This is a genomic window from Streptomyces sp. CWNU-52B (assembly GCF_047444975.1).
Lineage (GTDB): Bacteria > Actinomycetota > Actinomycetes > Streptomycetales > Streptomycetaceae > Streptomyces.
Genome location: NZ_JBLFJV010000056.1, coordinates 115343 through 172790 on the forward strand (window position 1 = coordinate 115343; position 57448 = coordinate 172790).

The window sequence follows — 57448 nt, forward strand, 5'->3', positions numbered from 1 at the left end:
CCGCGCAGCCGCTGGAGTTGACCGCGGGCACCGCCTACGACATCAAGATCGAGTACTTCGAGCACGTCGGAGGCTCCAACCTCCATGTGCGCTGGACCCCGCCCGGCGGCACCAAGACCGCCGTCCCGCAGTCGGCCTTCCTGCTGCCCGCGGACTACGACTACAACGGGGCCGTCGCCGCCACCGTCCTCGAGGACGGCCGCACCCTGCGGCTCGACTTCGTCCAGGAACTCAAGGCGCCCCCGGCCGGTCTGACCGACCATCTGGACGCGGTGATCGGCGGAGCCACCTGGCCGCTCGGCAAGGCGCGGCTGAACCAGGCCGACCCCAGGTCGCTGCTGATTCCGCTCAAGGAACCCGTGGTCGGCAACAAGACCGGCACCGCGCGCGGCACCGCCGATGTGCGCTACGACGGCTCAGGGGGCCTCTCCGGCCAGGACGGCAACGTTGTCAGGTCCTTCTGGAGCAGCGGCAGCAACCAGTCGACGTACCAGCTGAGCACCCGCTGGGGCGACGACGTCACCCCGGCCAACGCCCACCGCGAGTACCCGAGGCCGCAGCTCACCCGCGACACGTGGCGGAACCTCAACGGCACCTGGCAGTTCGCCGGCGCCGAAGCGGGCGAACAGCCCCCGGTGGGCCGCGAACTGGCCGAGAAGATCCTCGTCCCGTACCCCGTCGAGTCCCAGCTGTCGGGCATCGAACGGCACGAGGACCGCATGTGGTACAAGCGGACCTTCACGGTGCCGGCCGGCTGGAAGATCGGCTCGGGCAAGCGGCTGCAGCTCAACTTCGGCGGCGTCGACTGGCGTTCGGAGGTCTACGTCAACGGCACCAAGGTCGCCGAACACCAGGGCGGCTACGACAAGTTCAGCGCCGACGTGACCGACGCCCTCAAGCCGGGCCGCACCCAGGAGCTGATCGTCGGCGTCTACGACCCGACGGACGCGGCGGACGGCGAGAACCCGCCGCTCGGCAAGCAGCGCCTGGACCCGAGCGGCATCTGGTACACCCCGTCCTCCGGTATCTGGCAGACCGTGTGGATGGAGCCCGTCGCCGCCGACCACGTCGACTCGCTCGCCCTCACCCCGGACGTGGCCGCGGGCACGCTGACGGTCGCACCGAAGGGCGTACGCGACGGGGTGGCGGTCACCGCGACCGCGTACGAGGGCAAGCGCAAGGTGGCCACCGTCTCCGGCCGCACCGGCAGCCCGCTCACCCTGAAGATCCGTGACGCGCGCCTGTGGTCGCCGGACGACCCGTTCCTGTACGACCTCGAGGTCAGCGTCGGCACCGACCGGGTCGGCAGCTACTTCGGCATGCGGTCCATCTCCGTCGAGAACATCGGGGGAACCCCCCGTACCGTCCTCAACGGCGAGCCGATCTTCATGATGGCCACCCTCGACCAGGGCTTCTGGCCGGACGGACTGCACACCGCCCCGAGCGACGAGGCCCTGGCCTACGACCTCAAGCTGCACAAGAAGCTGGGCTTCAACTCGGTCCGCAAGCACATCAAGGTCGAACCCGACCGGTGGTTCTACTGGGCCGACAAGCTCGGTCTGATGGTGTGGCAGGACATGCCGGCCATGACGGCGGGCGTGAACCCGTCGGCCACCGCCCGCGCCACCTACGAGCGCGAGATGAAGCAGATGATCGACGAGCACATCAGCAGCCCGTCGATCGTCATGTGGGTCACCTTCAACGAAGGGTGGGGCCAGTACGACGTGGGCCGCATCGCCGAACAGGCCAAGGCCTGGGACCCGACACGGCTGGTCAACAACCAGTCGGGCCTCAACCTCGGCGCCGACGGCGGTACCGGCGACATCATGGACGAGCACGGCTATCCGAGCCCCGCGCTGCCACCGAGCCCGGACGGCAGACGGGCCACGGTCATGGGCGAGTACGGCGGCCTGGGCCTGGCCGTGCCCGGACACGCCTGGTCGGTGCAGCAGTCCTACGTCGACGTCGACCCGGCCACGTACACCGACGACTACCTCACCAAGCTCGACGAGGTGCACGCCCTGGCCTGCCGGGGCGGCAACGGCGCGGTGTACACCCAGATCGCGGACGTCGAGGGCGAGCTCAACGGGCTGACCACGTACGACCGTGCGGTCGTCAAGCCCGATGTGCGGCGCGTCAAGGCGGCCCACGAGGCCCTGATCGACGACGTGTCCCGGGCGACCCCCGCGGGCTGCGTCTGACACCCGGGCGACCGGGCCGCCCGGCGTAACGCCTCCCCGCAGCTCGCCGGGCGGCCCCGGCCCTCGATCGCCCCCTCCGGAGAGACGCTCGACGCTCTCTCCGGAGGGGGGCTCCAACCGGGCCTCCTTCGGGAGGCCCCGACGCGTGTGTCGACGGGCGCGCTATCGGACGCGCCAGGTACGGATCAGGTCGGCCGCCCGGTGGACGCCGGCCTTGCCCGCCTGGATGTCGCGCACCAGCTCGACCAGGGCTCCGTACGGCGGATCGATGCCCTCGCCGGAGGTGTACATGTAGGCGACGGCGACCTGGCAGGCGTACAGGGAGTTCCGGTACGGCACGGGCTCCAGCCTGACGATCGTGTGCAGCAGGGCCGCCGCGCGCCAGGCGGCGTCCGGCGCGGCCACGCCGGGCCGGACGATGCGGGTCCTGTGCCGGGCCACGGCGGCTTCCAGGGCGGAGTAGTCCCCGACGGTCACGTCCTCGGGGACGGTTCGCGCCTGGATGTCGAGCAGCCAGGAGATGTCGATGTGAAGCATCAGGCGGCTTCGGCCATGGACGGCATAGCGCATGGTACCTAGTAGGTACCAGCGTGAGCAAGGTGCCCCGAGGCGGCTCAAGATGTGCCGAGCCGGTTCAGGACGGCCCCAGGTGCCGAACCGGGCCGGAGGGGTCAGGCTGGAGGCGTGGGGGTCGAACACCCTCTCGGTGCCCCGGTCCCGTCTCTGCCCACCTCCTGCTCACTGCCGGACGGGCCCGGCCCCCACCGTCCGGGCCGTTCCCACGGCGGCCCGGACGTCCCCGTCCCTCGTACGCGGAGGGATCACGCGCCACGGGCGAGGAGGGGCCATGGACCACACCACCTCCGCCGACGGATTCGTGCACGTCAGAGGGGCCGGCGAGCGCAACCTCAAGAACGTCGACGTGGACGTGCCCCGGGACGCGATGGTCGCCTTCACCGGGATCTCCGGCTCGGGCAAGTCCTCACTGGCCTTCGGGACGCTCTACGCCGAGGCCCAGCGGCGGTACTTCGAGTCCGTGGCCCCGTACGCCCGCCGGCTGCTCCAGCAGGCCGGCGCGCCGCACGTCCAGGAGATCTCCGGGCTGCCACCGGCCGTGGCGCTGCAACAGCGGCACGGTGCGCCCAGTTCACGGTCGACGGTCGGCACCCTCACCACGCTCTCCAACCTGCTGCGGATCCTGTACTCGCGCTGCGGCACCCATCCGCCCGGCGTACCGCGGCTCGCCGCCGAGGCGTTCTCGCCCAACACCGCGGCCGGCGCCTGTACGCGGTGCCACGGGCTGGGCGCAGCCGTCGACGTGGCCGACGACCTGCTCGTACCGGACCCCTCCCTGAGCATCCGCGACGGCGCCATCGCGGCCTGGCCGGGCGCCTGGCAGGGAGCCAACCTGCGCAGTGTCGTCAGCGGCCTGGGCATCGACATCGACAAGCCGTGGCGCCGGCTCAGGAAGAAGGACCGCGACTGGCTGCTGCACACCGACGAGCAGCCGGCCGTACTCGTCGAGCCGGAGCCGGGACGCGTCGACCACGGCTACCACGGCACGTTCTGGAGCGCCCGCGCCCACGTCATGCACGTCCTGGCCGACTCGAAGAGCGAGCGGATGCGGGCACGGGCGATGCGCTTCGTCCGGAGCGTGCCCTGTCCGCGCTGCCAGGGCAGCGGGCTGCGGCCGGAGGCGCTCGCGGTGACCTTCGCGGGCCGCTCCATCGCCGAGGTCAACGCGCTGTCCCTCACCGAGGTGGGCGCCCTGCTGCGGCCGGTCGCGCGCCTGCCCGAGGCGGGGGCGGCCACCGCCACGGACCCGGCCGGGGAGACGAACGAGGTCGCGGTACGGATCTGCGCGGACCTGGTCGCCCGTATCGAGGTGCTCCTGGACCTGGGCCTGGGATACCTCGGGCCGGGCCGCCGTTCGACGACCCTGTCGCCCGGCGAGGCGCAGCGGCTGCGTATCGCCACCCAGTTGCGCTCGGGGCTCTTCGGCGTCGTCTACGTCCTCGACGAGCCCTCCGCGGGACTGCACCCGGCCGACGCGGAACCGCTCCTCGACGTACTGGACCGCCTCAAGGCGTCGGGCAACTCGCTCTTCGTCGTGGAGCACGACATGGACGTCGTGCGACGGGCGGACTGGGTGGTGGACATCGGTCCCGGAGCGGGGGAGGGCGGCGGCCGTGTCCTGTACAGCGGTCCGGTGCCCGGCCTCGAACAGGTCGATGAGTCGGTCACCGGCCGCTACCTGTTCGGGCGCGCCCGGCCGGCCGGGCCGCGGCCTCGGCCCCGGACACCGCAGGGCTGGCTGCGGCTGAGCGGAGTCTCACGGCACAACCTGCGGGACCTCTCGGTCGGCGTCCCGCTCCAGGTGCTGACGGCGGTGACCGGGGTGTCCGGGTCCGGCAAGTCGACGCTCGTGACACAGGTGCTCGCGGAGGTCGTACGCGGCCGTCTGGGGCAGAGCCGGGAGGAGGAGCGGGAAGGGGAGGCGGCCGCGGAGCTGGAGGTCGATCTGCGGGACGCGTCGGGGCTCGACTCCTTCGACCGGCTGGTCCGGGTCGACCAGCGGCCCATCGGCCGGACACCCCGCTCCAACCTGGCCACCTACACCGGCATGTTCGACGCGGTCCGCAAGCTGTACGCGGCGACGGACGAGGCACGGGCGCGCGGTTACTCGGCGGGGCGGTTCTCCTTCAACGTGGTGGAGGGCCGCTGCGAGACCTGCCGGGGCGAGGGGTTCGTCGAGGTCGAGCTGCTGTTCCTGCCGGGGACGTACGCCCCGTGCCCTGCCTGCCACGGCGCGCGGTACGACGCCGACACGCTGGAGGTCACGTACCGCGGCAAGAACATCGCGGAGGTGCTGGCCCTGCCCGTGGACGAGGCCGCCGGGTTCCTCGCCGACGTACCGGCCGCCGCCAGGAGCCTGGAGACCCTGCGGGAAGTGGGGCTCGGATACCTGAGGCTGGGGCAGCCGGCGACGGAGCTGAGCGGTGGTGAGGCCCAACGCATCAAACTGGCCACGGAGTTGCAGCGGGCCCGCCACGGCCACGCGCTGTACCTCCTCGACGAGCCGACGGCCGGTCTCCACCCCGCCGATATCGCCCTGCTGCTGCGGCAGTTGCACGGGCTCGTCGACGCGGGCAACACCGTCGTCCTGGTCGAGCACGACCTGGACACGATCGCCACCGCGGACTGGGTCATCGACCTGGGACCGGGCGGCGGGGACGCCGGTGGCCGGGTGGTCGCCGAAGGCCCTCCCGCCGAGGTGGCGAGAGCGCGGCGCGGTGTGACGGCGCCGTACCTGGCGCGACGCCTGGCCGATTCCTGAACGGACACCCGGACCCCTCGCCCGCGGCCGGTCCGACGGGGCCCGCGCCCCTGGGCGGGTAGTGGTCCGCCGGACCCGGGGCGGCCACGGTGGAACCACGTGGCCGTCCCGGGAGGGGTGTCAGCTCGCTGCCCAGCCGGCGTAGAACAGCCCGATGCCGAGGATGACGCAGATGCCCTGGATCGTCCAGAAGCGGACCACGACCAGGACCTCGGACCAGCCCTTGAGCTCGAAGTGGTGTTGCAGCGGGGCCATCTTGAAGACCCGCTTGCCGGTCAGCTTGAACGAGCCGACCTGGATGACCACGGACAGGGTGATCAGGACGAAGAGCCCGCCCAGCAGCGCGAGCAGCAACTGGGTGCGCGAGCAGATGGCCAGCCCCGCCAGCGCGCCGCCCAGGGCGAGCGAGCCGGTGTCACCCATGAAGATCTTGGCGGGCGAGGTGTTCCACCAGAGGAACCCGATACAGGCACCCATCAGGGCGGAGGCGACGACGGCGAGGTCCAGCGGATCGCGTACCTCGATGCAGGAGCCGGGGTTGGTGAGGTTCATCGCGTTGGCGCACGAGTTCTGGAACTGCCACAGACCTATGAAGGTGTAGCCGGCGAGCACCATGGCCGAGGCGCCGGTCGCCAGTCCGTCCAGGCCGTCGGTCAGGTTCACTCCGTTGGACATGGCAAGGATCATGAACAGGGCCCAGACGACGAACAGCACCGGCCCGATGGTCCAGCCGAAGTCGGTGAGGAACGACAGCTTCAGCGAGGCCGCGGTCTGGCCCCGGGAGTCCTCGAACCGGATGGCCAGCACGGCGAACAGGGTACCGACGACCAGCTGGCCCGACATCTTCGCGCCGGCGCGCAGCCCCAGCGAACGCCGTTTGACGATCTTGATGTAGTCGTCGAGGAACCCGACGACACCCATGCCGGCCATCAGGAACAGCACCAGGACACCCGGATACGTCGGGCTCTCACCCGTGATGACCTTGGTCAGGACGTACGCGACGAGGGTGGACAGGATGAAGGCGATGCCACCCATGGTGGGTGTGCCGCGCTTGCCGTGGTGGCCGCGGGGACCGTCGTCCCGGATGAACTGGCCGTACCCCTTGCGAGCCAGCAGCTTGATCAGCAGTGGTGTGACGATGAGGGTGAGGAACAGGCCGATGGCCCCGGCAAACAGGATCTGGTTCATCGGACGGCGGTTTTCCCCTCGGCTGCGTACAAGTGCGGGACACGCTCACTGACCTGAGTGGCTGTCACAGGTCACACCCTATGCATAGGTTCGATCTCCTTACGCCAGTGGGTAGTTGACACGGATGCCGGTGCCGCCGCGCTTTGCTTCAGCACTCCGGTCGTCCGGCGGTTCTAGACTCGCCGTATGGCCTTGGAATGGGAGCAGGTTGTGGTCGACGCGGCGGACCCGGTGGCGTTGGGACGGTGGTGGGCCGAGGCGCTCGGCTGGGTGGTGGTCATGGACACCGCCGAGGAGTACGAGATCAGGCCCGCGCCGGACCGCCTCCCGGGTCTGCTCTTCGGTGCGAACGGCGACGAGAAGACCGTGAAGAACCGGCTGCATCTGGATTTCCGCCCGGTCGACCAGGAGGCGGAGGTCGCCCGGCTGCTCGCCCTCGGGGCCCGGCACGTCGACATCGGCCAGAGCGACAAGGAGCCGTGGGTGGTGCTGGCGGACCCGGAGGGCAACGAGTTCTGTGTACTCGGCCCGCGGCAGCACTGACCCCTGTCATGGCCGGCCGGCTGCCCCGGACGGCCATGACGGCGTCGTACCGGTGATGTCGATGTGCGGAGCGAGCGCCTGCAGGAAGTCGGGCGCGTCGAAGGCTTCGCCGGCAAAGACGACACCCGCCCTGCTGACCCGCCCGTCGAGAACACGCTGGACGGCCTCCACCGCGAGGGGTGCGGTGACGGCGTAGATGTCCTGCCCGGCCGCCGTGGCACGGCGTTCGGCGCCACCGGCGCGTACGACGGCCTCGACGAGGAAGGTCTGCGCGGACCGGCCGCGCTCGTCGACCGCGGCGGGCGGTGAGGAGTCCGGGGCCGCCAGGTCACCGGCCGCCTCGACGGTCATGTAGGTGCGGACCTCGGGGACGGACAGATGGCTGGGCACGGTGACGACATCGGCCATCGTGAACTCCCCGACGACGGCCCGGGTGCCCAGCGGGTCGGGAAAGGGCCAGTCGAGGGTGGTCGGTTCGTCCCGGTGATACTCCAACCGCCCCTTCCGGTACCGGACCCGGTGACCGTCGCGTCGTGACTGGGAGGCCCTGCCCGCGGCGAGCGTCCCAGGGGTGGGGTGCCAACTGTCCAGCCCGTAGGCGACGTGCGCCTCGTCGGCCGCGGTCCAGTCGCCCATGGCCGCGGTGACGAGCAGGTCACCGAGGCCGCCGTAGAAGGCCATCGCGGGGACGACCGCGATTCCCGCGGCACGGGCGCGGTCCGTGAAGTGTGCCGCCGTGTCGAGGTTGGCCTCGATCTCGGCCGCCACATCGACGTACGGGACACCTGCGCGCAGGGCCGCCTCGATCACCGGGGCGGCGGTCGTGGCGAAGGGGCCGGCGCAGTTGATCACCGCCGCCGCACCGGCCAGGGCGCGGTCGAGCGCGGCCGGATCGTCGACCGACGCCGGCCGGACGTCGAGGCCGGTCCCGGCCGCCGCCGACGCCCGCAGTTTGCCGGCGTCGCGACCGGAAAGCACCGGGACGAACCCGCGCGCCAGCAGCTCCGCCACCACGAACCGCCCGGTGTGCCCGTACGCGCCGTACACCGTCACGCTGTGACCCGGTCTCATGAATACTCCCCGTGCTCGATCGGTCCGTCGGTTCCATCGGCTACATCGGTTCCGTCGACTTTGACGGTTCCCTCGGAACTGTGCCGCTGTGTGATCCACCGCGGCCATCCTGTCGAGCGCGGGCGTCCGATCGTGAGTGTCCGGAACGCCATGCTGCGTACAATTACGGACATGGGCTCTGTCGCGGTGGTCGCCACCGAGGGAATGCTGCACTTCGAACTGGCCCTGGCCTGCGAGGTGTTCGGCACCGCCCCGGTGGGCGTGGACGTCCCCTGGTACGACGTCGAGGTCTGCGGGTCCGGCGCCGTGCGGGTCGGCCGGTTCCGGCTCGAACCCGACGGCGGACTCGACCGGTTGCCGTACGCCGACACGGTACTCGTCCCGGCCTGGGCCGACATCGACCAGGCCCCGCCCGGCGATCTGGTCGACGCGGTGCGCGCGGCCCACGAGGCGGGCGCGCGGGTGGCCTCCCTGTGCACCGGCGCCTTCGTGCTGGCCGCCGCCGGACTGCTGGACGGCCGGCGCGCCACCACGCACTGGGCGCACACCGAGGCGCTCGCCGCCCGGCACCCCCGCGTGGAGGTCGACCCGGACGTGCTCTACGTGGACAACGGCAGCGTGCTCACCTCGGCGGGCAAGGCCGCCGCGATGGACCTGTGCCTCCACCTCGTCCGTCTCGACCACGGCTCGGCGGTCGCCAACGCCGTCGCCCGCAGGCTGGTCGTGCCACCCCACCGGGCGGGTGGCCAGGCCCAGTTCGTCGCCGCTCCGGTGCCGGCCAGGGACGACCACCCGCTCGCCGCACTGCTGCCCTGGGCCGTCGAACGCCTCGACCGGCCGCTGACCGTGGAGGACCTGGCCCGCCAGGCCCGGATGAGCCCGCGCAACCTCGGCCGCCACTTCAGGGCCGCGACCGGCACTACTCCTCTGCAATGGCTGCTCACCCAACGGATCCGCCGCGCCCAGGAGTTGCTGGAGACCACCGACACCGGTGTCGACGCCATCGCGGAGGCCACCGGTATGGGCACCGCCACGACACTGCGCCGCCACTTCAAGCACACGCTCGGCGTGCCACCGGACACCTACCGCCGCACCTTCCGCACACAGCCGCCACCCTGACCGCGTACGCCCCGCAGGATGTCCTCGAGCGTGGTCTTCGCCAGCTCCTTGCGGAGGGTGTCCTCGATCCCGTCGTAGACGGCGGCCATCGTCGGTCCGATGCCGTGGCCCACGACGCACTCGGTGTCGGGCGTCGAGCGGTGCAGGGCGAAGACGGGGCCCGACCCGATGGCTTCGTGGACGTCCAGCAAGGTGATCGCCGCCAGGTCCTTCGAGAGCGTCCAGCCCGCGCCGGCGCCTCTTCGGGAGTCGACGAGACCGGCCCTGCGCAGCTCGGCCAGCAGGCGACGGATCACCACGGGATGGGTGTTGACGCTCGCGGCGATCTGCTCGGAGGTCGCGACCTCGTTCCCCCGGCGCCGGTACTCCGCGATCCAGGTCAGGGCGTGCGCCGCGACGGTGAGCCTGCTGTTGGCGCTCATGTCGACCCCCGAACCTCGACTACCGGCCACCGAAGAATGACTGCCGAAAAGTGACTGCCGAAAAGTGACTGCCGAACCGTGAGGCAACCGTAGTGATTACCTCCTCAGGGTCGCAACTTCGCGCGGGACCGTGTCCGGGGTGAGCGGTTCCCGGCACGGCCGAGCTGCGACGCCGGCGCGGTTCCGGTTCCGGTTCCGGCTCCGGCTCCGCCTACAGCGGGCCGTGGGTCCAGGCGCCGGCGAGCAACGTGCCGTACACCGGCATCTCACGCAGAGTCCGGGCGTCCGCGGTGAACGGGTCGGCGTCGGTCACCACCAGGTCCGCGCGGTCGCCGACCCGGATCAGCCGTTGCCCCCGGGACGACGCGGCGAGGGCGTCCGCCACCGGTATCCGCTGCTCCGGGTGCCACGGCGGGCGCTCGTCGCCGGTCCGGGTCACGGCGGAGGCCAGGGTCAGCCAGGGGTCGAGCGTCGCGACGGGTGCGTCGGAGCCCAGCTCCAGGACGGCCCCGGCGGCGAGCAGGTCGGCGAAGGCGTACGCCCGGCCGGTCCGGCCCGCCCAGTGCCGGTCGGCGACATCCCGGTCGTCCACCGCATGGGTGGGCTGGACGCTCACGGTGACGCCCAGTTCGGCGAAGCGCGGGACGTCCTTGGCGGCGAGGAGCTGGCCGTGCTCGATCCGGCCGTGGCAGCGGACCGCCTCGAAGGCGTCGAGGACCATCTCGTTGGCGCGGTCCCCGATCGCGTGGACGGCGGGCCGGATCCCGTGGGCGGAGGCCCGGCGCAGCAGGGACACCAGTTCCTGCGGGGGCAGCAACTCCAGCCCGTGGGCGCCGGGTTCACCGGGAATCGCGCCCGGGTACGCCTCGTGGCACAGCGCGGTACGGGTGTTGAGCGAGCCGTCGCTGAGCACCTTGAGCGGTCCGACCTCCAGCCGCCCGCCGGGGGTGTCCAGGATCTGGCCGGTGCGCAGGCCGCGGCCGATCGCCGCCTCCAGGTGCTGGGGCCAGACGGAGGCCGCCACGCGCAACGGCACCGAGGAGCCGTTCATCCGGCGGGTCCAGGCCGCGATGTTGTCGGCGTACTCGAAGTCGACGATGCCGGTGATCCCGCGTGCGGCGGCGGCGACGCAGGCCTCCTGCACCCACTGGTCCGTCAACTCCTCGGAGACCGTGGGCAGTTGCGTCATGGCCTGGATGCACTCGTCCTCGCGGAGCAGCCCGGTGGGGTGGTCGCCTCGGTCCACCAGGGCGAGTGCGGCGGAGTTGAGCCAGGCGGAGTGCAGATCCATGCTGATCAGCAGGGTGGGGCGGTCCGGGACGAGGGTGTCGAGAAGGTCCTTGTGGGGCGCGTCCGGCCACAGGCCGTCACGGAAGCCGTGGCCGATCATCGGCTCCCCGGGCGGCAGGGCGCCGGCCTGCAGACCGGCCGCGTCGGCGGCCTCCCGCGCCGAACCCGCGCCGGACACGTCGAGCCGTCGGCGCAGGCCCGCCCACTGGACCATGTGGACGTGCGCGTCCCACAGCCCCGGCAGCAGGGTGCGGCCGTCGAGATCGAGGCCTGCCCCTTCGGAACGCGGAGATTCGCCCGCCGCAAACACCGCCCTGACCACACCGGACTCGATCCGGACGTCGCTCAGCGGTCCACCCGCGCCCAGGTGGACACGGCGCAGGGTGAGCGGCTCGACGGAGCCCGCCGGAGTGCCGAACGCTGTGGTGGACGTGGACGTGGACGTGGACGTGGGGGTGGGCTTGGGCGTGGGGACGGGTACGGCGGGGGTCACGGCTTCCTCGTTCCTCTTCGCTGCGGGGCGGCGTCGGCGTACCTGTCGTCACCGAAGTGCCGCCATCCTCTCGACCTCGTCCACCTCGGACAAGTCATGACGAGCCGCCGACGGCAGCATGACCGCGAGGGGTTCCGATTCGATGGCGCAGGGGACGGCATGGCGGCGCTTATGACGTGCATGACCCGAGGGTGATGGGGATCTGGTGATTCGTGTGGGTCCCGGACTATGTGGTGCGGCACGGGGGAGGCACACTGCATACACGCATTCTCACGATCAAGAGGAACAGGCATGATCACGCTTACGAAGGAAGACGGCCCGGCGGATCTCGACGGAGTGACCCATCTGTCGATCGGGGTGTCCTGGGACCCGACCGTCGGCAGCAGTGGAGGCCTGATGGGCAAGCTGCGCCAGAAGACCGGCACGGACCTCGACCTGATCGCCATCGCGATGCAGGGCTCGGACCCGGTGCGCCTGGCGGGCCTGGACTCACTGGACCCGCTGGGCAACGGTTCGCTGGTGCACACCGGCGACAACCAGACCGGCAAGGGTGACGGTGACGACGAGACGGTGACCGTCGAGTTCGCCCGCGTCCCGACGAACATCACCGCCATCGTCTTCGTCGCCGCCGCGTACAAGAAGAGCAGCTCCTTCCAGAAGGCGCGGAACATCAGCTTCAAGGTGTACGACGCGACCGGCGGCACCACCCAGCAGGTCGCGGACATCTGGCCGAGCCTCCTCAGCAACGACAACGGCTGCGCCGTGGCCAAGGCCGTCCGGGTCGGCGGTGTCTGGAAGCTGCAGGTGATCAACGAGACCGGCAAGATCAAGCAGGGGGACGAGCAGGCGCTGATGCGCTTCGCCGCGAGCAAGTAGACCGTGTCGGTCGTGCGGGCGGTGTAGGGCGAGGCGGGGCGGGTCCGGCGGACATGCCGGACCCGCCCCGCCCTATGTTCCGGGCCGACCTCAGTCGGGCAACCGGCCCCGGGTCTCCGTCTCCGATGTCTCCGATATCTTTGATGTCTTTGATGTCTTCGATCAGGAGTGTACGTTCGTACGCTCTCGCTATAAGCTCACGGACATGACTGTTGACGTGCTGCGCCGACCCGCGCCCGCCGAGCGGCAGGCCCGTACCGCCGTGGCCGTGCTCTTCTTCACCAACGGAGCCCTCTTCGCCAACCTGCTGCCGAGGTATCCGCAGATCAAGGCGGATCTCGGCATCGGCAACGCCGCCTACGGGCTGGCCGTGGCGGCGTTCCCGGCCGGTGCCATCGCGGCCGGCCTCGCGGCGGGCGTGGCCATCCGGCGGCTGGGCTCGGCGCGGGCGGCGGTGGCGGGCACGCTGCTGACCGGTGCGGGCATCCTGGTCGCGGGACTTGCCGACTCGGTGCTGCTGTTCGCCGCCGCGTTGTTCCTGGCCGGAGCGATGGACGCGATCACCGACGTGGCCCAGAACGCCCATGGACTGCGGGTGCAGCGGCGCTACGGACGCTCCATCATCAACTCCTTCCACGCGATCTGGTCCATCGGCGCCGTCGCCGGTGGATCCATGGCCGCCGCGGCGATAGCCCTCGGCCTCTCACGCGGGCAGCACCTGGCGATCTCGGGCGTGGTGTTCGCGCTCGCGGCCTGCGTCGCCCTGCGGTTCTGCCTGACCGGCCCCGACGTCGAGTCGGCGCCCGAGCCCGAATCCGAGCCCGAATCCGAACCCGAAACCGGGGCCGCGGCGGAAGCCGGGGCGCGGTCGGCGCCCGGCCCCGGCGTTCCCGGCGCCCGACAGGCCAAGCGGCCCCCGGCGGCCCGGCGTACCGCGTACGTGCTGGCCGCCCTCGTGCTCATCGCCACGGCCGGCACCCTCGTCGAGGACGCGGGCAGTTCCTGGGCCGCCCTCTACCTCTCCGGTTCGCTGTCCGCGTCGGTGACGCTGGCTGCCTCCGGCTACATCGCCCTGGTCGGGGCCCAGTTCGTCGGCCGCATCATCGGTGACCGGCTCGTCGACCGGTTCGGCCAGCGCACGGTGGCCCGTACCGGCGGTCTCATCGTCGTGGCCGGCATGGGCCTGGCCCTGGCGGTGCCGACCGTGCCGGGCACGATCCTCGGCTTCGCCGCTGCCGGGTTCGGCGTAGCGACCCTGGTCCCCGCCGCGATGCACGAAGCCGACGAACTGCCCGGCCTCAAGCCCGGTTCGGGGCTGGCCATCGTCTCCTGGCTCATGCGGCTGGGCTTCCTGCTCTCCCCGCCGGTCGTCGGCCTGGTCGCGGACGCGGCGAGCCTGCGGGTGGGCCTGCTCGTGGTGCCGCTCGCCGGACTGCTCGTGCTCCTGTCCGCCGGAGTGCTGCGGTCCAGGCGCCGTTAGCGGGACCCTTGGGCGTCCTCGCTTCACGGGTCGACGGCCGGTCAGAAGTGTACGATCGTACGCATGGCGACGGACTACTTCGCGCACGATCCCCGCACGAACCTCGAACGCATGACGGCGGGTGACCACTACATCGCCGACGACCCGGAGATCGTCCGCCGGTACCAGCGAGCCGTGCGCCTGGCCGCCCGCTACCAGGCCGCCTACGTCGAGGACCCCGAGGCCGCGCGGCCGATCCTCGCCGAACTGCTCGGCTCCCTGGGCGAGGAGGCCCACCTGCGGCCACCGCTGTACGTCGACTACGGAAGCAACATCACGATCGGCGCCCGCACCTTCGTCAACTACAACCTGACCGCGCTCGACGTCGCGGCGATCACCATCGGCGAGGACTGCCAGATCGGACCGAACGTCCAACTGCTCACCCCCACCCACCCCTTGGAACCGGAGCCCCGGCGCGACAAGCTGGAGGCCGCCCGCCCGATCACCATCGGGAACAACGTGTGGCTCGGGGGAGGCGCCATCGTCCTGCCCGGTGTGAGCATCGGCGACAACTCCGTCATCGGCGCGGGCGCCGTGGTGACGAAGGACGTGCCCGCCGGTGTCGTAGCCGTCGGCAACCCCGCCCGCCCGGTCCGCACCCTCTGAAGGCACCGCCATGGCCACCGGACACACCGACCCGCAGCGCCGCGAACGCATCCTCGCCGCGACCCTCGATCTCATCGCGGAGGAGGGGATCGCCCGGGTGTCCCACCGGAAGATCGCCGCGCGGGCCGGTGTCCCGCTGGGGTCGATGACGTACCACTTCAGTGGCATGGACCAGCTGCTCCGGGAGGCGTTCACGCGCTTCGCCGACCACATCGTCGCCGTCTTCGACGCCCACCTCGCCGCTCCGGCCGACCGCGACCAGGCCCGCGAGGCGGTGACGGATCTCGTCCACGCCCTCTCGGAGGGGAGTCAGCGGGACCTCGTACTCACCCAGGAGCTGTACATCCTCGCCGCGCGTCGGCCGGTCTACCGGGAACTCACCCATGAGTGGATGGCCCGCAGCCGCACCCACCTGGAAAAGCACTTCGATCCCGACACCGCCCGTCAACTCGACGCTCTCATCGAGGGCTTGACCCTGCACCGCGCCTTGGACAACGAGCCCCACGACCGCGCCCTGACCCGTGAGGCGATCACCCGCATCACCACGACACGCGAGTAGCCGTCGCGCGGGGTGAACAGCGGGGGACAGCGGCGGCCAGCGGTGAACAGGGCCGGACCAGGCGCCGGGACCGATGACGAGCGATCCGGAATCGATCCGGAATCGATCCGGCAGAGATCGACAGCGATCCGGAATCGATCAGGAAGAGATTCCGGAACCGATCAGGAATCGATCAGGAATCGATCAGGAATCGAGAAGCAGATCCGGCCGGGCTGCCCGAAACTGGTGGGATCGAGCCGGCGACGCCGACGAGGAACGGCGGGGCGCCCCGCGCAACAGATGGAGACACGATGAGCATGGCCCCGAGGGCGGACACGCGGTCACCCGGGCCGCACGCCGCCGACAGCCACGACCTGATCCGTGTGCACGGCGCGCGCGAGAACAACCTCAAAGACGTCAGCATCGAGATCCCCAAGCGCCGCCTGACGGTGTTCACCGGGGTGTCCGGATCCGGCAAGAGCTCGCTGGTGTTCAACACCATCGCCGCCGAGTCGCAGCGGATGATCAACGAGACCTACAGCGCCTTCGTACAGGGCTTCATGCCGACGCAGGCGCGCCCCGAGGTCGACGTCCTGGACGGACTGACCACCGTGATCACCGTCGACCAGCAGCGGATGGGGTCCGACCCCCGCTCCACCGTCGGCACGGCCACCGACGCCAACGCGATGCTGCGCATCCTCTTCAGCCGGCTCGGCACACCGCACATCGGCCCGCCCGCCGCGTACTCCTTCAACACCGCCTCGGTCCGGGCCAGCGGCGGGATCACCGTCGAGCGCGGTGCCGCCAGGACCAAGACGGTGAAGGCGACCTTCAACCGTACCGGCGGCATGTGCACACGCTGCGAGGGCCGGGGGTCGGTCTCCGACATCGACCTCGGCCAGCTCTACGACGACTCCAAGTCCCTCTCCGAGGGCGCGTTCACCATCCCCGGCTGGAAGTCCGACAGCCAGTGGACCGTGCAGGTCTACGCCCAGTCCGGCCTCGTCGACCCGGACAAGCCGATCCGTGAGTACACCAAGAAGGAGCTGCGGGACTTCCTCTACGGGGAGCCGATGAAGGTCAAGGTCAACGGCGTCAACCTCACCTACGAAGGCCTGATCCCCAAGATCCAGAAGTCGTTCCTGTCCAAGGACAAGGAGGCGATGCAGCCGCACATCCGGGCGTTCGTGGAGCGGGCGGTCACCTTCGCCACCTGCCCCGAGTGCGACGGCACCCGGCTCAGCGAAGGCGCCCGGTCGTCGAAGATCGGCAAGGTCGGCATCGCCGACGCCTGCGCGATGGAGATCCGCGACCTGACCGAATGGGTCCGCGGCCTCGACGAGCCGTCGGTGGCGCCGCTGCTCGCCGCACTGCAACAGGCCCTCGACTCGTTCGTGGAGATCGGGCTCGGCTATCTCTCGCTGAACCGGCCCGCGGGCACGCTGTCGGGCGGCGAGGCGCAGCGCGTCAAGATGATCCGCCACCTCGGTTCCTCGCTCACCGACATCACCTACGTCTTCGACGAGCCCACCATCGGCCTGCACCCCCATGACATCCAGCGGATGAACGACCTGCTGCTGCGACTGCGGGACAAGGGCAACACGGTGCTCGTCGTCGAGCACAAGCCCCAGACGATCGCGATCGCCGACCATGTCGTCGACCTCGGCCCCGGCGCGGGGACGACGGGCGGCACCGTCTGCTTCGAGGGAACCGTCGAGGGGCTGCGGGCCAGTGACACCGTCACCGGCCGCCACCTCGACGACCGGGCCGCCCTCAAGGAGACGGTGCGCAAGCCCACCGGCGCGCTGGAGATCCGCGGAGCGACCGCGCACAACCTGCGAGGCGTCGACGTCGACATCCCCCTCGGGGTGCTCACCGTCGTCACGGGCGTCGCCGGCTCCGGCAAGAGTTCGCTCGTGCACGGGTCGATCCACGACGACGGTGTCGTGTCCATCGACCAGGGCGCGATCCGCGGCTCCCGGCGGAGCAACCCGGCCACGTACACCGGCCTGCTCGACCCGATCCGCAAGGCCTTCGCCAAGGCCAACGGCGTGAAGCCGGCCCTGTTCAGCGCCAACTCCGAGGGCGCCTGCCCGACCTGCAACGGCGTGGGTGTCATCTACACCGACCTGGCGATGATGGCCGGCGTCGCCACTCCCTGCGAGGAGTGCGAGGGGAAGCGGTTCCAGGCGGCGGTCCTGGAGTACCACCTCGGGGGCCGGGACATCAGCCAGGTGCTCGCGATGCCGGTGACCGAGGCCGCGGAGTTCTTCGGCGCGGGCGAGGCGAGTACGCCGGCCGCGCACCGCGTCCTGGAGCGGCTCGTCGACGTCGGGCTCGGCTACCTCAGCCTCGGCCAGCCGCTCACCACCCTGTCCGGCGGTGAGCGCCAGCGGCTCAGGCTGGCCACCCACCTGGCCGACAAGGGCGGCGACAGGTCCGTCTTCGTGCTCGACGAGCCGACCACCGGACTCCATCTCGCCGACGTGGAGCAACTGCTCGGGCTCCTCGACCGGCTCGTCGACTCCGGCAAGTCGGTCGTCGTCGTCGAGCACCACCAGGCGGTCATGGCGCACGCCGACTGGATCATCGACCTGGGTCCCGGCGCCGGGCACGACGGTGGCCGGATCGTCTTCGAAGGCACCCCCGCCGAACTCGTCGCGGCCCGCTCCACCCTCACCGGCGAGCACCTCGCGGCCTACGTCAGGGTCTGACCCCGGTCCCCGTACGGGGTCCCTGGGGCAGGGCATCGGCCAGCGCCCGGTCCGCCCCGGCGGCCAGTACGGAGTCGTCCCTGCCGGCGCCGGCCCAGGCGACATGGCCGTCGGGGCGGATCAGGGCGGCGCGCACCGGTGCCCAGGCGGCCGGGGGCCGGTCGAGGAGCCCGGTGCGCACGGTGAGCCCCGGACACGACCGGTCCACGCCGGTGCCGTCCGCGAGCGGACCGTCCGTGATCGGACCCTCTGTGATCGGGCCGTCCGTGATCGGGCCTCGCGTGAGTACGCGTTCGGCGAGGACGCCCTGCGTCAGGTCGAGCAGCAGATGACGGTCCGCGCGCAGCAGCCCGAACAGACCGCCCTCGGAGTCGGTGAACGCCAGGTCGGGCGCGCGGGTGCCGGTGAGGGGGTGGGCCGTCGGGTCCGGGCCCGGGTAGCTGACGGCGAGTGCGGTGAGGCGTTCGGACAGGGCCTGCCCGAAGGCCGGCTGGGTGGCGATCATCTCGCTGAGGAACGACCGCAGAGCCAGGCCCTCCGGAGTGAAGCCGGTCATCAGGGCGGTCTGGGCGCGGCTGTGCTCCATCAGCTGGACGCCGACCGGGTGGCGTTCGGTGTGGTAGCTGTCGAGCAGGCTGTCCGGGGCCCGGCCGCCGAGGGTCGCGGCGATCTTCCAGCCGAGGTTGTGGGCGTCCTGGATGCCGACGTTCATGCCCACGCCGCCCGTCGGGAAATGCTGGTGAGCGGCGTCGCCGGCGAGCAGGACCCGACCGCGCCGGTACTCCGCCGCCAGCCGGGTGGCGTTGCCGAACCGCGAGAGCCACACCGGGTCGCGCATGCCGAAGTCCTCACCCGTGATGGCGACGACCTTGGCCCGCAGCTCCTCCAGGGTGAGGTCGTCAGGTGACTCGGTGGTGAGGCTGTCGGGACTGGCACCGACCAGCCGGTGACGCCCGCCGGGCAGCGGCGCCACCAGCACCCCGCCGTGCAGCCCGAAGACACCGGACCCCGGTGGCGGCGGGCTGTCGAGCGTGACGTCGCCGAGCCAGCCCAGCACGGTGGAGGGCGTGCCGGGAAAGCCGATGCCCGCGGCGGTGCGCACGGTACTGCGGGAGCCGTCGCACCCGACGAGGTGGGCCGCGCGCAGCTCGTACGGCCCGCCCGGCCCCGCCACTCGCACGGCCACCGACTCGGCGTGCTCGGTGAACCCGGTGACGCGATGCCCGCGCACGATCGTGGCGCCGAGCGCGAGCGCGTGCCGCTCCAGCAGTTCCTCGGTCCGGGCCTGCGGCAGCGCGAGGGTGTACGGGAACGGGGTGTCCAGCGCCCGGAAGTCGAGCCGTTCGTCGAGCATGGCGAAGTGGCCGCCCGGGATCCGCAGGGCCTCCGCGAGGAAGGGCTCGTGCGCATCGCGCGAGGCGAGGACCTCGATGGTGCGCGGGTGGATGGTGAGCGCCTTGGAGCGCCGGTCGATGGCGGCCCGCTCCTCGACGACGGTGACGGCGACCCCGCCCAGCCGCAGTTCGGCGGCGAGCCAGAGCCCGACCGGTCCTCCGCCGGCGATGACAACCTGCTGTTCCACACACCCTCCTAGGTCAGTGACCAATAACGCGTTCGCAGTAAACTAGGTCAATGACCAATAAGCAAGCGAGTGAGGGCCGCGGCCCCCGGCTGGACCCCGCGACGGTGACCCGCGCCGCACTGGAGCTGCTGGACGAGAAGGGCCTGGACGCCCTGTCCACCCGGGCAGTCGCCGAGCGGCTCGGCGTACGCATGAACACCGTGCTGTGGCATGTGAAGACCAAGGCCCGGATGCTGGAGCTGATGGCGGACGCCGTCGTCGGCGGGGCTCCGCTGGACGACCTGCCGGCCCGCTGGGACGAACGCGCCGGGGAACTGGCCCGCCGGTACCGCCGGGCCCTGCTCGCCCACCGCGACGGCGCCGCGCTCGTGGTCGGCACCTACGCCGCCGAACCGCACACCCTGCGCTTCGCCGACGCGCTGGTCGCCGCACTGCTGGACGGCGGCCGGGACAGCCGGGACGCCGCCTGGACCACCTGGACGATCATCTACCTCGCCCTCGGCCTCACCCAGGAGGAACAGGCGGCGGCCCACCGCTCCCTGAACGGCGGCCTGGCCGACGCGGTGTCAGAGGCGAGCCACCCGGCCCTCCACCTGGTCCTCGACCACCTGGACGCGGAATCGTTCGACGACCGTTTCGAATTCGGGCTGTCGGCGATCCTCACACGGAGGTGACCAGGTCCGAGCGCGGTTCGGGAAAGTCGGTGGACAACGACCGGCCCAGGCACAGACTTGGCCCCATGAGTGCCGCATCGGGTCCCAAGGCCGACCTCCACCACTACCTGCAGTCCGCCCGCGATGCCCTGCTGTGGAAGCTCGAAGGGCTCTCGGAGTACGACGTCCGCCGCCCGCTGACGCCGACCGGCACCAACCTCCTGGGCCTGGTCAAACACGCGGCCGGGGTGGAACTGGGGTACTTCGGCGCCACCTTCGGACGCCCGTCCACCGAAGTTCTGCCCTGGCTCGACGAAGACGCCGAGCCCAACGCGGACATGTGGGCCACCGCCGACGAGTCACGCGGGGACATCGTGGAGCTGTACCGCCGTGCTTGGGCCCACGCGGACTCGACGATCGACGAGCTCCCGCTGGACACGGTCGGCCGGGTCCCGTGGTGGCCGAGCGACAAGAACGAGGTGACGCTGCATCACGCAGCCGTGCGCGTGATCGCCGACACGCAACGGCACGCGGGCCATGCCGACATCCTGCGGGAACTCATGGACGGTTCGGTCGGGATGAGGAAGGGCAACGACGGCACCGCGTCCGGCGATCCCCAGTGGTGGGAGACCTACCGGAGCCGCCTGGAGGGCGCCGCCAAGGAAGCCGACCGAAACGCTCGGTGAACAGCGGGGACTCGGTACGCGGAAGGTCACTCGCAGATCTATCGGCCGCCACCCGGGACCGGCACAATCACGCCCATGACGATCACCACGAGCGCGCCGCCCACGCACGGCGGTCCCGGCGCCCTCGCCCGAGGGTTTCTGACGGGTGGTGTGATCGGAGCGTCGCCGGCCGCCTTTGTCGTCGGCATCGTCATCGAGAGGGTGCCGCTGATCGTCGCGGGCTTGGCCGTGCCGGTGCTCTACGGCCTGCTGCTGTTCCTGGCCGGCGCGCCGCGGCGCGCCCGGGAGGCGGCCGTCGTGCCCCGCACGGCCCTCGCGATGATCGAGAGCCTGCGGGCGATCGGGGGAGAGACGAGCGACGTACCGGTGCGGTTCGATCTCACCGTCGCACCGGACGACGCTCCCGCCCACCGCGTCGAGATCACCCACGACATCAACCTCGTCGACCTCCCCGACCACCGGCCGCGCGGCATCCTGGTGGTCGAATACCCGCCGGACCGGCCGTGGCGGGCACGTATCGTGCGGCACCCGACTCCGGAGTGGCAGGATCGGGTGGCGACGGCCGCCATCGACTCGGCACCCGAGTCGTCCAGGGTGGTCAAGCCCCCAGAGGGCTGTGCCTTCGGAGCTGTCATGGTCGTCGGCCTGCTGCTGGGCGCGGCGGCCGTGATCCTGTCGTTCCGCGCCGACCTGTTCGACCCGGAGACGGGGACCGCCACGCGGCAGGGGTCGCCCTCCGCGGAGCGGTCCGTCTCCTCCAGTACGTCCACCACGGTCGTGTCGTCGGCGTCCGGCACGGTCGCCCTCGGCCCGGACCGGTCGATGCTGGACAAGGGCGAGCTGCGCCGGGCCGTCGATTCGCTCACCAAGGGCAAGGACGGGCGTCCGGCACTCACCGTCGTCGTGCAGGAAAGCCAGTTGTCGGTGGTCTTCTCTCCCACCGGCACGCAGGCCCCGGACTTCGATCCGCGTTCCCTGCCCTACGAACGCTTCCCGGCCCTGGTCGAGGAGGCCGGCACCACCCTCGGCGTGGACTCCCCGACGTCCTGGCAGATCAGCGTCGACCGCCTGACCGGTTCTCTCGCCGTCAGGGTCAGCGTGACCGGTCCCGAAGGCGCGGCCTCACTGGAGGCGGACGGACAGGGCGAGGTGGTGCGGCGCTCCCCGGCGGGCTGACCTCGGGGCCTCTAGACCACAGGCGCCCCGCGTGGTGCCGGCCGGGGTTTGGTGCTCGGCGGCGGGGCCTTGCGCGCGTGCAGTTCGATGGCCAGCGGCGCGGCGGTGAACATCGAGGAGTACGTGCCGACGACGATGCCGATGAGCAGGGCGAGGGCGAAGTCGGTCAGGGAGTCGCCGCCCAGCAGGGTGAGGGCGGCGAGGATGAACACGGCTCCCATGCCGGTGTTGACGGTGCGGGGCAGGGTCTGCAGGATCGCGCTGTTGGCGAGGGCCGGGAAGGGAGCCTTCCGTTGGCCGGCCGACAGCTCCCTGATCCGGTCGAAGACGACCACGGAGTCGTTGACGGAGTAGCCGATCACGGTCAGCAGCGCCGCGAGGAACACCCCGTCGATCGGCTTGCCGAGCCAGGCGAAGATCCCGATGAGGATCAGCGTGTCGTGAGCCATCGCGGCGACCGCGGACACCCCGAGCGTCCAGCGGAAGCGCACCGCGAGATACAGCAACTGCGCGGCCAGCGCCGTGGCGAGGGCGATGAGCGCCCCGCGCCGCAGTTCGTCGCCGAGGCTGGGGCCGATGAGCTCGTCGCGGATCTTCTCGGCACTCCCGCTCAGAGCGCCGATCGCCTTGTCCACCTTCGCCGCCTCGGCGTTGGAGAGCTGATCGGTCCGTACGGTGAGGTCGTCCTCGCCCGAGGTCTGGACGACCGCGCGCGGCAGACCCGCGTCGGCCAGCGCGTCCCGGGCGCGGTCCGCGTCGACCGGGGCGGAGGTCGAGTACTCCATGAGCCGGCCGCCGGTGAACTCGACGCCGAAGTTCAGCCCCCGGACCGCGATGCCCGAGGTGGCCAGGAGGAGCGCGACGGCCGATGCGGCCAGCCAGACGCGCCCGCGCCGCATCAGGTCGGGGTTGCGGCGGGTGAGCCAGTCACGGACCTTCCCGGTGTCCGCGATGCCGGTGAGCTGGGGACGCCGTCGTACGGACGGGCGGGCGACCGCGAAGTCGGCGAGGACACGGGTGATCACCAGGGCACTGAGCATGGAGGCGAGCACGCCGATGCCCAGGGTGACGCCGAAACCGCGGACGGGCCCGGAGGCGAGGAAGAAGAGCAGACCGGCGGCGATGAGGGTGGTGATGTTGGAGTCGGCGATGGCACTGAAGGCGTTGCGGAACCCCGCGGTGAGGGCGGAGCGCAGACCCTTGCGCTGCGCCGCGTACTCCTCGCGGGCCCGTTCGAAGACGAGCACGTTGGCGTCGACGGCCATGCCGATGGCCAGGACGAACCCCGCGAGCCCGGGAAGGGTGAGGGTGGCGCCGAGCGCGGCCAGCGCGGCGTAGGAGATGACTCCGTAGCAGGCCAGGGCCACGGTGGCCAGGGCGCCGAGGAGCCGGTAGACGCCGATGATGAACAGCGAGGTCAGCGCGGTGCCGATGAGGGCGGCCCAGGCACTGGCCTCGATGGCCGTGGCGCCCAGGGTGGGGCCGACGGTGCGCTGTTCCACGGTCTCGACCGGCACCGGCAGGGCTCCGCCGTTGATGAGCAGGCCCAGCTCGCGGGCCTCGTCCCGGCTGAAGGAGCCGGAGATCTGGGTGGACCCTCCGGCGATGCCCGTACCGCAGGCGACGGTCGAGGTGACCTGGGGGGAGGAGATGACCTTGTCGTCCAGCACGATGGCGACGCGCCGGGCGGGATCACCCGCCGCATGGCATGCCGCCTCGCCGGTCAGCTCGGCCCAGGCGTCGCCGCCCGCTCCCTTGAAGTCGACGCCGACGTACCAGCCGGCCCCGCCCTGCTGGTCGATGCGGGCCTCGGCACTGTCGACGTCGGCGCCGGTGAGCGCGGACGGGCCCAGGCGTACCCGGCCGCCGGACTCGTCGGGGAGGACGAGGTCGTCCGGCTGCTCGGTCGGCGCTGCGGGCGGGTTCTCACCGGAGCCGGAGCCGGTACCGGACTCGGCAGCCGGGTCGCCGACGCCGAGAACGGGATGGAAGGCGAGCTGGGCGGTACGGCCGAGGACGTCGGCGGCCTCGCTCGGGTCCTGGACACCGGGCAGTTCGACGATGATCCGGTTGTCCCCGGAACGGGCGACGGTCGGCTCGGAGACGCCGAGCGCGTCGATGCGGTGGCGCAGTACCTCCAGCGTGCGGTCGGTGGCCTCGGAGTCGGCCTTGGCGGTGGGGGAGTCGCGGGTCTCCAGGACGATCTGGGTCCCGCCGCGCAGATCGAGTCCGAGACGGACCGGCACGGTGAAGGTGATGTAGAGCGACAGGGCGAGAACGGCTAGGGCGAAGAACGCCCGCACGCGGATGGCGCGCGTCAAGGGTGCCTCCAACAGGCATACCGCAGCCCGGAGAAGGGCACGGCAGGAATCGACTGGGTGACGTCAGATACCGGTTGAAGACGGCGGGCCCCGCCCGCTGTGCCGCGTGGAGTGCTGCGGAGGCGTGACAGCGCCCGGCGAGACCACCAGCGGCGGTCCGGGCTCCGGCAGGGGGACCACGGGACCGGGCGGAACGGACACCGCGCCGGGGGACGGGGCGTGCCACTCGCCCGCAGTGGCCCGGACCGCGCGGGGCGGCTGACCGCAGGCGCTGACGCAGGTGTCGCCGACGCTGTTACGGGTGACGGCGGGGGCGTCGGCGGCACGCGCGGCCGGTGCCTGCGGGGAACTGTGCGGTGCGACGGCCGTGATCGCCGTCGGCGTGCCGGGGGACGCCGTGGCGGGGATGCCCTGAAGGCCCAGTACACCGAGGAGGGCGAACAGCGTCGCCAGCACCATGCCGGACACGGAACCGGACACAGAGCCGGAGGCAGAGGCTCGGATCCGGGCGCCCCGCGGCAGAGGGGAGGCCGCAGGGGCTCGACGCCGAGTCATGCGATGCCTCCCCTCACCTGGAGTCGCCTGGCCCGCTCACGGGTGAGGCCGCCATGGAGGGCGGCCCGTGGGGACAACGTACAAGGGACGCCGAAGGTTCGCGCGGGCGGCCGACCTTTTCGGCCGCGGATTCCGTTTCCGCGTCGGACGCCGGCTCCGTGCCGTCGTCCGGAGCGGGAAACGACCGGCCTGCCCCGTGACGACTGCTGGTACCGGCGACGGCGGTTGCATAGGTTGACCTGAGCCGGACGCCTGTACCCACGCCGCTGTACCCACTCCGCCTTCGCCCTCGCGCCCACCCCGGCACCGACAGGAGCTTTCGTGACGTACGACATCACCGCCCTCCGCTCTCAGTTCCCGGCGCTGAGTGCCAGGACCGCCCACTTCGACGGCCCCGGCGGCACCCAGACCCCGGAACCCGTCATCCGGGCCATCGCCGACGCGATGGCCCGGCCGCTGTCCGTCCGGGGCCGGACGACCCCGGGGGAGCGGAACGCCGAAGCCATCGTCACCCGGGCCCGACAGGCCCTGGCCGACCTGCTGGGAGCGCGGCCGGCCGGGATCGTCTTCGGCCGCAGCGCCACCCAGCTCACCTACGACTTCGCCCGTACCCTCTCCCGGACCTGGTCGCGCGGTGACGAGGTGGTCGTCACCCGCCTCGACCACGACGCCAACATCCGCCCCTGGGTCCAGGTCGCCGCCCAGGCGGGTGCCATCGTGCGCTGGGCCGACTTCGACCCGGACACCGGAGAGCTGACCGCCGCCGACATCGGCGCCGTGCTGTCCCCGCGCACCCGGCTGGTGGCCGTCACCGCCGCCTCCAACCTGATCGGCACACGTCCCCCGATCGCGGAGATCTCCCGGCTGGCGCACGACGCCGGGGCGCTCACCTATGTCGACGGCGTCCACCACGCCGCGCACGCGCTGGTCGACGTGGAGGAACTGGGCGCGGACTTCTTCGTCTGCTCCCCGTACAAGTTCTTCGGACCTCACCACGGAGTACTCGCCGCCCGGCCCGAGCTGCTGGAGACACTGCACCCGGACAAACTCCTGCCCTCCACCGACGCCGTCCCGGAACGCTTCGAACTGGGCACACTGCCCTACGAGTTCCTCGCGGGCACCGGAGCGGCGGTCGACTTCCTCGCCGGGCTCGACCCGGACGCCACGGGCACCCGACGGCAGCGGCTCGCCTCGGCGTTCACGGCACTCGAAGCGCACGAACAGACCCTGCGCACACAGATCGACAAGGGTCTGTCCGCACTCCAGGGCGTCCGGATCCACTCCAGGGCCGCCGACCGCACCCCCACCCTGCTGCTCACCTTCGAGGGGCGCTCGACGCCGGAGGCGTACGGCTTCCTCGCGGAGCGCGGTGTCCACGCGCCGGCGGGGTCCTTCTACGCGATCGAGGCGTCCCGCCGGCTCGGCCTCGGCGACACCGGCGGCCTGCGGATCGGCCTCGCCCCCTACAACGACACGGAGGACGTCGGGCGGTTCCTGGGCGGACTGGACGAGTTCCTGACGCTCTGAGCGCCCCAGGCCGCCGCGCACAGTGCCCGGTCGACCTCCTCGGTGTAGTGGGCCGCCGCGAGCCAGACGCGGGCGAACCGGTCGACGTCGGCGGGGACGAGACGGCCGAAGACGTCGCGGGACCGGTCCGCGGCGGCGGAATGGAGTGCGTCGAGGAGATCTCCGGCGCAGCCGAGGCCGGACCGGCGCAGGCGCCGGCCGTCGGCGGCGCTGTCCCCGGGGAAGGCGAGGACACGACGCCCCGCGGAGGCCGCCTGGTGGACGCGGCGGCGCAGGAGATGCAGCGGCGCCTCGTCCTGGGTGGGCGGGGACCCGGCGGGCGACGTCGCGGGGGCGGGCAGATCCGCGTGCTGGAGACGGTCGAGGCCCAGATCGAGACGGGCCCCGGGATCAAGGGGGTGAGCCGTGGCGAGCAGCAGGGCCCGGGGCACGGCGGACGGTTCGAGCCGCGCGACGACCCGTAGCCGGGTGCCCGGCGCGGCCGCGAGGAGGCGGAGGTTGTCGCGGTGGGGCAGCGCGGGGTGGTCGTGGGCGGCGGCGAGCCGCAGCGTCAGTCCCTCGCACTCGGCCAGCAGGCAGTCGCCCGCGGCCTCGCGGACCGTACCGGCGAGGGTCACGTCGAGGAACAGCAGACCGTCCTCGCCGGCCAGGGCACGGGACACCTGGTCGGTGACCGGCGCCGCCCACAGGCGGTCGAGAGGAGCCTCGTGCCAGGCGGCGCCCGACGCCCGGACCGCCCGCACACCCGCGCCCGCACCGAGCCGGCCCGCCGGGGAGACGGTCGCGCCGGACACCGCCAGCCCGGCCCGCGACAGCTCCCGGTGGGTCAGGGCGGTGTCCCCGATCCGTACGGCCCGGTCGGCCGCGCCCACGGCCCGGCCGGCACCTCCCGGGGCGACGTCCGAGACCGTGTAGAGGCGGCCTTCGGCGTCGGCGGTCCAGGTCACCGCTCCCGCGTGTCCGGTCGCCGTCAGGACGGGCTCGGAGAAGAGCCCGTACAGCCTCAGGGACCCGTCGGGGACGTACGGCTGCCGTGCGGTCCCGCGCAGGGCGGCCAGTTCGGGACCGGCGGCGTGCGGGAGGCGATGCGCCGTCCCGAGGACGTCGCGCAGGGCGGCGGCGAGATCGGTGAGCCGGTACGCGGGATCGCCGTCGCGGGCGGCGCGCAGCTGGGTGACCACGGAGACCGCCGAGGCGGCGCCCCTGGGCAGACCGCTGATCCGCGCGGTGTGGGCGGCGCGCAGCAACTCCGCCTGCAGTACGGCACCGGCCCCGTCCGTGCCGGCTTCGAGCACCGCGGCCGCGGCGTCGTACATGGCCCGCGCGGCGACGCGCTGCTCGGGGGTGGCGGTCTCGGGCTCCGCCGCGGGCGCGCCGCCCTGCGCCTTTCCGGGACCGGAGGGCGAATCGGAGCCGGTGCCCGGGACGGCGTCGGTGTCCGAGCCGGCGTCGGCGATCGGGGCGGCCGAGGCGGCGGCCGCGCGGTGCAGGCAGTCCGGTGCCAGCAGGCAGCCGCACCGGATGGCGTCCACGCTGCTCACGACCCCGCCGGGAGCGTGCAGTTCGAGGTGGGTGTCGTCGTCGACGGCGATGCGCACGGTGTCGCCGTCGCGCACGCACGGACGGGCCGCGAGCTTGGTGACGCCCGCGTCCAGCCGTTTGCGGAGCCGGGGAGTGAGCCCCCGCACGAGTGCGGCGGTCACGGACGGGGCGACCGGAGGCAGGTCGAGGCTCATGAGACTTTCTCCCCTACCCAGCGGGCGAGTTCGAGTGGGCTGAGGGCGGCGACGGGCATGCCCGCGGCGACGAGCTGTCCGGCGACACCGGTCGAGTACCGGGGCCGGCCGGCGTCGTCCAGACTCGCGCAGCCGAGCACATGGCAGCCCGCGCCGACGAGGGACCGGACCTCGGAGAGCAGACCACCGAGGGGGTAGCCCTCCTCGAAGTCGCTGATGAGCACGACGAGGGTGCGGGACGGCACGGTGACGAGCTCGCGGGCGTGACGCAGTCCCGCGGCGATGTGGGTGCCGCCGCCCACGCTGACCTCGAGCAGCAACGACAACGGGTCGTCGACGTGCCCCGTGAGGTCGATGACCTCGGTGGAGAAGGCCAGGAAGTGCGTGGACAGGGTCGGCACCCCGGCCAGGACCGAAGCCGTGAGGGCGGCCCAGACCGTGGAGGCCTCCATGGACCCCGACACGTCGGTGACCAGGATCAGCCGCCAGTCCGCGGCGCGTCGGGCGCGTGCGCGGAAGACCGGGTGCTCCGGTACGACCTGGACCGTGCCGTCCGGGCCGCGGCGCGCGGTCGCCAGGTTGGCGCGCAGTGTGCGGGCCAGATCGAGGCCGCCGCCCGGCCGCCGGCTGGGGCGTGGCAGGGCCGTGCCGTGCAGAGCGGGGCGCAGCCGCGTGGCCAGCTCCCGGGTCAGCGCCTCGACCAGGCGGCGGACCAGCGGGCGCAGGGCGGCCAGCCGTGCCTCGGGAAGTCCTCCGGCGTGGCCGAGCACGGTGCGCAACAGGTCGACGGAGGGCCGCACGCTGCTGGGATCGAGCTCGGCGAACACATCCGTACGGCCCGACGCGGCGGCAGCCGCCAGCACTTCTTCCCGGATGCCCGGTCCGAACAGGGCGGCCAGTTCCTCGGACCACTCGCGCACTCCGGGGTACGGAGCTTCACGGCCGCCGCCGGCGCCGCGCGGAGCGGTTCCGCTCAGACCGCCTCGGCTGCCCTCGCCGCGGCCGCTGCCGTACAGCTCGTCCAGCGCGGTCGCCAACGCCGAAGCCGAGCCCGGCAGTTGATCCGTACGGCGCCCGAGCACGAGTCGCCAGCGATCGGCGGGGGCGAGGACGTGCTCCTCGGGGGAGCCGACGGACCCGTCGACCGCGCCGGTCTCGTGCGCCGGGGCCGGGGCAGCGGACGACGATCCGAGGGGGCCGTCTTCCGTGGTGGCCTCCGCCGGGCCCGGGGGCAGCAGCCCCAGCGTGCGCAGGGCGGCGCGCGCCGTGAGGTCCGCGCCCGTCCAGGTGGCGAGTGCGACGGGATCGACGCCGCCGGTGTCGCTCAGACGCGTGGTGGCGAGGCGCTCCTCGACGGTGTCGAGGAGCCGGTCGCGGGCCGCCGGGCTGAGGGCGTCGAAGCCTCCCCGGAGCGCCGGGAGCCGTTCGAGCAGGTGCCGGTCGGGCATCTCGGCCACGCGGTGGAGCAACGGCTCCAGGGCGGGCGCGGCCGCCTCCAGCAGGGGACCGGCGGCGGTCAGCACTCCGACGAGGCGGTCGGTGAGGTCGGACCGGGCCTCGGGGGTGCCGGCCGCGTCGACCCACGAGACGATGCGATCCCCCAGCGCGCGGGGCTCCTCGTGCCCGAGGAGTACGCGGACGGCTCCGGCGGCGCCCCTCATGAGCGGCGAGCCGTCGGTGGCCAGCCGGGCGAGCGCGCCGGTGAGTCTCATGCCGCCCAGGAGGTCCGCGCGGTGGGCGAGTTCGAGCAGGGCGTGCGCGTCGGCCGGGTCCTCGGAGCCGGTGAGTCCGTCCACCTGCCGCACCGCCGCGGCGGTCAACAGCTCGGCCACGGAGGCCACCGCGTCCGTACGGGCCTCGTCGGCGCCGAGGCCCGCGATGTGCCCGGTGCGCAGCCGGTCCAGCAGGGACAGGGCGGCGAGGAGTTCCGGCAGGGTGGCGGAGTGCGGCAGTACGTCGCGGGCGTCGGCGAGGCGTTCGTCCGTGAGGCCGGGCAGACCGCACTCGGCCGACCGCCGAAGGCCGTGCAGGGTCTGTGCGGCCGTGGGCCCGCCCTCGTCCCGCTCGGCCCGCCACCGCTCACGCAGCAGCCCTTCGGCGGCCTGCGCGAGGGTGACTCCCCGGACCCCGGCCGCGGTCAGCACGGCCGCCGTGGCGGGGGTCCAGCGCACCTCCCAGCGGGAGGTCAGGGCCTGGGTGCCCCCGGCGCCGGTGACGTCCTTGGACTCCCCGTACGGCACACCGCACACGGTCAGCCGCTGCAGGAGGAGTTCACGGCGGCGGTCCAGGTCGGAGCGGAGCGGGTCGAGGCGCAGCTCCCGCGCGGCGTCGGTGCCACGGCTGTCGGGCCCCGGCAGCCGCAGCGACGCCAGTTCGGCCTCCACCGCCGGAGCGAGTCCGCTGCGGGGCGCTCCGGGTGCCGGGCGGCCGGCGCGGGTGCCCACGAGCACCCGCTCCATCGCCTGTGCGACCGCCCGCCCACGCCCGTACGGCTCACCCTGGGTGAGGACGGTCTGGACCGCTTCCACCAGCTCGCCCCGGCCGGCCGCCGGGAGTCCGCGCAGCCGGGAGAGGTCTCCCGCGAGGCGGCTGATCTCCCGGGCCTCGGCGGGCCCCGACGGGTGGCCCAGGGCGCGCAGTTCGGCGCAGACCCGCACGGCGGCGCGGGTCAGGGCCTCCTCCAGCGCGGCCGGGTCGCCCGCCGCGCGTAGGACGAGGTGCTGCCACTCCGGGTCGCGGATCCCCGCCGGATAACCGGACCGCTCGTCGAGCAGCGCGTAGGTGTAGGGGATGAGCGACGTCGTCCACGCGGGGGCGGGCGGTCCGGGTTCTTCCGTACTTGGGTCCGGAGTCACGGGAGTCACCGCTGACGCGGACGGAGCGGCTGACGCGGGTGACGCGGGTGGTGCCAACGCCGGGGCGTGGAAGGCGCCGACGACCACGGCGGCCCGTTCGCCGTTCGTGGTGGCGGCGGCCAGCCGGGCCCGCATCCACGCCTCGCGCCGCAGGTCCAGCTCGGGCACACCGCCCGAGGCCGCGGCGTCCTCGCGCAGCGCCCAGCCCGTCAGGAGGGCGGCACGGCGCAGTGCCTCGGGAGGCGAGCCCGGGGCGGTGGCCTCGACGAGCCGGTCCCAGAGGTCGTCTCCGGTACGGCCCGTGAGCCGGGCCCGCAGGGCGCCCGCGAGCCCGGCAGCCGGCTCCGCGCCGTCGCCCGGACCCGGGTGGGGGACCGGGCGTGGGGCGGCGTGCCGACCGGCGGTCCACGCCCGGTCGGCGAGCGGCAGGTCGCACGCGACGACCGGCACGTCGTGCCGGGCGGCCCAGCGCACGGCGGCGAGTTCGGGTGAGAAGTCGGCGAACGGGTAGAAGGCCGGGCCCCCGCCGCCCCCGTCGTGGGGAGCGGCGGCGAGGGCGACCGGTGCCTGTGTCTCCTCGTGACCGAGCCAGGGCAGCCAGTCCTGCATCTCGGCGGGGAGTTCGACGAGCAGCACGTCCGGCCCGGCCGCGTCCAGCAGGCCGGGCACGGCCGCGGCCAGCGAGGGCGCGTGGTGCCGTACGCCGATGAGGTAGGGCGCCGCCGGGTCCGTGAGGGCCGCGACGGCTTCGTCGGGGGACAGGGACACGGTGGTCAGTCCTCCAGGACGGCGCGCAGGTCCCACAGGGTGCGCCAGGTGGCGGAGCCCTGCTCGGCGCGGCGCCTGACGGGGCCGTCCCAGTAGCCGCGGAGCCGGGCCGCGTCGGCGGGGTCGTCCTTGCGGACCACCCCGAGGATATGACCCGGCAACAGGCCCAGGACGTCGCGGTCGCCGGGGAAGTAGGCGGCGGCGAGCCCGAGCGCGCCCGCGACGGACACGGCTTCCGCGGTACTCATCACGGTGGAGGGCCGCTCGACCTCCCAGCCTTCCGCCGACCGGCCCTGACGCAGGTCCCGGAAGGCCGTGATGAGGGCCTCCAATACGGCGTCGTCGACCCGGAAGGGCGCCCCGGCCCGCTCGACCGAGGCGCGTGCCTGACTGCGTACGAGCGCGGTCTCGGCGTCGAGGTCCGCGATCGGCCCGACGGTCTCGAAGTTGAAGCGGCGCTTGAGCGCGGCCGACATCTCGGAGACCCCCTTGTCACGCAGGTTGGCGGTCGCGATGAGGCTGAAGCCGGGCGCCGCGTGGGCCAGGGAGTCGTCGGTGCCCGCCAGTTCGGGAACGGCGATGCGGCGCTCGGAGAGCAACGACACCAGCGCGTCCTGCACTTCGGGCAGGCAGCGGGTGACCTCCTCGACCCGGGCGACGGCCCCCCGGGCCATCGCGGTGAGGACCGGCGAGGGCACGAGGGCCTGCCGACTGGGTCCCTGGGCCAGCAGCAGGGCGTAGTTCCAGCCGTACTTCAGCTGGTCCTCCGTCGTACCGGCGGTGCCCTGGACGACCAGGCCGCTGGTACCGCACACGGCCGCGGACAACAGCTCGGACAGCATGGACTTGGCGGTCCCCGGCTCACCGACGAGCAGCAGCCCGCGCTCGCCTGCGAGAGTGACGACGCACCGCTCGACCAGGGCACGGTCGCCGACGAACTTGCCCTCGACGACGAGGCGCCGCGGCACGTCCTCGGCTGCCTGCGCGTCGTCCGGCAGACGCAGGGCCCGGCCGTCGCTGCCCATGACGAACGTGACGACGGCGCGGGGCGTGAGCCGCCAGGCCGGCGGGCGCGGCCCGTCGTCGTACGCGGCGAGGAAGGCCAGCTCGGTGGCGTGCCGGTCCTCGGGCGGGGTGATCTGGCGGCCCGGGGAGGGGGCCAGGGTGGTGGTCATCGGTGGTCCGTCCGGTCGGGTCGGGAGGCCGTCGTCGTCATCGGGGGTTCGACGAGCCGGGTTCGGGTGGTGGTCATCGGCCGCGGCCCTTCCGGGTGGCGCGGGTCGTGAGCTTCTCGTAGGCGGGCGCGTCGCCGTCCTGGACACGGCGCCAGGCGCGGGCGAACAGCTCGGGCACCGGGAGAAGGGGCACGGCACGCGCGTGCTCGCGCACCGGGTAGAGGCCCTCCTTCCAGGTCTCCACCGGCAGGGCGGGCGAGGCGAGGGCGCGCCATCCGCAGGGCAGGAAGAGCGTGCGTCCGGCACGCGGCCGCTTGGCCTCCACGACCAGGTCGGTGGCGGCCAGTTCGGCGCGGGCCTTCTTCAGCCGGGCGGGCTTCCAGCCGGTCCAGCGGGCGCAGTCGCGGTCCGTCGGATCGGGCAGGGCGAGCAACTGGAGGTAGAGCGCCGCCGCGTCCTCGCCCAGACCGTGCGCCGCGGCCACCTCGGTGACCAGCGCGGGAGCACCGACGGTCGGGTCCTGGGCGTACCCGGTCGGTCCCTGGGGGTCGATGCCGGCGGTCAGCGTGTGGGCGAGGTCGTCGCCGAGGATCGCGCTCAGCGCCCGGAGGCCGCTGTCGCGCGCCGGGCCCACGAGTCCGGCCAGGAGTCCGAGGACCGGGTCGTCCGGACCGGACAGGGCGGTGGGGCGCAGCAGGACCGTCTCGCGCAAGTTCCCGGGCCGCAGCACGAGGGCCTCCCCGACGGGTGTCAGCCCGTGCGCGTCGGTGCCTCCGGTGTCGGGAAGCCCGTACGCCTTGCGCAGTTCGACCGCTGTCAGGCCGCTCTTCTCCGTCCACATGACATCGAGGTCGAGCAGCAGGCCGGGGTCCGTGAGGCGGCGGCGCACGGCGGCCAGGCTCTCGGGCAGGAGCGCGCGCAGCGGGTGCCCGTACGGCAGCGCGTACGCGAGTGAGGCCAGGCTGTCGACGGCCTGGGCCAGGTCGTGCCGGCCGGGCACCGCCGAGGGGTCCGCCGGGGAGTGGGTGCCGTCCCTGCCCGGCCGATACGTCGTGGTGCGGCTGATCCAGGGGGTGGTCCCCGGGTTCAGCACGGCCTCGGCGGAACCCGTGGGCAGGCCGGCGAGGTCGGCCGCGAGGTCCTCGGGCAGGCGGACGACGGAGCCGAGCCGCTCGGCCCACACCCGGCCCGCGGCAGCCGTGTCCGGCCCGGTCGTCCACAGGTCCGCGGGGTCCTCGGGCAGCAGGGCGCTCAGCAGCTCGGTCCGGTCCTGCTGCCCGAGCGAGGACAGCCTGCCCTGGCCAAGGTCCGCCTGCCGGGGCTTGAGCCCGATCGTGGCGAGTGTGTCGGCCCCGGGATGCTGCGGACGTCCGGCGAGCAACAGCGTGGCCTGGACGGGGCCCAGGCCCTCGCGGGTCGCGGCGGCGAACGCGGCGGGCGCCTCGGAAAGCCAGGGGGCGGCGCCCTTGTCCCGGATCAGCCGGGTCACGGCGGAGAGGCCGTCCTCGGCGAACACCGACGGCACCGGGGTCTCCTTCTCCAGCGTGAAGTGGGCCACGGCCCCGAACGCGCCGGACGGGTCGTGGTCGAGGGCGAGCCAGGTGACCCGGTCGTCCGGGCGGTGGACACGCTGAGAGCCGAGGACGACCACGGTCCGGCCCTCCCTCCGGAGCACCTGACCGCCCCGCTGATGATGGGTGGACGGCTCGCTCAGCAGGATCTCGCGCAGCCCGTGGCCCGGTGCGGCCAGCGTCCCCTCGGCCACCGCTTCGAGGAGCAGGAGCAGCGCTTCCCGCTCGGCGTCGGTCACCGCGGGCGCGGCGGCCCGGTAGGCCAGCGGCCGCAGCACGGTCAGCAGGGCAGGCCACACGCCGCCCATGTACGGGATCGTGTACTCCTCGCTGTGCCATCCGTCGGTGAGAGCGCCCGCCCGTGCGAGGTCGGGCAGCGGCCTGCCGTCCGCGGGCCGCCCGGACAGGACGTGGTTCACGGCCCGGATCTGGCGCAGCACGTTCCACTGGGCGCCGCCGCCCCATCCTCCCCGCAACGAGGCGATGCCGTCGGTGGCCGCGCGAATGGTCCGGTCGTCCCCGTGCACGGGGCTGTAGTCGGGGAACATGCCCTCGCTGCGCCGTCGGTCGGCCTTGGGCCGCTCGACCGGCGGTTCCACGAACGTGGCGGCGGATCCGACGAGGCGGAGCGCCGCGTGGACCAGCGAGGCGACGCCGGTGAGTATCCGCTCGTCGGTGAGGCCGGGCAGAGCCGTGGACACGGCATCGCGCACGAAGTGTTCGGCGCTCGGGACGACACGCTTGCCCTCGCCGGAGGCACCGGCGTCCTTGTCGGCCCGGAGGACCTGGGCCGTGCGCTCGGACAGCGCACGGGCGGCCGCGGCCAGGACGTCGGCCGCCGTCTCGTCGGTCAGCGCGCGCAGCACGGCGGACGCCCGCTCGTCGCGGGGGCGCAGCGCGTGCCAGAAGGCGAGCGGCGGCACGAGCCGGGTGCCGGCCGCGAACTCCCCGCCGCCCTGACCGGTCGTCACCCGGCCGAGTTCGCCGGTGGCGGAGGTGTCCTCGGCGGCGAAGAACGCGACCTGCTGGTGGTGGTACGTCGCCACGGGCTCGGCGCCCGCCGGCAGGCGCAGCGCGCCGAGCGGAATTCCGGCCGGCCGGCGACGGTCCGGACCGCGGGCGTCCGGCCGCAGCGTGACGGTCCGGCCGTCCGGCGTACCGGTGGTCGTCCGTGCCTCGGAGCCGGTGCCCTCCGAGCGGACCCAGCGGCCCAGGACCGTGCCGTCGGTGCCGAACGGGCTGTTCTCCAGGCCGGGTTGCAGCGGCAGGACCTCGCAGTGCTGCTGCTGGAGTGCGGCGCCCTCGCGGATGCCCGACCGCAGGAAGGCGGGCAGCGAGGCACGCCCGTGCGTTCCGGTGGCCGGGTCGTACTCCAGCCAGACCTGCTCCCTGCCCTGCCTGCCCTGACGCCAGCACGTCGTGCCGTCACCCATGACGGGGCGGTCGGCCGGCAGGACGGTGTCCCCCGCGTGCAGGGTGCGTCCGCCGGTGGCACGGCCGCCGCCGGGCAGGGGGATGGAAGGGGCGCCGGCGTCGTTGCTGTACCAGTGGGGCAGCTGCTCGCCGCCGAGGGTGAACACGTCGGCCGGCCGGGCGGACCAGTAGCCGAACTGCTTGCCGTCCTGCCGCCACATCACGAGCAGTTCGCCGTCGGTGTAGCGGAAACTCGGATGCGACCAGCGGTCCAGCTCGATGGGCAGACGCAGGTCGTGGTCGAGGAGTATCCCGTCCGGGCCGACGACGACGGCCTTGTGGCCGCGGAAGAGGACCAGCGCGGGCCAGGCCTCCGTCAGGCGCAGCTGGTTGTCGTGGTTGCGGCCGGTCTCGCCGTCCAGGATCCGCAGTGCCTCGTCGAGGGCGGGCCAGCCCAGCTCGTCCGGGATGCCGGCCCGCAGGGTACGGCCGAGCAGCGGCGCGATCGCGTGCTCGGCGACGCGGTCGACGGCCCGGGGGCTGACCCGCGTGGCGACCGGGCGGAAGGGGCGCAGGCGGCGGAGGGCGTCCTGCGCGCCGGGCAGCCCCGTCGACGTGCCGTACCCCGCGGCCGCGTCGTCGAGCCACTCGCGCAGCACGTCGTTCAGTACGGGATGGGCGGCGAGGCTCTCCAGCACGCCGGAGGAGAGCGACCGGTCCTCGCCCAGCGCCCCGATGGCCCGGTGCAGCAGGGGCCGCAGCCGCGTGTCCGCGGCGGTGGCGGCGAGGTCGCGAGCACCGGTCTGCCGATCACGGAGCCAGGAGTCGAGGGCCAGATGCACCCGGTGGTCCCTGGCCGGCACCGTGAGCGGAACGCCCCGCGCCACGCACAGGTCCAGCAGGTCGAGATCGGCACCGGCGTACCAGCGGCCCGTGAAGAGGTCCACCGCCCGGCCGTCGGACCGCAGCCGCGGCGCCATCCGCTCGACGAGTCCGAGGGTGAGGGGGGAGCGTCCGCAGACGGTGGCTCCGTGCTTGCGGTGGGCGGCCCACCGGCTGAGCCAGTCCGCCGCGTCGACGCCGTGCTCGCCGTCCACGCGGTCCTCGCCGGTGAGGAGACGATCGGCGCCGGTCTCCGCGAGCAGGGTCAGCCAGAACTCCTCGTTCTCGACGTCGCGGCCCAGGCCGGTCGGCATGATCTCCAACAGGCGGGCCCGAACAGCCGGTTGCCGTTCGGTGAGGACGACGAGGGTGGCCCGGTAGGTGGTCCAGAAGGAGGCGGGCGCCCGCACCGCGGCGGGCGAGGCGATCAGATCGGCCACGAAGGCGCATTCCTCGGTGACCCGGTCGAGACCGGCGGCCTTGACCAGCCCGCGGGCGTCCTGCGGCAGCGACGCGTACGGAGGCATGCCGGCCGCGCACCGCTCCACGCACAGCTGCCGGAACTGCGCCCAGGCCGTGGCAGGGTCGAGCCGGTGGGCCAGGTCCTTCACGTACTCCTTGAGCGCCTTGACCGTCAGCGCCCCGGCGAAGGCGAACTCCAGGAACACGGCCCGCTGCCGCTCCTCGTCGACACTGAGCGCGTGCACCCGCTCGGCCTCGCGGGCCTTGCCGAAGAAGGTGGCGGCGTACGTCGTGTTCTCGTGCTCCAGGAAGACCCGGGCGGCCTGCTCGTAGAAGGTGGGCAGGAAGTGCGGTACGGCCCGGCCGAGCCGTTCGCCGAGCTCCTCGAAGCCCTCCTTGGCGGTGCCGGGACGGGACTTGGCCTGACGGGCGAGCCGTTCGACGTCCTTGACCAGCGCCAGTGCGTGGTGTCCGTTCGCCGGGTCGTTGACCAGCGCCCAGGCGGGGAAACCGAGGGTCTCCCGGTGCACCTGCCCGACCTCGGGGGTCTGCGGTTCCCGGGTCAGACCGAGGAACTCCAGCGCCAGGTCCTCGGCCTCGCCGAGCGTGCCCGGCACGAGCCGGACGGTGCGGCGGCCGTCCAGCGCGGGATGCGTGTAGGTCCGTACGGTGAGGGTGTCGGCGTCCTCGCCGGTGGGGGTGCCCACGGGCAGGACGGCGCCGGCGTCGAGCAGCGCGGCCGTGGTGGTGTGCGCGTACGTGGTCATGCCGCCTGCTCCTCGTTCTCGATGTCACGCCCGGCGAACAGGGCGGCTGCCATGCGCATGCCTTCCGACCAGGCGACGGGTCCCACCTGGCCGAGCGTCAGTATCCGGCCGGCGCCGTCGGTCCACATCAGGGAGCCGGTCTCGGTCTCCTCGAAGCTGTCGTAGTCGCCGATCCAGACCCGGGCCTCGATGCCGCCGGCGTTCTCCCGCACGGAACAGACGGCGTTGCCGCCCCGGACGCGGTAGCCGAGCTGGGTGGTCCGGCCCTGGAGGAAGCGCAGTTGCTTGAACGCGCCGCCCGCGTACTCCTCCACGGCGGTGGCCTCGGTGTCGAGGTCCGCGGGGCGCTGCCACACTTCGCGGAAGAGCTGCTGGGCCCGCTGCTCGACGCCGAGTTCGACGGCGAACTCCCGCAGCTCATCGAGGTCGTCGAGCAGGACGGGGTGCGGAAGACGGACGAGCTCGGGGGAGATGCGCACGCTGTCACCGTCGAGGTCGACCAGGCCGAGCCCGCGGTCGAGGTCGGCGTCCCGGAGGAAGCCGGCCACCTCTCCGTCAGGACCGCTGACCACGAGATCGCGCAGCACGCTCTGCCAGGCGGGATCGGGCCACACCCGGGCGATGACGGGAAACGGCACCGGAAGCGAGCGCACCATCCACTTCTCGACGTCGGTGAGACACTGGCGCTCGTGCCGCTCCAGCCACTCGGCGAGCTGACGCAGTCCCACCACCGCGGGATCGTCGGCGAGTTTGGGCGGTACGGACTTCAACCGCCGCCCGGCGCCGTTGCGGCACACCACCTTTCCGCCGTCGAGGCCGACCTCGTAGTCGCCGGCCGTGACCCACCCCATATGTGCCTCCCCGCACTTCACTGATCAAGTGACGGGAACTCTAGGTGAGAGCACTGACAACGCGGCGTCCGCGCCCATCGCGGCTACCGGGACCCAGGCGTCCCCGGGCTTCGACGGCGCGAGTCACGCAGTCCCGCGACGAGGATCTCCACCAGCTGACGGGCGTCGTAGCGGGGGTTGTTGCCGGCGCCCGCGCACAGGCCGCCGACGCCCCGCATGAGTACGTACGGGTCCATGCCGGAGCGGATCTCACCCGCGTCGGCCGAGGCGTCGAGCAACTCGGCGCACACGGGCACGAGCCGTTCCAGAAAGTAGGAGTGCAGCGGGTCGAAGCAGGGGTCGTCGGACTGCAGCACGGAGGCGAGTCCCTGCTTGGTGACCACGAAGTCGACGAAGAGGTCGATCCACCGCGCCAGCGCGGCGTACGGAGTCCCACTGGTCGCCAGGAGGGAAGGGCCGGTCTCGGCGAGAGCCTCCACCTGGTGCCGGTAGACGGCGACGATGAGATCCGCCCGGGTCGGGAAGTGGCGGTAGATCGTGGCCGTTCCGACCCCGGCCCTGGCCGCGATGTCACGGATGGGCGCCTCCACGCCCGAAGCGACGAAGACCGCGGCGGCCGAGTCGAGCAGGACCTCCTCGTTGCGCCGGGCGTCCGCCCTCTTGGGCCGGGGTGTGCGTGCCGTGCCCTGACCGCTCTCGCTCGTCGTCACCGTCCTCATCGCTCCCGGGTTTACTAAACGGGACACTGTCCCGTATGTTCGGTCCATGGATGCGGGACGTCGTCCCGTTTCTCCATGATGGCAGACCGGACCGTCGGTGACCAAGCCGCGAACCGCGCCGTGCCGTCCCTCGTGTCACCCGGAAGGAAGAACGTGTCATGACCACCCCCGCGCTCACGCTCACCCCGCCCACCCCCGTCGTCTCGGTGAAGCCGGTGACGCTGGCGGCCCCGGGCCGCGGTACGGACCTCCAGGTGAGGATCTCCGCACCGGCGGCCGGCGCCGGACTGCCGGTCGTCGTCCTCTCGCACGGCTACGGCTCGTCGCTGGACGGCTACGGCCCGCTGGCCGACTTCTGGGCCTCCCACGGCTTCGTGGTGATTCAGCCCACCCACCTCGACTCCAGGACGGTCGGACTGCCCCAGGGCGACCCCCGTACGCCGCGGCTGTGGCGTTTCCGGGTCGAGGACATGAAACGCGTCCTCGACCACCTCGACCTGCTGGAGGCCGCCGTTCCCGGTCTCGGCGGCCGCGTCGACCGGACCCGTGTCGCCGCGGCCGGACATTCCTTCGGCGGGCAGACGGCGGGCAACCTGCTGGGCCTGCGGGTGCTGGATCCGGTGAGCCAGGGGGAAGAGGACCTGTCCGACGAGCGGATCAAGGCGGGCGTGCTGCTCGCCACGGCGGGCAAGGGCGGGGCCGACCTGACCCCCTTCGCGGCCGAGCACTTCCCGTTCATGAACCCGAGCTTCGACCACATGACCACGCCGGCCCTGGTGGTCGCCGGGGACCGGGACGACTCCCCGCTGTCCGTCAGGGGGCCGGAGTGGCTCGCCGACCCGTACTTCCTGAGCCCGGGTGACAAGAGCCTGCTCACCCTGTTCGGGGCGGAGCACTCGCTCGGCGGGATCGCCGGCTACGAGGTCCAGGAGACGACGGACGAGAACCCCGAGCGCGTGGCGCTGGTCCAGCGGGTCACATGGGCCTACCTCCGCCATGCGCTCGGCATCGACGACACCGACTGGGCGCTGGCACGGAAGTCCCTGTCCGACGGCGGCCACCCGTTGGGCCGGATCGAGTCCAAGTGACCGAACCCAGGTGGCGGGGCGAGGCCCCGCGCCGCTGCGGGGCCCGGCGCGCCGTCGGGAGGCGCGGCGGGCCGGCGGGCCGGGCGGGGTGTCAGACGGTCACCGCGGCCGCCTCCCGCTGTGCTCGCTGCGCCCGGTCTGCCCGGTTCGTGGCCATCACGCGCTCGAGGGCGTCGCGGGTCCGGGTCAGTTCCACGATGTGCTCGGTGAGCCGCTGGTGTTCCTGACCCATGCGTTCGAGGGCGGCGTCCGAGTTCTCCGCGCTGGGGGAGTCGACGCAGGGGAGCAGTTCGAGGATGGTCCGGCTGGACAGGCCGGCCGCGTAGAGACGCCGGACGAGCCGGACGCGATCGACCGCCTCCTCGACGTAGTGCCGCTGTCCACTGGTGCTGCGGGTGCTGACGAGCAGCCCCTGCTGCTCGTAGTAACGCAGCGACCGGACGCTGACGCCGGTCCGTTCGGCGAGATCTCCGATGCGCATACCGCTCTCCCCACTGTTGCTCGCGTCTGTTACCCGCGTCACAGGACTTGCCTCTGACGTCAGTGTCAGGTTTTAGCGTAACCGCAGTGCCCGGGACCCGGGCCGCGGATCATGAAGGAGTCCTGAAGTGACGAGCCTGTTCCAGCGTTATGAGCTCGGTTCCCTGACGCTGCCCAACCGAGTGGTGATGGCCCCCATGACCCGGGTGCGGGCCGCCGCCGGTGGCCTGGCCACGCCGTCGATGGCGACCTACTACGCCCAGCGCGCGACCGCCGGGCTGATCGTGACGGAGGGCGTCCAGCCGAGCCTGATCGGGCAGTCCAACCCGGGCACGCCCGGCCTGCACACGGCGGAGCAGCAGGACTCGTGGCGGCAGGTGACGGACGCCGTGCACACCAACGGCGGACGCGTCTTCGCCCAGCTCATGCACGGTGGACGCGTATCGCATCCCGACACCACGGGCACGCAGCCCGTCGGGCCGTCGGCCGTGCCCGCCGTCGGCGAGGTGTTCACGCCGACCGGTCCCCAGCCCGCCCCCGTGCCGCGCGCGCTGGAGACCGCGGAGGTACCGGAGCACGCCCGCTCCTACGGCGACGCGGCCCGCCGCGCCGTGGACGCGGGATTCGACGGAGTGGAACTGCACGGCGCCAACGGATACCTGATCTCGCAGTTCCTCTCGTCCAACGCCAACCTGCGGACGGACCTGTACGGAGGCTCGGTGGCCCACCGGATCAGGTTCGCCGTCGAGGCGGTGTCCGCGACCGTGGAGGCGGTCGGCGCGGAGCGCACGGGCATTCGGCTCTCCCCGGGCGGCACCTTCTGGGGTGTGCGGGAGGAAGAGGTCACGGAGCTCTACACCGCCCTGCTCGGTGAGCTGGCGCGGCTGGAGTTGGCGTACGTGCACGTCGAGGCGACCGCGGAGGAAGAGGTGCTGGTGGCTCTTCGCCGCGCCTGGCCGGGCACGCTCATCATGAACCCGGTCCTGCCCATGGGGCCGAAGCAGACCGGCCGGTCCGACGCCGACCACTGGCTCGACCTGGGGGCGGACCTCATCAGCTTCGGCCGCGCCTTCGTCGCCAACCCCGACCTGGTGGAGCGGCTGCGCACGGGCGTCCCCATCGCTCCGGTCGACGAGGCGACCTACTACCAGGGCGGTGACGCCGGATACCTGACCTATCCGGCGCACCAGTACAGCGCCTGATTCCGGCGCCCGGGGTCAGCGGTGGTCGTTCTCCTTCAGCTCGATCACCCACGCGCGGCGCTCCGCGATCCTGCCGTCGCGCATGACGAAGACCTCGGCCATGGACATGCGCAGCACCTCACCGGTGTCGCGGCTCGCGGTACCGGTGAGCTCCGCCATGACGACGTCGCCCTGCTCGACCATGCGGACGACTTCGAGGCGGGGCGGTCCGGAGAAGCCGGGGCCCTCGATGGCGTTGTCGTACGCGTGCTTGCCGGTGAGGTGGAACGCGCCGAACACGGTCCACTCGATGTCGTCGGTGAGACAGGACAGGATCTGCGCGTGGTCGTTCTTGCGGAAGCCGTCCAGATAGGTCTCGATCGTCTGCGTGTTCCTCGACATACGACGTGTCTCCCTCGGATCGCTGAGCAGGCATACATCCCGAACGGCTCCAAGCTAACGGGGGTCACTGACAACGGAGGGGGAACACTTCCCGCCAGGGTGGGCCGCTTCCGCACCGGTCGGCACCGTCGGCACCGGCTCGTACTCGTCCGTACTCGTCCGTGCCGGAAGGTGGCCCGCCATGACCGTGCCGAGTCTGCTCGGGGTCTTCGCGCACCCGGACGACGAGTCCTTGGTGGCCGGCGGCGTGCTCGCGCGGCACGCCGCCGCGGGCGCCCGCGTGGCCGTCGTCACGGCGACCTGGGACGCGGACACTTCGCGCGCCGCCGAACTGGCCCAGGCGCTGCGGATCCTCGGCGCCGGCGCCCCGCGTCTGCTCGGCTACGCCGACGCCCGGGTCCCGTGGTCGGCGCCGGGCAGCGCACGGTTCCGTGATGCGCCGCTCGACGAGACGGTGGGCGCACTGGTGGCGCGGCTACGGGAGTTCCGCCCGGAGATCGTGGTCACCCATGACGCGTACGGCGGGCTGTCCGGTCATCCGGACCATGTCCACACCCACCGGGTGACGCTGCTCGCCGTCGAGGCGGCCGGGCTCGAACGGTTCTGTCCGGACGCCGGTGAGCCCTGGCGGCCGAGCGCCCTGTACCTGGCGTCGCATCCGCACTCGGCCGTGCGGGTGTGGGGTGGGCACCTGGCACCCGCGGGCAAGACCATGCACAGCGTGCCGGACGAGTGGATCACCGCGACCGTCGACGTCGGCCCCTGGCTGGAGCGCAAGGTGGCCGCCGTGCTGGCTCACCGCAGCGAGGTGGCGCGGGGTGCCCTCCCCGGGCTGATCGCCGGGCTCTCGGCGGCCGACCGGGCACGGCTGCTCTCCACCGAGTGGTACATCCGCCAGGACCTCGGTGCCACCACCGCGTCCCGGACCGGGGCACGAACGGAACTGACTCCCTGAGCGCCTCAGGGGCGTACCGGTGCCTCGAGTTCCCGCTTCAGGTTGCGCAGGGTCCTGTCGATGTTGCCGACCTGGAAGGCGGCGAACGTCTTGCCGCCCGTGGCCATGCGGTCGAAGGCGTTGGCCACGAGTGTGGGCCAGGAGCGCCGGTCGTCGGTCCAGGTCTCCGTTACCCGCGTGCCGTCGCCCTCCGCCTCGAACCGGTACTCCCACGTCGCGATCGGTGCCTTCAGGCGCGGCTGCTTGAGCCCGATCGCGTGCACACGGAAGGCGAAGCGGCTGCCGGGATCCGCCGCGGTGACCGTGCAGCGGGTGGTCCAGCGGAAGCCGCCCCGCTTGTTGTGCCCCTCGAAGACCATGCCGACGTGGGCCGGCTCGTCCCCGCCGGGCACGCTCGCGCCCAGGTTCTCGGGGCTCCACCGGCCCATCTGCGCGGGCCGGCTGAGCTCGGCGTACACCGTTGACGGTGCCGCCTCGACCAGGATGTCGCGAGCGACGGTGAACGTGCGGGGCATGGGCACTCTCTCCCTGTGCGCAGAAGCTACCGGCAAGTAGGGAGACTACTCCGGGCGTCCCCGCCGCCGCTGTCGGCGGTCGTGGCAGTGACGGCGGTGATGTTCGAGGAGGTCTCCGGGGAGACGTACGGAGAGATGCGGAACTCCAGTTCCGGTCGGTCCCACACCACCGCCGGTGGCGTCGCCGACGCCGTCCCGGTGTGCACCGCGCCCACGCTGCGGTAGAAGCCCTCGGCGGGCGGATGCGACACCACCCGGACGCGGTCGACCCCGGCGGCACGGGCCTCGGACGTCATGTGTGCCACGAGCAGCCGCCCGACCCCGCGTCCCTGGGCCTGATCGGCGACGAACATCAGGTCGAGTTCCGGTGGAGCGAGGACGAGTGAATAGAACCCCAGTACCTGGCCGTCGCCCCCGCCGCTGCCGTTGACGCCGTGGGTGCCTCTGGCCGCGTCGTTCCCGGCCGCGGCGACGGCCACGAAGACACGATGGGCCTCGATGTAGTCCGGGCCCACGCGGTAGCCCGCCACCATGGCCGCGTACTGCCCCTCGTAGGCGCGTGAGCCGCGCACGAGCCGGGTGAGCCGTTTGGCGTCCCGCGCGGTGGCCCGCCGGACCGAGATCGATCCGGCCCCGACTCGCCCGCCGCTCCCGACCGTAAGACTCCGCTTCATCAGGCGAGTATTACGTACCAGGGAGGCGCATGATGCCGAGGGTGCCGCTGAGCAGTGGGGAGAGCTGAAATCGGGTGGAGTCCCGGACCCGTCGGCGGCTACCTTCGACCACATGGTCGACGAGTGCTTCGGACATCCACGGCTCGCCGCGGTCTATGACCCGCTCGACCCGGATCGCGGTGATCTCGACGCCTACCTCCGTATCGCGGCCGAGTCCGGAGCGCGGCGGGTGCTGGACATCGGCTGCGGGACAGGAGTGTTCGCCCTGCTGCTGGCCGAACGGGGTGTCGAGGTGGTCGGGGTCGACCCCGCCGAGGCGTCCCTCGGCGTCGCGCGGGGCAAACCGGGCAGCGAACGGGTGCGCTGGATCCACGGTGACGTGACAGCCCTCCCGCCGCTGCGGGTCGACCTGGCGACGATGACGGCGAACGTCGCCCAGGCCGTCGTCGGCCCGGAGGCCTGGCGGTCGACCCTGCGGGGGGCCTACGAGGCGTTGCGGCCCGGCGGGCTGCTCGTGTTCGAGACCCGGGATCCGGCCCGGCGTGCCTGGGAGGAGTGGGACCGCGATCATTCGTACACGGCGACGCGGATCCCGGGCGTCGGCACGGTCGAGAGCTGGTTCCAGGTGACCGACGTGACGGGACCGCTGGTGACGTTCCGGTCGACGTACGTCTTCGCCGCGGACGGTCAGGAGCTGACGTCGTACTCGACCCTGCGCTTCCGCGAACGGCAGGAGGTCGAGGCCGACCTGACCGCGCAGGGGTATGTGGTCGACGAGGTGCGTGACGCTCCTGACCGTCCCGGCCGGGAGTTCGTGTTCCTCGCTCGGCGTCCGGCGGCCGACCCGGTGTGAGGCCGTGCGGGGAGGAACCGGCTCAGTCCGCCCGGCAGAACGGGGACCTGCCCATCGCGGACTCGATGCCACCGAGGACCATGTCCTGGAACTGTTCCGCACCCGGGAACGAACCGTCCGTCGTGAAGGCCCCGGCGTCATGGCCGAGGGTGGTCAGCCAGGCACGTCCGCCGTCGTAGTACTGGCACCACGCGACCGGATGGTTCCTGCCGTGTCCGGGGTGGCCCTGGCCGCCCGTGACACCCTCGGCGAGCGTGGACTCGTCGACGGTGGCCAGGACGCGGACCTTCGAAGGCGCCGGGACGAGGTTGTACCACTCGTCGGTGAAGGCCCAGCGTGCGGGCAGCCCGGAGGTGGAGGCGTCGTGGCGGCTCCGCACCACGACCTCGCCCCGCTGCTCGGGGCCGTGGTCGTAGAAGTTGGCGCCGCCCAACAGGCCCTCGTACCAAGGCCAGTTGTACTCGGTACCGAAGGCGTTGTGGATCCCGGCGAAGCCTCCGCCGCCGCGGATGTACTGGCGCAGGGAGGTCTGCGCGGCGTCGTCGAGAGCGTCGCGGCTCGTGGAGTGGAAGATGACCGCGTTGTACCGGAAGAGCCGTGCGGGTGTGGAGAGCTGGGTGACGTCCTCGGTCCAGTCGACGGTGAAGCCGTGCTCCGCGCCCATCCTCACCACGGCGTTCTGCACGACGTTGGTGTCGGCGAGCGCCGGATTGAGTCCGGCGCCGAGCGCGGGGCCGAGATGGGCGTGGCGGGGTCCCGCGGTCCGCGTGTAGAGGAGCACCCGGTAGCCGTCGGTGGCCGGGGAGAAGTTGCCCCAGTCGTGGTAGCACCTGGCGCTGACGCCCCGGCAGACCCCGTAGTCGGGGGCGCCGAGCTCCTGAGCGCCGGCTCCGGTGGAAGCGTGCTCCGCGGGCCCTTGGCGCTGGAGGCCGAAGAAGGCGGCCAGGGCGACGAGGAGCGTGGCGCCGGCCGCGGCCACCACGGACACCGCCGTACGCGCTCTGGATCTCATGGCGGCCGGCGCGCTCACCGGACGACGATCTTGCCGGTGGACTGCGGGAAGACCGGGTCGTTGTAGAAGTACTCGCCGGGCTCGCCGAAGGTGTACGTGTACGACTGCCCCGGCATCAGCAGCCCGGTGTCGAACTCCGCGTCGAAGAACGCGACCGCACCGTGGGCCCGGGTGTTGTCGGCGGGGTTGGTGAAGGTGACCGCGGTGCCGGCCGGGACCGTCAGGTGCTGGGGCGCCATGGCGTTCTGGGCGACCGTGTTCTCGGTGGCGCCGGGTGCGTTCGTGGCCGTGCTCCAGACCCGGCCGAGGGTGACGGTGTCGTGTGCCGTCGTGCCGCTCACGGCGGCCGTGCGGATCTGGTTGCGGCGCGACGGCGGGGTGGGCGCCGGGGCCTGGCCGACCGTGCCGCCGAGCTTGAACGCCCACAGATGGTCGCCGCGCGGGATGTCGGGGAAGGGGAGCCCGTTGCCCCCGGCGAGCACGGCGACGTACTGCTCGCCGTCGATCTCGTAACTCACGGGGGCGGTGTTGACGCCGGCGCCGCACTGCCAGGTCCACAGGGTCTTCCCGTCGGTGTCGTCCATGGCTTCGAGGACACCGTCCGGGCGGCCCTGGAAGAGGACCCGGCCGGCCGTGGTGAGGATGCCGTTGCCGTGGGCCAGCGACCAGGGGCCCTCCTTGCGCCAGGCCACCGTGTTGGTGCGCGGGTCCATCGCGACCAGGCCGCCGCCGAACAGCTCACCGAGGGGCCGGGCCGTGTTGACGCGTCCGCCGCGGGTGTTGGAGTAGGAGGAGTTGACCAGGCCGTAGCCGACGTAGACGTATCCCGTCCTGGGGCTGAAGGAGGGGAAGCCCCAGTCCGCTCCGCCGCCCGCTCCCGGGAAGAGGACGGTGGCCCGGTCCCAGAAGACCTCGTACAGGCCGCCCGCCGGATAGAACGGCACGGGCCGGGTCGCCTTGGCCGGATCCGGATACGGGGACACGAACGGCTCGCCGCCGGGGAAGGGCTGGGTGGGTGACGTCTTCTGCAGGGCGTGCTGCGGGACCGGCCGCTCCTCCATGCCGTGGACGGCCTCACCGGTACGGCGGTCGAGGACGTAGTACCAGCAGGTCTTGGAGCCGTAGACGACGACCTCGCGCCTCCTGCCGTCGACGAGGAGGTCGGCGAGCACCGGCGCCATGACGTTGTCGGCGTCCCAGATGTCGTGGTGCACCGACTGGAAGTGCCAGCGCCGTTCGCCGGTCCTGGCGTCGATGGCGACGATCGAGTTCGCGAAGAGGTTGTCGCCGCCGCGCGACGATCCGTCCGTACGTGGATACGGATTGCCGAACGTCCAGTAGACCAGGCCGAGTTCGGGGTCGACCGCGGGGTGGATCCAGGGCACCGCGCCGCCGGTCTTCCAGGAGTCGCCCTCCCAGGTGTCGTGCCCGAACTCCCCGGGACCCGGCGGGCCCCAGAAGGTCCACACGACGTCGCCGGTCCTCGCGTCGAGCGCGTAGCCGCGGCCGCGCGCGCCGGCGGTCGAGCCCTCGGTGCCGATGTAGATCAGGCCGTCGAAGTGCACGACCGCGCCCGCCAGCCCGCCGCTGTTGCCGCCGCACTGGCCGCTGTCGTTGTCGCAGCCGTCGTCGCCGCCGTTGTCCTCGACGATCAGCGGCTTCCGCCAGACGACCGCGCCCGTGCGCCGATCGAGGGCGTGGACGACGTCGGCGCCGGAGATGGTGAAGACCTTCCCCTCCGCCACGGCGACGCCGCGCATGTTGGTGGTCTCGGTGCCGAGACCGGTCCGCCAGATCACCTCGCCGGTCCTGCCGTCGATCGCGAAGACGTTCTGCTGGGTGGTCTCGACGTACAGCACGCCCTCGCGCACGACGATCGTGCACTGCTGGTACGCGCTGGTGGAGCCGTCCTCCAGGTTGACGTGCCAGGCCCCGCCGAGCCGCTCGACGTTCCGCGGGGTGATGCCCTTCAGCGTGGAGTGGTTCTGGTTGCCGTAGTCGCCGCCCACCTTGGGCCAGTCGGCGCCGGTGGAACCGAGCGCGGCGGACTGCGGGGGCACCGGGAGCGCGAGGCCCGAGGACGCGTTCGGAGTGCCGTTCGCGGCGGCTTCGGCGGTGGGCGCCAGGGTGGAGACGGAGGCCGCGCCGCTCGCCGCGGCCGTCAGGAGGAAGGTGCGTCTTTCCATCGCTTCAGTTCCCTCGATTCGATCAAGGTCCGCTGGATGGTTCGTTCGATCCGCACAATGGGTTCGTGTGATGGGAGGTCACGTTAGGGACGGAGGTGCGTCCATGACAAGACACGGGACAGGGGATTTTCGAGCCATGAGGGTCGACCCGGCGCTACGGACGCGCTGTCGGTGCCACCAGGTGGACCGGCACCATGGAGGGCGGCATGGGGCTCTTGTTGCGGCGCCCCTGCCCGGTCTCCTCCCAGGCGTGCGCCAGGATGCCGACACTGCGGCTGAGGACGAACAGGCCGCGGGCCAGCGGCGCGGCGAAGCCCAGTTCGGCGTAGATGACGGCGGTGGCGCCGTCGATGTTCATGGGCACGGGTCTCCTGCCCTCGCGCCCCCGGTTGAGGTGCTCCTCCACCGCGCGGGCCGCCCGCAGATGGGCGCCCGCCACCAGGCCGTCCGCCACGGCCCGGTCGACGAGGGCGAGCAGGGGGTCGCGGCGGGGGTCGCGGAGGTGGAAGCGGTGGCCGAAGCCGGGCAGATAGCGTGAGCGGCCCCGCCACTCGCCGACGACCTCGGCCACGGTGAGGTCGAACTCCCGCCCCCGGCCGTGCCGTTCGGTGATCTCGCTCAGCAGCTGCACACACTGCTGGCCCGCCCCGCCGTGCACGTCACCGAGCATGTTCACCCCGGTGGCCACGGCGCTGTTGAGCCCCACCCCGCAGGTGGCGGCCATCCGGGCGGCGGCGATCGAGGGCGCCTGCGGACCGTGGTCGACACCTGCCACCAGGGCCGCTTCCAGGAGCGTGGCCTGCTCGGCCCGGGGGAGTTCGCCGCGCAGCATCAGCCAGATCGTCTCGACGAAGGTCGCACGGCCGATCAGGTCCTGGACCGGGTGTTCACGCAGTTCGATGACGCCGGGCTCGACCCGGCTGACGGCGGTGGCCCACCACTGCGCGACCAGCCCGTCCTGCTGGCCGGCCGTCGGGCCCGCGGCATCGCGTGCGCCGGGGGCGTCCTGCGGCCGGGCCGGCGGGTCGTCGGGCGAGCCGCTGGTCATGACGCCCGAGCCTCGGCGGCCCGGCGGTGCGCCCGCCAGCGGGCGATCAGGCGCTCCCGTTCCTCGCCGTGCTGGTCGAGCAGCGGAGGCGGGGACCCGGGGGAGAGGGGTTCGCCGTCCACCAGGACGCCGTTGCCGCTCACCCGCAGGGTGCGCCCTGAGCCGTCCGGATAGGGCAGGTCGGTGAAGAAGCCGCGGTGCGCCAGCTGTTCCAGCTCCACGGCCTCGGGGACCGTCAGGACGCGGGCCGCCGGCACCCCGGCCGCGGACAGTGTGGCCTCCCACTCCAGCGCGGTCCTGCGGCGCAGGGCCGTGTTGAGCTCGGAGTTGAGCTCCGCGCGGTGCAGTTTGCGTGCCTCTCGTTCGGCGAACCGCGGGTCGTCGAGCAGATGGGGCAGTCCGGCGAGCCGGCAGAGCGTGACGAACTGCTCCTGCCGGTTGGCCGCGATGTTCAGCACCCCGTCGGAGGTCTCGAAGGTCCCCGACGGGGCCGCGGTCGCGTTCTGGTCACCCATCGGCTCCGGATCCACCCCGCTCACCAGGTAGTTGGAGACGGCCCAGCCCATCGCGGAGAGGGAGACCTCCAGCATGGACAGGTCCAGCCGGGCCCCCTGCCCGGTCCGCTCCCGCCCGAGCAGGGCCGCGCTGATCGCCAGGGCCGCGGCGAGACCGCCGAGCGAGTCGCAGACCGGGAAACCCACCCTGAGCGGGGCCGTGTCGGTGGTGCCGGTGATGCTCATCATCCCCGACAGACCCTGGATGATCTGGTCGTAGGCGGGCGCCGCGCTCATCGGCCCCGACTGCCCGAAGCCGGTGATCGCACAGCTGACCAGCCGCGGATTCACCTCACGCAGCCGCTCGGTCCCGTACCCCATCCGGTCCAGCACCCCGGCCCGGAAGTTCTCCAGGAGGACGTCCGCGCCGCTCAGCAGCGCCTCGAAGTCGGCCCGGTCACCGGGGTCCTTGAGGTCGAGCACCAATGACGCCTTGCCGGCGTTCTGGGCGAGGAACGAGGCGCCGATACCGGCCCGGTTCAGCTCCGGATCAGGTCCCAGACCCCGCGCGAGATCGCCCCTGCCCGGCTGTTCGACCTTGACGACCTCGGCGCCCAGGAGCATGAGGTGGTAACTGCAGTACGGTCCTGCGAGCACATTGGTGAGATCGAGTACGCGGATTCCTGAGAGCGGTCGTTCGGGCATGCACCGGCTCCTTCTGCGGTTCCTGCGGTTCGGTGTCGGCGGTGGCCGCGCCGGCTCCCGGGCTGCGGCTCACCTCGCCGGGCTGAGCGGATGGTCGAAGCCCTGCTCCGCCATCCGCCGGGCGGCGTCGATCAGCGCGGTGGCGAACCGCTCGACGGCGGACTCGGGGAAACGGTGGCTGGGCCCGCTCAGCGAGAGCGAGGCGACCACGGCACCGCCGCGCCCGACGACGGGTACCGCGACGGCCGTCAGCCCCTCGTCGCGCTCCCCCCGGCTGACCGCGAAGCCCCGCTCCGCCGCCAGATCCGCCCACACCCGCAACTGCCGGGCATGCCCCTCGCCGTGCGGCGACCCCGCGGCGATCCGGCGCAGCAGCGCGTCGGGGGCCGTACGCAACAGGATCTTGGACGACGCGCCGGCCCACAGCGGGAGTTCGTCGCCGACCCGGACGACGTGGCGCAGCGGCTGCGGGCTCTCCTGCTGGGCCACACAGACCCGGGACAGGCCCCGCAGCATGAACAGGTTGGCCGTCTCCTGCTGCTCCTCGGCCAGCTCGCGCATCAACTTGCGGGTCTCGCGCGGCAGTTCCCAGCTGGTGTGCGCGAGGTGCGCCCAGCGCCACAGGCCGGGGCCCGCGGTGTACCCGGCCGGGGTGTCCCAGAGCAGGCCGCACTGTTCGAGGGTCTGCACCATGCGGACCACCGTGGTCTTGGCCAGCCCGGTGGCGTCGACGATCTCCCGCAGCGTGAGCGTCGGCTGATCCTCGGTCAGCAGCCCCAGGATGTCCAGAGCCCTGCGCACACTGCGTACCCCGGTCGCCTCGGCCGTCCGCTCCTGGTCGGTCCCGCTCACGTGCCTTCCCCCTCTGCTCCGAAACTTCCTCGAACGGCCCTCTTGCCACCGCGAGTCGGCGCCCGTACGTTACACGCCGACCCACAGAGCAGTCCACCGGTACCACTCAGCGGTTTCCTGGGAGATCTCATGCTCGATGCCCTTCTCAAGGCCGGCCTGGACGCGGCGGTGGCACAGGCGCCGCCCTACGTGGCCGGCCAGTGGGGTGGTGACGGGCCCGAGGTGACCCGGACGGGCCCGTATCTGCGCCGAGTCGTCAGCCGGACGTCCACCGCGTCCGGGGAGGAGATCTCCCGGGCCCTCGGCTGGGCCCGGTCCTCGGCCCGCACGGTGGCCGGGCTCGCCCCCGCGTTCCGCGCGGACGTCCTGGACCGGGCATCCCGCGCCGCCCTCGTCCACCGCGAGGGGCTGGCCCGCCTCCTCGCCCTGGAACTGGGCAAACCGGTCAAGGACGGACTCGGTGAGATCGACCGCGTCGCCGACACCTTCGCGGTGTGCGCCTCGGAGGCGCGCCACATCGGCGGCGAGACCCTGCCCGTGGCGGGCTGGGCGCGCGGCGTCGGCAACACCGCCTTCACCTACCGGGCACCGGCCGGGGTCGCCCTCGCCATCACCCCCTTCAACGCCCCCGCCAACCTCCTCGCGCACAAGCTCGGCGCGTCCTTCGCCGCGGGCAACACCACGCTCGTCAAGGCCCCGCCGCAGGCACCCGCCTGCACCGCCGCGATCGTTGCGCTGCTCCTGGCGGCCGGAATGCCCCCGCAGGCGGTGCAGTTGCTGCACGGCGGCGCCGAGGTGGGCGCACTGCTGTGCGCGGCCGGCGAGCCGGCCGTCGTCAGCTTCACCGGCAGCGCGGCGACCGGCCGGGCCGTCGCCCGAGCGGCCGGGGCCAAGCGGCTGGTCCTCGAACTGGGCGGCAACGCCGCCACGATCGTCTGCGAGGACGCCGACATCGGGCAGGCCGCGAAGGAGTGCGCCCGCACCGGATACAGCAACTCCGGCCAGAGCTGCGTCTCCGTCCAGCGCGTGTACGTCCACCGCTCCCGCTACGACGGCTTCCTCGCCGCCTTCACCGCCGCCGTGGACACGCTGAAGGTCGGCGACCCGCTCGACCCCGCCACCGACGTGGGCTCGATGGTCGACGAGGAGGCCGCCGAACGCGTGGTGCGCTGGACGGCCGAGGCCGTCGCCTCCGGTGCCCGCGCGCTGCGGGGCGGCACCCGGGACGGCGCCACCGTCGCGCCCACCGTGGTGGCGGACCCCGCGCCCGACTCCCCGGTCGTGGTCCACGAGGTCTTCGGAGCGCTGGTCGCGGTGATCGCGTACGACGACTTCGACGCGGTCGTCGACACCTGCAACACCAGCCCCTACGGCCTGCAGGCCGGGCTGTTCACCCGGGACCTGGGCCGTGTCGTCACCGCCTGGCGCGAGCTGGAGACCGGCGCGCTGATCGTCGGCGGCAGCTCCAACTTCCGCCTCGACCATGTCCCCTTCGGCGGGGTCAAGGACTCCGGCTTCGGCCGCGAGACACCCCGCTCGATGATCGACGACTACACGGTCGTCAAGACCCTCGTGCTCCGCGGCCTGTCCGTCTGGGGCGACACGACCACCACCGACGGGGAGACCGACGCATGACCGTGACCGCCGCCGAGGCCCTGGCCGGCCAACTGGAGTCGTACGGAGTCGAGTACGTCTTCGGCACCTGCGGCCACACCAACATCGCCCTGCTGGACGCGCTCGGACCCAGCTCGATCGAGTTCGTGATCGCCCGCCACGAACAGGCCGCCGCGCACGCCGCCGACGGCTACGCACGGGCCTCCGGCAAGCCGGGCGTCCTGCTCACCCATGTCGGCCCCGGCATGATGAACGCGGTCACCGGCGTGGCCACCGCCGCCCTCGACTCGATCCCGCTCGTCGTCCTCTCCGGCGACATCCCCTCCTACTACGCCGGCCGCCACCCGCACCAGGAGGTCAACCTCCACGCGGATGCCGACCAGACGGCCGTCTACCGGCCCGTCACCAAGCGCGCCTGGCACGTGCACCGCGTCCAGGATCTGGCCCGTACGACCGAGCGGGCGTTCTGGACCGCCACCTCCGGGCGGCCCGGAGCCGTGCTCGTGAACATCCCGATGGACCTGTTCAGCCGACAGGTCGAGGAGTACGCCGACACGTACCCGCTGCCCGGCGGCAACAGCCTGCCAGGGCTCGACCGGGACACCGCCGAGCGCATCGCGCAGATGCTGCTGGACGCCGAGCGCCCGCTGATCTACTTCGGCGGCGGACTGCGTACCCAGGGCGCCCGCCAGGCCCTGTCGGACCTCGCCGAACACCTCGACATCCCGCTCGCGCACTCCCTGATGGGCAAGGGCGTCCTGCCCGACAGCCATCCGCTGCTGCTCGGCATGCCCGGCTTCTGGGGCCTGGAGACCACCCACGCCCACACCAAGGGCGCCGACGTGGTCCTCGCGCTGGCCACCCGGTTCGCGGAGACCGACGCCAGCTCGTGGGACCCGGCGTACACCTGGACCTTCGGTGACCGGCAGGGCCCGCCCAGCAGGCTCGTCCAGATCGACATCGACCCGGCCGAGATCGGGCGCAACTATCCCGTCGAGATCGGCGCCGTCGCGGATGCCGGGGACGCGGTACGGGCCATCGGCGCCGCCGTACGGTCCGCCAGGCCCGAGCCGATCGTGCGGGAGGGGCTGCGCGCGACCGTCGCCACCGCCCGCCGTGCCGTCTTCGACACCGCCCGGGAGGACGGCCGCAGCGACATCTTCCCCCTGCGGCCCCAGCGGATCCTCGCCGACCTGCGCGACGCGCTGCCCCACGACGCGGTGCTCGTCACCGACGTCGGCTGGAACAAGAACGGTGTCGCCCAGTGCTACGAACTCCCCGACGGCGGCCGCTTCATCACCCCCGGCGGCGCCTCGACCATGGGCTTCGGACCGGCCGCCGCGGTCGGCGTCCAACTGGCGCGGCCGGAGCGCGTGGTGGTCGCGCTGGTGGGCGACGGCGGGATGAGCGCGCAGCTGCCCGCCGTACCGATGGCCGTCGAGCAGGGCCTGCCCGTCGTCTTCGTGGTGATGAACAACCGGGCCCACGGCACCATCGCCGACCTCCAGACCTCCTCGTTCGGCCGGTCCTACGGCTGCGAGTTCACCGACCCCGAAGGGCGGCCCTACAGCCCCGACTTCGCGGCCCTGGGCCGGTCGTGCGGCGCCGACGGCTACCAGGTCACCGCCCCCGCCGACCTCGCCAAGGCCCTCGCCGACGCGGTCGCCCGGCGCAGGCCCGCCGTCATCGACGTACCGATGGTCAACGAACCCGTGCCGACGCCGGGCCACTGGAACATCAAGGACATCTACCGCGGGTCCTTCGCCGACTGACCGCCGCACGCCTTCCCGTCCGCTCACAACGAGGTGACCTCATGACCCGCAGCAGCACTCCACGACCACGCAGCAGTCCCCGAGCCGTCGTCTGCGCCGCCGCCGCGCTGGCCGCCGCCCTCGCCGCGTGCGGCGCGCCCGGTGAGGAGTCCGACGACACCAAGGCGTCCTCCGGACCCATCAAGGTCGCCGTCGTCAACGCGCAGAGCGGGCAGCTCAGTTCGCTCGGCGACTGGGAGTACAAGGGCGCCAGGCTCGCCGTCGACGAGTGGAACGAGAAGGGCGGCGTCGACGGCCGCAGGATCCAGCTGAAGCTCTTCGACGACCAGGGCGACCCGACCACCGGCACCAACATCGCCCGCAGGCTGGCCGGCGAGAAGTACGTCGCCATGATCGGCACGGCCGAGAGCGCGGTGACCATCGCCATGGGACCGGTGCTCCGGCAGGCGAAGATCCCCAACATCACCTCCGGCCAGTCCGACGGCCTGGTCGCGCTGAAGAGCCCGTACCTCTTCCTGAACGGGCCGACCAGCACCACCTACGACTCGACGCTCGCCCGGCACCTGGTGAAGGACGAGGGCCACCGCAAGATCGCCATGATCACGAACAACGGCTCCTTCGGGAAGGGCGAGCACGACGCGTTCCGCAAGGCGCTGAAGGGGCTCGGTGTGACCCCGACGACCGACCAGGTGGTCACCGCCGACCAGAAGGAGTTCAGCGCGGCACTCACGAAGATCCGCTCCACGAAGCCCGAGGTGATCTTCATCGGCTCGGAGGAGGTCGAGGCGGGACTGATCGTCAAGCAGGCCCGTGACCTGGGCATCACCGCGCCCTTCGCGGGCGCGGCACCCCAGGGCACCCCCGTCTTCATCGACACCGCGGGCCAGGCCGCAGTCGAGGGCACCGTCGTCAGCTCGCCCTACCTCAGCAACGACGTCAGCGAGGCGTCGAAGAAGTTCGCCGCCGCGTACGAGGCCGCCTACGGCAAGGAGGCCGAACTGCACGGAGCCAAGGCCTACGACGGGGCGAACATCCTGCTGACAGCCCTGAAGACCAGCAAGGGCGCGACCGGGGAGGAACTCGCGGACGCCATCCGGGGCACCCGGTACCAAGGACTCCTCGGCGACTTCCGCTACGACCGGACGGGCGTCGGCATCACCAGGACCACCATCGGCGTCATCCGCGACGGCGAACTCGTCCCGCAGCGGTAGGCGACGGGAGCACCGACGTGCAGGAGACACTGCAGACACTCGTCGGAGGCCTGAGCCTCGGGGCGGTCTACGCCCTGGTCGCCATGGGGTTCTCCCTGGTCTACCGCACCATGGGCCTGGTCAACTTCGCGCACGCCGACATCGCCATGATCGGCGCCTACGCGGCCTCCACCTTCTACCTGACCTCCAAGCTGCCCTTCGCCGCCGCCATGATCGTGGCCATCGCGGTCACCGCCGCGATCGGCCTGGTCATCGAACGCGTCCTGCGGCCCCTGGAGAACAAGGACTTCGACCTGATGCTGATCGGCACGATCGGTTTCGGCATCGTCCTGCAGGCCGTCGCCATCCTGATCTGGGGCACCACCGGACGGGCCGTCCGCTCGCCCGTCCGGGCCGCCCCGCTCGACCTGTTCGGGGTGCGCGTGCGCACGTACGACCTGCTGGTGATGGCCGTCGCGGCCCTCGCCGTGCTCGGCCTCGCCTGGTTCCTCGCGCGCACCAAGCGCGGCGCGGCCATGCAGGCCGTCGCCATGGACCACGAAGCCGCCACGGCGGTCGGCATCGACGTCGGCCGCAGCAACGCGCTCGCCTTCTCCATCGGCGCGGGCCTCGCCGCCCTGGCCGGCGGTCTCGTCGGACCGATGCTGTACGTCGACGCCTCACTCGGCGGCGCGCTCGGCATCAAGGGCTTCGCCGCCGCGATGCTCGGCGGCTTCGGCTCCGTCCCCGGCGCCGTCGTCGGCGGACTGGCGATCGGCGTCCTGGACTCCTACGCGGCCGGCCACTTCCA

Annotated in this window: 43 protein-coding genes and 1 pseudogene (2 of these 44 cut by a window edge); 21 read left to right on the forward strand and 23 right to left on the reverse strand. The window is 72.5% G+C overall.

Annotation, left to right across the window (positions count from 1 at the left end):
* Positions 1-2201: the 3' portion of a PA14 domain-containing protein gene (locus ACLVWQ_RS36260; RefSeq protein WP_414113522.1), read on the forward strand. It extends 403 nt beyond the left edge of the window; only the last 2201 of its 2604 coding nucleotides appear in the window; its start codon lies off the left edge, out of view; the stop codon is at positions 2199-2201.
* Positions 2202-2363: 162 nt separating this feature from the next.
* On the opposite strand, the gene ACLVWQ_RS36265 is transcribed toward ACLVWQ_RS36260, so the two are convergent.
* Positions 2364-2741 (reverse strand): toxin Doc, encoded by a 378-nt coding sequence (locus tag ACLVWQ_RS36265; protein WP_414113692.1) that lies wholly within the window; start codon positions 2739-2741, stop codon positions 2364-2366.
* Between the two features lie 307 nt (positions 2742-3048).
* Here ACLVWQ_RS36265 and uvrA point away from each other — a divergent pair, with 307 nt between their 5' ends.
* Positions 3049-5538 carry an excinuclease ABC subunit UvrA gene (uvrA, locus tag ACLVWQ_RS36270; protein ID WP_414113523.1) on the forward strand — a complete coding sequence of 830 codons (2490 nt, stop codon included), beginning with the start codon at positions 3049-3051 and terminating at the stop codon, positions 5536-5538.
* Positions 5539-5658: 120 nt separating this feature from the next.
* On the opposite strand, the gene mraY is transcribed toward uvrA, so the two are convergent.
* Positions 5659-6726, reverse strand: coding sequence for a phospho-N-acetylmuramoyl-pentapeptide-transferase (gene mraY, locus ACLVWQ_RS36275; protein ID WP_414113524.1), 1068 nt, complete (start codon positions 6724-6726; stop codon positions 5659-5661).
* Between the two features lie 186 nt (positions 6727-6912).
* On the opposite strand from mraY, the gene ACLVWQ_RS36280 reads away from it, so the two are divergent.
* Positions 6913-7269: a VOC family protein gene (locus ACLVWQ_RS36280; RefSeq protein WP_414113525.1), complete on the forward strand. Its 357-nt coding sequence runs from the start codon at positions 6913-6915 to the stop codon at positions 7267-7269.
* Positions 7270-7275: 6 nt separating this feature from the next.
* On the opposite strand, the gene ACLVWQ_RS36285 is transcribed toward ACLVWQ_RS36280, so the two are convergent.
* Complete coding sequence (locus ACLVWQ_RS36285; protein WP_414113526.1) at positions 7276-8340, reverse strand: saccharopine dehydrogenase family protein; 1065 nt, start codon at positions 8338-8340, stop codon at positions 7276-7278.
* 171 nt (positions 8341-8511) lie between these two features.
* On the opposite strand from ACLVWQ_RS36285, the gene ACLVWQ_RS36290 reads away from it, so the two are divergent.
* Entirely contained in the window at positions 8512-9459 is a 948-nt protein-coding gene (locus ACLVWQ_RS36290; protein WP_414113527.1) for a helix-turn-helix domain-containing protein, read from the forward strand.
* Here ACLVWQ_RS36290 and ACLVWQ_RS36295 read toward each other — a convergent pair.
* Together ACLVWQ_RS36295 and ACLVWQ_RS36300 are read right to left on the reverse strand one after the other, a co-directional pair.
* On the reverse strand, positions 9423-9881 hold the full coding sequence (locus ACLVWQ_RS36295) for an Rrf2 family transcriptional regulator (protein ID WP_414113528.1): 459 nt from the start codon (positions 9879-9881) through the stop codon (positions 9423-9425). The genes ACLVWQ_RS36290 and ACLVWQ_RS36295 overlap by 37 nt on opposite strands.
* A gap of 211 nt (positions 9882-10092) precedes the next feature.
* Entirely contained in the window at positions 10093-11664 is a 1572-nt protein-coding gene (locus ACLVWQ_RS36300; RefSeq protein WP_414113529.1) for an amidohydrolase family protein, read from the reverse strand.
* 291 nt (positions 11665-11955) lie between these two features.
* Here ACLVWQ_RS36300 and ACLVWQ_RS36305 point away from each other — a divergent pair, with 291 nt between their 5' ends.
* The 5 genes from ACLVWQ_RS36305 (at position 11956) to ACLVWQ_RS36325 (ending at position 17917) form a co-directional block, all read left to right on the forward strand.
* Positions 11956-12540, forward strand: a complete 585-nt coding sequence (locus tag ACLVWQ_RS36305) for a TerD family protein (RefSeq protein WP_414113530.1) — start codon at positions 11956-11958, stop codon at positions 12538-12540.
* Between the two features lie 205 nt (positions 12541-12745).
* Positions 12746-14020, forward strand: coding sequence for an MFS transporter (locus ACLVWQ_RS36310; protein WP_414113531.1), 1275 nt, complete (start codon positions 12746-12748; stop codon positions 14018-14020).
* Between the two features lie 63 nt (positions 14021-14083).
* Positions 14084-14665, forward strand: coding sequence for a sugar O-acetyltransferase (locus ACLVWQ_RS36315; RefSeq protein WP_414113532.1), 582 nt, complete (start codon positions 14084-14086; stop codon positions 14663-14665).
* A 10-nt stretch (positions 14666-14675) separates the two neighbouring features.
* Positions 14676-15224 (forward strand): TetR/AcrR family transcriptional regulator, encoded by a 549-nt coding sequence (locus ACLVWQ_RS36320; protein ID WP_414113533.1) that lies wholly within the window; start codon positions 14676-14678, stop codon positions 15222-15224.
* 290 nt (positions 15225-15514) lie between these two features.
* On the forward strand, positions 15515-17917 hold the full coding sequence (locus ACLVWQ_RS36325) for an excinuclease ABC subunit UvrA (protein WP_414113534.1): 2403 nt from the start codon (positions 15515-15517) through the stop codon (positions 17915-17917).
* On the opposite strand, the gene ACLVWQ_RS36330 is transcribed toward ACLVWQ_RS36325, so the two are convergent.
* On the reverse strand, positions 17907-19499 hold the full coding sequence (locus ACLVWQ_RS36330) for an FAD-dependent monooxygenase (protein WP_414113535.1): 1593 nt from the start codon (positions 19497-19499) through the stop codon (positions 17907-17909). The genes ACLVWQ_RS36325 and ACLVWQ_RS36330 overlap by 11 nt on opposite strands.
* A gap of 50 nt (positions 19500-19549) precedes the next feature.
* On the opposite strand from ACLVWQ_RS36330, the gene ACLVWQ_RS36335 reads away from it, so the two are divergent.
* From ACLVWQ_RS36335 to ACLVWQ_RS36345, 3 genes are all read left to right on the forward strand, one after another.
* Positions 19550-20173 carry a TetR/AcrR family transcriptional regulator C-terminal domain-containing protein gene (locus tag ACLVWQ_RS36335; RefSeq protein WP_414113536.1) on the forward strand — a complete coding sequence of 208 codons (624 nt, stop codon included), beginning with the start codon at positions 19550-19552 and terminating at the stop codon, positions 20171-20173.
* 65 nt (positions 20174-20238) lie between these two features.
* On the forward strand, positions 20239-20838 hold the full coding sequence (locus ACLVWQ_RS36340) for a DinB family protein (protein WP_414113537.1): 600 nt from the start codon (positions 20239-20241) through the stop codon (positions 20836-20838).
* Positions 20839-20913: 75 nt separating this feature from the next.
* The gene (locus tag ACLVWQ_RS36345) at positions 20914-22014 is read left to right on the forward strand and encodes a hypothetical protein (RefSeq protein WP_414113538.1); all 1101 of its coding nucleotides are present in this window, start codon (positions 20914-20916) and stop codon (positions 22012-22014) included.
* Between the two features lie 11 nt (positions 22015-22025).
* On the opposite strand, the gene secD is transcribed toward ACLVWQ_RS36345, so the two are convergent.
* Together secD and ACLVWQ_RS36355 are read right to left on the reverse strand one after the other, a co-directional pair.
* Entirely contained in the window at positions 22026-24335 is a 2310-nt protein-coding gene (secD, locus tag ACLVWQ_RS36350) for a protein translocase subunit SecD (protein WP_414113539.1), read from the reverse strand.
* Positions 24336-24398: 63 nt separating this feature from the next.
* Positions 24399-24794: a hypothetical protein gene (locus tag ACLVWQ_RS36355; RefSeq protein WP_414113540.1), complete on the reverse strand. Its 396-nt coding sequence runs from the start codon at positions 24792-24794 to the stop codon at positions 24399-24401.
* 417 nt (positions 24795-25211) lie between these two features.
* Between ACLVWQ_RS36355 and ACLVWQ_RS36360 the strand changes: the two genes are divergently transcribed.
* Entirely contained in the window at positions 25212-26417 is a 1206-nt protein-coding gene (locus ACLVWQ_RS36360; RefSeq protein ID WP_414113541.1) for a cysteine desulfurase-like protein, read from the forward strand.
* On the opposite strand, the gene ACLVWQ_RS36365 is transcribed toward ACLVWQ_RS36360, so the two are convergent.
* From ACLVWQ_RS36365 to ACLVWQ_RS36390, 6 genes are all read right to left on the reverse strand, one after another.
* Positions 26354-28153, reverse strand: coding sequence for a hypothetical protein (locus tag ACLVWQ_RS36365; RefSeq protein WP_414113542.1), 1800 nt, complete (start codon positions 28151-28153; stop codon positions 26354-26356). The genes ACLVWQ_RS36360 and ACLVWQ_RS36365 overlap by 64 nt on opposite strands.
* Positions 28150-31776 carry a DUF5682 family protein gene (locus tag ACLVWQ_RS36370; protein WP_414113543.1) on the reverse strand — a complete coding sequence of 1209 codons (3627 nt, stop codon included), beginning with the start codon at positions 31774-31776 and terminating at the stop codon, positions 28150-28152. Before ACLVWQ_RS36370 ends, ACLVWQ_RS36365 begins: the two co-directional genes overlap by 4 nt.
* Positions 31777-31781: 5 nt before the next feature.
* A complete protein-coding gene (locus ACLVWQ_RS36375) occupies positions 31782-32951 on the reverse strand; it encodes an ATP-binding protein (protein WP_414113544.1) in 1170 nt (389 codons plus the stop codon).
* Positions 32952-33024: 73 nt separating this feature from the next.
* Complete coding sequence (locus ACLVWQ_RS36380; protein WP_414113545.1) at positions 33025-38046, reverse strand: hypothetical protein; 5022 nt, start codon at positions 38044-38046, stop codon at positions 33025-33027.
* The gene (locus tag ACLVWQ_RS36385; RefSeq protein WP_414113546.1) at positions 38043-38897 is read right to left on the reverse strand and encodes a DUF4132 domain-containing protein; all 855 of its coding nucleotides are present in this window, start codon (positions 38895-38897) and stop codon (positions 38043-38045) included. Before ACLVWQ_RS36385 ends, ACLVWQ_RS36380 begins: the two co-directional genes overlap by 4 nt.
* A gap of 83 nt (positions 38898-38980) precedes the next feature.
* Positions 38981-39616: a TetR/AcrR family transcriptional regulator gene (locus tag ACLVWQ_RS36390; RefSeq protein ID WP_414113547.1), complete on the reverse strand. Its 636-nt coding sequence runs from the start codon at positions 39614-39616 to the stop codon at positions 38981-38983.
* Positions 39617-39774: 158 nt separating this feature from the next.
* Between ACLVWQ_RS36390 and ACLVWQ_RS36395 the strand changes: the two genes are divergently transcribed.
* Positions 39775-40704, forward strand: a complete 930-nt coding sequence (locus tag ACLVWQ_RS36395) for an alpha/beta hydrolase family protein (RefSeq protein WP_414113548.1) — start codon at positions 39775-39777, stop codon at positions 40702-40704.
* 91 nt (positions 40705-40795) lie between these two features.
* Here ACLVWQ_RS36395 and ACLVWQ_RS36400 read toward each other — a convergent pair whose 3' ends face one another.
* Positions 40796-41185 (reverse strand): MerR family transcriptional regulator, encoded by a 390-nt coding sequence (locus tag ACLVWQ_RS36400; protein ID WP_414113549.1) that lies wholly within the window; start codon positions 41183-41185, stop codon positions 40796-40798.
* A gap of 127 nt (positions 41186-41312) precedes the next feature.
* Between ACLVWQ_RS36400 and ACLVWQ_RS36405 the strand changes: the two genes are divergently transcribed.
* Positions 41313-42386: an alkene reductase gene (locus ACLVWQ_RS36405; RefSeq protein WP_414113550.1), complete on the forward strand. Its 1074-nt coding sequence runs from the start codon at positions 41313-41315 to the stop codon at positions 42384-42386.
* Positions 42387-42401: 15 nt separating this feature from the next.
* Here the strand turns inward: ACLVWQ_RS36405 and ACLVWQ_RS36410 are convergent, their stop codons facing one another.
* Complete coding sequence (locus ACLVWQ_RS36410; RefSeq protein ID WP_414113551.1) at positions 42402-42767, reverse strand: nuclear transport factor 2 family protein; 366 nt, start codon at positions 42765-42767, stop codon at positions 42402-42404.
* A 181-nt stretch (positions 42768-42948) separates the two neighbouring features.
* Here ACLVWQ_RS36410 and ACLVWQ_RS36415 point away from each other — a divergent pair, with 181 nt between their 5' ends.
* Entirely contained in the window at positions 42949-43722 is a 774-nt protein-coding gene (locus ACLVWQ_RS36415) for a PIG-L deacetylase family protein (protein ID WP_414113552.1), read from the forward strand.
* A 5-nt stretch (positions 43723-43727) separates the two neighbouring features.
* Here the strand turns inward: ACLVWQ_RS36415 and ACLVWQ_RS36420 are convergent, their stop codons facing one another.
* Both ACLVWQ_RS36420 and ACLVWQ_RS36425 read right to left on the reverse strand, forming a co-directional pair.
* Complete coding sequence (locus ACLVWQ_RS36420) at positions 43728-44237, reverse strand: SRPBCC family protein (RefSeq protein ID WP_414113553.1); 510 nt, start codon at positions 44235-44237, stop codon at positions 43728-43730.
* A 134-nt stretch (positions 44238-44371) separates the two neighbouring features.
* A pseudogene (locus ACLVWQ_RS36425) lies at positions 44372-44911 on the reverse strand (GNAT family N-acetyltransferase); the annotation flags it as partial.
* A gap of 112 nt (positions 44912-45023) precedes the next feature.
* On the opposite strand from ACLVWQ_RS36425, the gene ACLVWQ_RS36430 reads away from it, so the two are divergent.
* A complete protein-coding gene (locus tag ACLVWQ_RS36430) occupies positions 45024-45764 on the forward strand; it encodes a class I SAM-dependent methyltransferase (protein WP_414113554.1) in 741 nt (246 codons plus the stop codon).
* A gap of 22 nt (positions 45765-45786) precedes the next feature.
* Here the strand turns inward: ACLVWQ_RS36430 and ACLVWQ_RS36435 are convergent, their stop codons facing one another.
* From ACLVWQ_RS36435 to ACLVWQ_RS36455, 5 genes are all read right to left on the reverse strand, one after another.
* Positions 45787-46776, reverse strand: a complete 990-nt coding sequence (locus tag ACLVWQ_RS36435; protein ID WP_414113555.1) for a ThuA domain-containing protein — start codon at positions 46774-46776, stop codon at positions 45787-45789.
* Between the two features lie 14 nt (positions 46777-46790).
* Complete coding sequence (locus tag ACLVWQ_RS36440) at positions 46791-48962, reverse strand: PQQ-binding-like beta-propeller repeat protein (RefSeq protein ID WP_414113556.1); 2172 nt, start codon at positions 48960-48962, stop codon at positions 46791-46793.
* Positions 48963-49116: 154 nt separating this feature from the next.
* Entirely contained in the window at positions 49117-50010 is an 894-nt protein-coding gene (locus ACLVWQ_RS36445) for a citryl-CoA lyase (RefSeq protein ID WP_414113557.1), read from the reverse strand.
* On the reverse strand, positions 50007-51209 hold the full coding sequence (locus ACLVWQ_RS36450; RefSeq protein WP_414113558.1) for a CaiB/BaiF CoA transferase family protein: 1203 nt from the start codon (positions 51207-51209) through the stop codon (positions 50007-50009). Before ACLVWQ_RS36450 ends, ACLVWQ_RS36445 begins: the two co-directional genes overlap by 4 nt.
* A gap of 69 nt (positions 51210-51278) precedes the next feature.
* Positions 51279-52061, reverse strand: coding sequence for an IclR family transcriptional regulator (locus ACLVWQ_RS36455; protein WP_414113559.1), 783 nt, complete (start codon positions 52059-52061; stop codon positions 51279-51281).
* A 129-nt stretch (positions 52062-52190) separates the two neighbouring features.
* Here ACLVWQ_RS36455 and ACLVWQ_RS36460 point away from each other — a divergent pair, with 129 nt between their 5' ends.
* The 4 genes in view from ACLVWQ_RS36460 to ACLVWQ_RS36475 are tightly spaced (at most 41 nt apart) and all read left to right on the forward strand, a layout consistent with a single transcriptional unit that may run on beyond the window.
* The gene (locus ACLVWQ_RS36460) at positions 52191-53696 is read left to right on the forward strand and encodes an aldehyde dehydrogenase family protein (RefSeq protein ID WP_414113560.1); all 1506 of its coding nucleotides are present in this window, start codon (positions 52191-52193) and stop codon (positions 53694-53696) included.
* Positions 53693-55447: a thiamine pyrophosphate-binding protein gene (locus tag ACLVWQ_RS36465; protein WP_414113561.1), complete on the forward strand. Its 1755-nt coding sequence runs from the start codon at positions 53693-53695 to the stop codon at positions 55445-55447. Before ACLVWQ_RS36460 ends, ACLVWQ_RS36465 begins: the two co-directional genes overlap by 4 nt.
* A gap of 41 nt (positions 55448-55488) precedes the next feature.
* Positions 55489-56658 (forward strand): ABC transporter substrate-binding protein, encoded by a 1170-nt coding sequence (locus ACLVWQ_RS36470; protein ID WP_414113562.1) that lies wholly within the window; start codon positions 55489-55491, stop codon positions 56656-56658.
* A gap of 17 nt (positions 56659-56675) precedes the next feature.
* On the forward strand, positions 56676-57448 hold the 5' portion of the coding sequence (locus ACLVWQ_RS36475; RefSeq protein ID WP_414113563.1) for a branched-chain amino acid ABC transporter permease. 97 nt of this gene lie beyond the right edge of the window; 773 of the gene's 870 nt are visible here — the first part of the coding sequence; the start codon lies at positions 56676-56678; the stop codon falls past the right edge of the window.

Excerpts from the sequence above, each read along its gene's own strand:
- uvrA (WP_414113523.1), top strand. The coding sequence starts at position 3,049 with ATGGACCACACCACCTCCGCCGACGGATTCGTGCACGTCAGAGGGGCC.
- mraY (WP_414113524.1), bottom strand. The coding sequence starts at position 6,726 with ATGAACCAGATCCTGTTTGCCGGGGCCATCGGCCTGTTCCTCACCCTC.
- ACLVWQ_RS36280 (WP_414113525.1), top strand. The coding sequence starts at position 6,913 with ATGGCCTTGGAATGGGAGCAGGTTGTGGTCGACGCGGCGGACCCGGTG.
- ACLVWQ_RS36285 (WP_414113526.1), bottom strand. The coding sequence starts at position 8,340 with ATGAGACCGGGTCACAGCGTGACGGTGTACGGCGCGTACGGGCACACC.
- ACLVWQ_RS36290 (WP_414113527.1), top strand. The coding sequence starts at position 8,512 with ATGGGCTCTGTCGCGGTGGTCGCCACCGAGGGAATGCTGCACTTCGAA.
- ACLVWQ_RS36295 (WP_414113528.1), bottom strand. The coding sequence starts at position 9,881 with ATGAGCGCCAACAGCAGGCTCACCGTCGCGGCGCACGCCCTGACCTGG.
- ACLVWQ_RS36305 (WP_414113530.1), top strand. The coding sequence starts at position 11,956 with ATGATCACGCTTACGAAGGAAGACGGCCCGGCGGATCTCGACGGAGTG.
- ACLVWQ_RS36310 (WP_414113531.1), top strand. The coding sequence starts at position 12,746 with ATGACTGTTGACGTGCTGCGCCGACCCGCGCCCGCCGAGCGGCAGGCC.
- ACLVWQ_RS36315 (WP_414113532.1), top strand. The coding sequence starts at position 14,084 with ATGGCGACGGACTACTTCGCGCACGATCCCCGCACGAACCTCGAACGC.
- ACLVWQ_RS36320 (WP_414113533.1), top strand. The coding sequence starts at position 14,676 with ATGGCCACCGGACACACCGACCCGCAGCGCCGCGAACGCATCCTCGCC.
- ACLVWQ_RS36325 (WP_414113534.1), top strand. The coding sequence starts at position 15,515 with ATGAGCATGGCCCCGAGGGCGGACACGCGGTCACCCGGGCCGCACGCC.
- ACLVWQ_RS36335 (WP_414113536.1), top strand. The coding sequence starts at position 19,550 with ATGACCAATAAGCAAGCGAGTGAGGGCCGCGGCCCCCGGCTGGACCCC.
- ACLVWQ_RS36340 (WP_414113537.1), top strand. The coding sequence starts at position 20,239 with ATGAGTGCCGCATCGGGTCCCAAGGCCGACCTCCACCACTACCTGCAG.
- ACLVWQ_RS36345 (WP_414113538.1), top strand. The coding sequence starts at position 20,914 with ATGACGATCACCACGAGCGCGCCGCCCACGCACGGCGGTCCCGGCGCC.
- ACLVWQ_RS36355 (WP_414113540.1), bottom strand. The coding sequence starts at position 24,794 with ATGGTGCTGGCGACGCTGTTCGCCCTCCTCGGTGTACTGGGCCTTCAG.
- ACLVWQ_RS36365 (WP_414113542.1), bottom strand. The coding sequence starts at position 28,153 with ATGAGCCTCGACCTGCCTCCGGTCGCCCCGTCCGTGACCGCCGCACTC.
- ACLVWQ_RS36375 (WP_414113544.1), bottom strand. The coding sequence starts at position 32,951 with ATGACCACCACCCTGGCCCCCTCCCCGGGCCGCCAGATCACCCCGCCC.
- ACLVWQ_RS36380 (WP_414113545.1), bottom strand. The coding sequence starts at position 38,046 with ATGACCACGTACGCGCACACCACCACGGCCGCGCTGCTCGACGCCGGC.
- ACLVWQ_RS36385 (WP_414113546.1), bottom strand. The coding sequence starts at position 38,897 with ATGGGGTGGGTCACGGCCGGCGACTACGAGGTCGGCCTCGACGGCGGA.
- ACLVWQ_RS36390 (WP_414113547.1), bottom strand. The coding sequence starts at position 39,616 with ATGAGGACGGTGACGACGAGCGAGAGCGGTCAGGGCACGGCACGCACA.
- ACLVWQ_RS36395 (WP_414113548.1), top strand. The coding sequence starts at position 39,775 with ATGACCACCCCCGCGCTCACGCTCACCCCGCCCACCCCCGTCGTCTCG.
- ACLVWQ_RS36400 (WP_414113549.1), bottom strand. The coding sequence starts at position 41,185 with ATGCGCATCGGAGATCTCGCCGAACGGACCGGCGTCAGCGTCCGGTCG.
- ACLVWQ_RS36410 (WP_414113551.1), bottom strand. The coding sequence starts at position 42,767 with ATGTCGAGGAACACGCAGACGATCGAGACCTATCTGGACGGCTTCCGC.
- ACLVWQ_RS36415 (WP_414113552.1), top strand. The coding sequence starts at position 42,949 with ATGACCGTGCCGAGTCTGCTCGGGGTCTTCGCGCACCCGGACGACGAG.
- ACLVWQ_RS36420 (WP_414113553.1), bottom strand. The coding sequence starts at position 44,237 with ATGCCCCGCACGTTCACCGTCGCTCGCGACATCCTGGTCGAGGCGGCA.
- ACLVWQ_RS36430 (WP_414113554.1), top strand. The coding sequence starts at position 45,024 with ATGGTCGACGAGTGCTTCGGACATCCACGGCTCGCCGCGGTCTATGAC.
- ACLVWQ_RS36435 (WP_414113555.1), bottom strand. The coding sequence starts at position 46,776 with ATGAGATCCAGAGCGCGTACGGCGGTGTCCGTGGTGGCCGCGGCCGGC.
- ACLVWQ_RS36440 (WP_414113556.1), bottom strand. The coding sequence starts at position 48,962 with ATGGAAAGACGCACCTTCCTCCTGACGGCCGCGGCGAGCGGCGCGGCC.
- ACLVWQ_RS36445 (WP_414113557.1), bottom strand. The coding sequence starts at position 50,010 with ATGACCAGCGGCTCGCCCGACGACCCGCCGGCCCGGCCGCAGGACGCC.
- ACLVWQ_RS36450 (WP_414113558.1), bottom strand. The coding sequence starts at position 51,209 with ATGCCCGAACGACCGCTCTCAGGAATCCGCGTACTCGATCTCACCAAT.
- ACLVWQ_RS36460 (WP_414113560.1), top strand. The coding sequence starts at position 52,191 with ATGCTCGATGCCCTTCTCAAGGCCGGCCTGGACGCGGCGGTGGCACAG.
- ACLVWQ_RS36465 (WP_414113561.1), top strand. The coding sequence starts at position 53,693 with ATGACCGTGACCGCCGCCGAGGCCCTGGCCGGCCAACTGGAGTCGTAC.
- ACLVWQ_RS36470 (WP_414113562.1), top strand. The coding sequence starts at position 55,489 with ATGACCCGCAGCAGCACTCCACGACCACGCAGCAGTCCCCGAGCCGTC.